The organism is Caldisphaera sp., assembly GCF_023256325.1.
Lineage (GTDB): Archaea > Thermoproteota > Thermoprotei_A > Sulfolobales > Acidilobaceae > Caldisphaera.
The window spans coordinates 1-57671 of the sequence record NZ_JAGDXI010000049.1; the positions used below are offsets into that span (position 1 = coordinate 1).

The window sequence follows — 57671 nt, forward strand, 5'->3', positions numbered from 1 at the left end:
TATAGATCTACGTCGAAAAATTTATAAACTAAATAGATCTTAAAAGAATTGGGTAGAGAATATGAGCAATCCGTTTAAGTCTTTAGATGAGAAAAAATTAAGTTGGTTTCATTTTAAGTCTCTTATAACAACGGGTATGGGAGTTTTCACCGATGGTTATGACTTGTCATCTATTGGAATAGTGTTATTATCAGTATTGTCATCTTTTGGGATAAACTCAAAGAATCCTAACTATACTTTATATGTTTCTTTAATATCTGGTGCTGCATTAATGGGAGCTGCAGTTGGAGCAATTATATTTGGGATTTTATCCAATAAAGGAAGGAAAACATTTTATGGTGTAGACGTTGCTATATTAACTATTGGGGCATTATTACAAGCTTTTGTAAACTCTCCAGAAGAACTTATCATTGCTAGGCTAATACTTGGCATTGGCATAGGAGCAGATTACGTATTATCTCCTGTTATAATGACGGAGCATTCTAACGTCAAAGATAGAGGTAAAATATTAGCTTTAGGATTTGGTCTGATGTGGGGGTTTGGAGCAACAACTGCTGCAATAATATATTTAACATTATCTTATTTGGGACTTAATTCGATGCTAATATGGAAAATAGTTTTAGCTGCAGGTGCTATTCCAGCAGCATCAGTAATATATTTAAGGAGAAAAATACCGGAAACTGCTAGATTTTTAGGAAGAATTAAAGGTGATGTAAAAGGCTTTAAAGAAGTAATAAGTGAAGTAACTGGTAGTTCAATAAATATAAACAGCAATTTAAAAGATGAAAAATCTTCTTTTTATTACTTTAAAAAATATTGGAAATATTTCTCAGCAGCAGCTCTAATATGGTTTTTATATGATATAGTAGTATATTCAGGGATATTGTTTGGCCCTTCACTAATAGCATCAAAACTTGGGTTAAATTCTGGAACTTTTCAGTTGGTTAATGAGGCATTATTTGTAATTCCTGGAGGATTAATTGCATTAGCATTAATAGATAAAGCAGGAAGGAAGCCATTACAAATATATGGATATATCGGGATGGCAGTATTTCTATTGGGATTTGCAATCTATGAACATTTGACCGGCTCATCGCATGGATTTTCTCCATTATTAGCACTACTTCTTTATGGCGGCTATAATTTAGCTAATCAAGCAGGACCAGGATCAATTAGCGGCACTGGAATATTTGCTGTAGAACTAGCACCAACAAAAGTAAGAGGAACAGTTCAATCAATTGCAGTTGCTTCTGGCAGAATAGGAGCTACTTTAACTTCATTTGTGTTTCCAGCACTGTTTGTAAAATATGGTCAGTTCTTTGCTGTTAGTTTTCTATCTACAACAGCTATACTAGCAGCAATTATAACTTTAGTATTAGTTCCAGAAACAAAAGCAAAACCATTAGAAGAAATAACCAAAGAAGTTGAGGAAATGAATATTTTATCAAAAGAATTTGGAGGAATAATAAAGGAATAAATACGTTTTTATTTAAATTATATTTTTAATTGTGGGCGCAAAAATTTATTGGTTAATAAGAATGCTTAATGTTTAACCATACGTTAACAAATTAATACTCTGGCATAGATGTTATAGCTTGCCATCAAATAATAAGCAAGCAGAGGGAATACACATGAAGCTATTAATAGCACTAGGAGGTAATGCCATACTAAGAAAAGGGGATAAAGGTAGTGTAGATGATCAATGGAAAAATATAAATAATGCCGTAGAAATAATAGCTAAATCAATTGAAAGTGAAGACAATATGGTCATAACTCATGGAAATGGACCTCAAGTTGGTTATCTTCTTGAAATGATGCATTCTATGAATTCAGAAAGAGCATTGACTATAGATATAGCGGATGCAATGACTCAAGGATGGATTGGGTATATGCTACAGCAATCATTTTCAAATTATTTAAGGGATAGAAAAACAATTTCTGTATTAACTAGAACCTTGGTATTAGATAACGATAAGGAGTTTTCTAATCCAACCAAATATGTTGGTAGTTATTTTACAAGAGATCAAGCAGAAAGGCTCTCCAAAGAATTTGGTTGGGTTTTCAAGGAAGACCCTAGAGGAGGTTATAGGAGGGTCGTGCCAAGTCCAATGCCAGTTGATATATTGGAAATTGATATTATAAAAAAATTGTTAGATGAAAAATATGTAGTTATAGCTGCAGGAGGGGGAGGAATTCCTGTTATAAAACATAAAGATAATTATATTCCTGTAGAAGCAGTAATTGATAAGGATTTAGCTAGTTCATTATTAGCTACAAAAATTAAGGCCGATAAATTTATAATATTAACTGACGTAAAAGGAGTTGCAATAAATTATGGTAAAAAAGATGAAATATGGCTAGAAAAAGTTAGTGTTAGCGAGTTACACGATTTGTATAAAAAAGGAATGTTTCCTGAAGGATCTATGGGTCCAAAAGTATTAGCTTCTATAAAGTTTGTTGAATCAACTAATGGAATTGCTATTATAGGAGATTTAGATGATGCTCGTAATGTGATAAAAGGTTTATCTGGAACTGTTATAGTTCCTTAAACCCTCTTTGAGACTTTAGACCGAGTTTTCTATAAGGGCAGTCTTTCCAATAATTTTCGCATTTATTCACTTTACTCTTTGTTATCAGAGAATCTATGGCTCTGCACCTTACATAATAGTTCCCGTTACTTTCTAGTACGCTAAAGAACTCGCATTCTGAAGAAGGTTTATAACTAAGCATGTATATAGGCTCAAATACCGTCTTTATTTTGTTTTCTTTAGACATTTTTCCACCATAGTTCTCTCTGTAAGCAAAAAGTATATAGTTTTAGACTTGGTATATTAATAAAATTGCTTAGAAAGAAATATTAACTTAGATTTTCTTGATTAAATGTTTTAAATAAATTCAGATAGCTTTCTCTTCTTTAAACTATATTCTAATAGATAGCTCTCTTTTAGCACGTAATTTGGATCTGCTTTAAGCCAATTACTTGCATATTTATTGATCTCTTTTATATCATTAGTCTTAAATTTGTAGCCTTTAATTAAAGAGTTTCTTACGGTCTCTCTTATATGCCAGTTTCCTACAGGGGCATAATAAGATGAGAGTATTTCTCTTAAAATAACTATGCTTGCCTTTCTTTTTGTGTTAAAAAGATGTTCTAATACAGCAAGTCTCGCGGCAGAAAATCCGCCATCTAAAGTGGAAACCCTTCCTAACGCATCTTCTTCAACCTTACTTATAACAGGTTTCTCGGCATATTTAGTCCATATTGATAACGGATGCCATATTTCGATCCATTCAAATTCTATATCCCCTGGTAATAATATTATTAAAAATCTATTACTTAAATATTCACCTTCATATATTTCATATTGATTTATTTCATTAAATCCTCTGACATGTTTTCTTAAATATTTGGAAAGAGTATCATCAACTGCTGTTATCGACCATCTTGTTGGTACAAGCTTCCTTTGTTTTATCTTTCCTAAAAAACCCAAGCTTAACATATTTTGCAAAATATAAACATCAACCCCCTCCTTATATAAGTTCCATAAAGCATTTTCTGCTTTTAGATCATCCCATATTATTTTTTCAGAAGCTTGACTTAATTTAGGGTTACTCCTTACAATTATTTTTTCAGCAGGAGCTCTGGGACCAACTGGTTTTGTTATACCATCAAATGATAGTTTTGGCAATGGATATCTTTTGAGTATTACTTCACTGTCAACAGGCCTTTCAGAAATTATCGCTAATCCTATTTCGTTCTGATATAATTCCCAGGGTCTATTTATATCAACGGCTATGGTAGCTGATACGAGTTCACTTCTCATTTTTATTATATTTTCAAGAGGCTCCTTTTTAATTGACCATAGAATTGGGTTATCTCTATACTTGGCTTCATCTCCATTTAACCCTGGAGGTATCATGTAATGAAATAAAACTTTTGGATACCCATATTCACCTATAAGACCACTTGGAGGAGTTGATCCTCCAGCATTTTTATCAACTATTTTCAGAGAAGAATTTACTTGAGATCTAAATTCTTCTAGTATAGGACATTTTGGCAGCCCGCAGAGTTTTTTGTATCCCTTGCATCTGGCGCATAATTCAGCCGGTATTCTTGCCACTAAGAAGCACCTTGTGCTTTAGTTCCATTTTTAATAATAGTTAATAAAACTTTAAAGGGATTTCTATTTATTTTTAATAAACAACAGTTATTAAGTATTAAGAAGGTTTAGTATTTCATTAGGTGTTAAATCTTTAACCCTTTTTCCTTTAACATTAAATTCTTTAGGATTTTCTTTATCGATACATGTTTTTATAACCTTTTCAGCTTTTTTATTTCGTTGAGAAAACAAGCAAGAAGTTAATTTTTCTAGCTTAGTAAAATTCTCATTCCATAGATCTTTCCTCTCTAAAACTATTATTAGGCTATCAACTTTAGGTTTTGGGAAAAATTTTTCCGATGGTATGTATCCAACTATTTTTGTTTTAAAAAGGAGTTGTATAATTATGCTTAGCCTACCATAATTCTCTTCTCCTGGATTTGCTGTTATTCTTTTACCAACTTCTTTTTGCATTCCTAATACAGCATATTTTATATTATTATTTTTTGCAAGAGTTATTAATATTTTCGAAGTTATATTATATGGCATATTAGATACTAAAATAGGTATTTTTGTTGAGTCTACAAAGCTGGCTCCATCGCCTATTATAAATTCTACATTATGCGGTAAAAAATTTCTTACATAGGAAAGCCTTCTATCTATTTCTATTGTTATAATTCTTTTTGCAAGAATAGATAATGGTATGGTGATCGATCCTATACCGGTACCAACCTCAAGAAAATCGTAGTTCTTAAATTGAAGTAACTGGTCATAAAAAAATTTTATCGAATTACAATCGAGTAAAAAATGCTGAGAAATTCTTTTAATGAGTTTAATTTTAATTCTTTTCTCAAAATTATTACATATAGAATAAAATTCTTTTAATTCCATTAATTTACTCCTCAGCTTTATTTTGTTTTTTGATAAAGACTTTTTCTCATTAACTCTAAATAATTTAAAAACAAAATGTTAGGTTCTTTAGGTTCAATAAATAAATAATATTTTGGTTGGTTTGTAATTTCATCTATAATTTTATCAGCTAAAATATCAACAGGATCAACCTTTAATATTTTTTTGATTTCATCAAAGCTACTAAATTTTTTACTTTGCCTAGCTTCAAGGAGTGATTTAAGTGTTTTCTTACCAACACCTCTTAGTAGCTCAATGGAATGTAATCTTATGTTTATTGGCTCAGCTATATTAAAGAATTCAACAAAGAGTTTTTCATTTTTCCTTATAATTAGTTTAATAGCTTCTGGTAAAGTTCTTTTTGCTATTTCAGATAAATCTTTATAAGATATAGGTGTTCTTGGTACAGCTAAAATTTTTTCAGAAAGACCTCTCTCTTTAGCAACCTTTGAAAGGTCAGAGGGATTTTTTAAATAAACTAGCCCACTATTTGGATCGGAAAGTGATATATCTATCAAATCTGATATTCTTTGAGAAACAGGAAATATTGTAGTACAATATATTCTTTTATCAGCTCCTGGTATACAAGCTAATGAGACATCAAATGTTTTGAACTTTTTACCCGTAGGGTCTAAAGGTTCGTTTACTGATTTTACTGTCTCTCTTGCTAATGTAACCACATCTAAAGATTCTAACTTATGTCCTAAGGGAATGCCATCTAGTATAGTAAACTTTCTCACCCCAATAGCTTGAGCTATAGGCTTTTCTTTATGCCATGGATGCGGATCCATATAGTAACCATTATCCATATAATCTAATATAACTGCCTCTATTTCTACTCCTGCTATATGTTCCCCTTCTCTTTTCTGTGGAGCCCTCTGACCTTCCATTAAATCTCACTCCCTTCTATATTTTTAAAGATGTTTCATCCTATTTATATTCTTCAATGGTATTATAGAGATTTGGGTTTATAGGGGAAATAAATCTTTGCTTTTAATAAAAAGATTTGAAATATAAAGAAGTAAATATAGAAAATAACTATGTTATAAATTTTTACAATAAATATTTTTACTTTAAGGCTGGAAAATATTCGGTCTTTATTTTTTATAAGAATTAAGAAGCCAGCAATATTTAAGGATAGCTTTTTATTAATTAGATTGGATTGAGCTGTATGCCTAGGAAAAAAGTTAAAAGCAATACTGAAAGTAAAGAAGAGAACAATAAAATTCACGAAAATAAAAAGAAATTGCAGAAAAAAGCAAAACTCAGTGATGAGGAGTTTAATAACTTTGTAAGTAATATTTCAAATGAAATAATTGATAGATTTGGACTTGATTTAATTAATTTAACCTCTGATGATATAAAGGATTTGGTTGAAGAAATAATAACTTCTATAGTAGAATCTAGGGTTACTAAGCCTACAGAAGAATCTTTAATGAAAAAATTCATAAACTTAAAAGATCAATTTATGAAAGCGATCGCAGGCAGGCTAATTGAAAGAGATGAGATAAATTCCAGAGATAGGATTGAATTTTTAATAGCATATGCACCAGAGCTAGCTGCAAAGAGTGCACCTAGACTTTATAAAATAGCTAAGAAAATTAATGCGTCAGATTTAATAGATAATTTAAGGCAGCTTTATAACGCTTATGGTAATCCAACACCAATAAGATGCCCTGTTTGTGGTTTTAATTCTGTTATACAGGATATGACTTGCATAGTTTGCGGTGCTGTTCTTGATGAGAAAGATATAAAAAAAGATATAAACTTAAAGGAGCAATTATTAAAACTGAGAAAAATTTATAATGATAGATTAATAGAAGAAATAGTAAGTTCAGGTTATATCATTTATGATGGAGAAATAAAACCCCCAAGTTTGCAAGAAAAAGATAAAATAAGTGTTAAACTTCATTTAAATAAAGAAGAAAGAGAAATTTTATTGAATTTATTAAGAGACAACGCTTAACGTAACATCAATATTTTTTAAGTTTAATTTATTACATGTATTGCAAATTTCATTATCTGAAAACCCTCCACAAATTTTGCATTTAGTTTTTGCTAGTTTGTTTGCAGCATAGCTAAATCTTTCAATAATTCTTTGGCTACCAAAGTCAAGTTCAGGTCTTGAACCTGCAATTGAGTAAAATATGTTTTTTGATTTTATATAAGTAAGGCACAAAGGATTTATTTTTATTCCTGATACAAATTCATAAGAGGCTAGCATTTCTCCTTCAATGCCTGAAAAAGGATAAAATATTTTTATATCATTGTTATCTAAAAATTCAAGAGATTCGGATATAAATTCAATTCTTCCATTTAATAAGGAGTCTAATAGGATTAAAGATATGTCTGTTCTTGTTATAGGCAATGCAATGAAATTATAACCTAAGGCTTTAGCTGCTTTTATTGACCAAGCTCTTTCATATCTTAGACATTCAATTAGTGATAGCCTATCTGGGGGCTTTATGCTAATCTTAGCAATAAATATATCGACTTTATTGTCCAAAAAACTTTTTATTTCTTCTATGTTATAATTATTTGGTATGATTATGGCTATTTTTGATTTAAATTGTTTCTCTATTCTATATAGGATATTAGATAATATAACTGAAGAACTTGGAGAAAAATATGTTATCGGTATAACAATTTTGCTATCCATACTTAAAATCTTGATTTTGTTTATTTCTCTCTTAACTCCTTTTTCAATTACATTGTTTAAGCATTTTGCACAAATATACTCACCGCTATATGCTCTATAATAAATTGCGGGTCTTTTCTTACATATTGAGCATATTTTGTTTATTTTTTCTACCAATTTTCTTCTTTCACCCCAGCTTTTCTCAATTAAAGAAAAATATTCTAGAGCTTGAAATGTTAATCTTTTTTTATTATATAGATAATGTAGGAAGGCTTTTGTTAATTTTTATTATAAATTAATTTTTAAAATTTTGTGTCTATAATCTTCTCTTAACAGGAAAAAGAGATAAGGTAATACAGCCCTAAATATATATGATAAGACAGGTCGGTGTTAGAGTATGCCCAGAAAAATATTTACTTCAGCTAGACATAATATACCTACGCTAAATATGTTAGGTGAATTTAAGTAGAGGTGTAAATATGTCATCAAATGAGGCTGAGCAATTAAAATTAATTAAAGAATCAACATTTAAGCCAGAAATTGAAATGGAAGCTAGAAAGCTTTTATTAAAAGAAATTTACGAAGCTGTTTTAAAAGAATATAATAAAAGAGCGCCAAATGGCGGCATGTTAGCTGATATTCCACAATGTGTAAAAGATTTTGTAGAAGGTAAAAGGGATGAACCATGCGAAGACGATTTGAAATTTACTTATAATGCAATAAAAGTATTGCAATCAAGATATATGGTGAAAAGTCAATTACTAAATCCATTAGAAACACCTTCTATGGTTATGAGAAGAGTGGCTGAGGGTTTCTCTTCTAGAGCAGATAAAGAAAAGCTTTATAATTTATTGATAAATGGCAAATTCATGTTTAATTCTCCAACATTATTTAATATGTTCTCTGATGGAGCTAAAGGAGCTTTAAGTGCTTGTTATGTTACACCAGTATTTGATAGTATGGAAGGCATATTAGATGGAGTTAAGGTTCAAGCTTTAACTTTTAAATATGGAGGAGGCCAGGGTTTCAGCTTTTCTGAGCTCAGGCCTAGAGGAGATATTGTTGCTGGAACAAGTGGAGTGGCAAGTGGGCCATTAAGCTTTATGAGGTTGTATGATGTCGCAACGGATGTTGTTAAACAAGGGGGCAAGAGAAGAGGGGCCAATATGGGTATATTACATATTTGGCATCCTGATATATACAATCCGAAATATGATTCGTGGCAGGCTTTAGCAAACACTTTACCTCCTCAAGTTAGAGCATTTATAAAGGCAGTTAAGGATGCATTTGATCAAATAGAAAAAGATGAACTATACGAGGTAAATCCAATATTAAAAGAAATGGCTGAAAAACTTTCAAAGGAAGGTTATTATATGCCAGAAGATGCAGGTTTTATACAATCCAAGAAAACTCCAATGCAGGACTCATTTTTAACCAACTTTAATATAAGTGTTGGTGTAAATGATGCTTTTATGAAATCGCTCATTGAAGGCAATGAATGGTGGATGGTAAATCCAAGATATAGCAAGGATGAGAATGGAGTTTATAGAATTCATTATAGTATTAGCAAAGAAACAGGTTTAGGAAGAATGGGAAAGCTTATTGAAGAAAACAAATGGCTCTTAGATAATCCATATTTAAATATATTTGAAGATGTTTTAGAAAAAACAAAATCTTTAGCGATTAATGATTTGGAAGAAGCAAGCAAGACATCGGGTAAGAAAGTAGACTTTAATGAAAGAAATACAAAGGCATGGAAATATAATGCAAGGCTTTTATGGGAAGAAATAATTAAAGCTGCATGGGAAGGTGGAGATCCTGGATTAATATTCCCAGATAATCATAATAAATTTAGTCCAACTCCTTGGTTGGGCGTAGTTACTGCAACAAATCCATGTGGAGAGCAGCACCTATATCCATTTGAAAGTTGTAACCTAGGCTCTATAGACCTAAACAAATACGTTAGGAATAATAAATTCGATTTAGAAGAGTTTTATAATGATATACAATTGATCGTTGATTCAATGGATGCTGTAATAGATTTAAATAAACATCCTGATAAGAGACAAACTCTAATAAACTCAATAACGAGGAAAATAGGATTAGGAATAATGGGATTGGCAAATGCTGTAGCAACCCTTAACTATCCTTATGATAGCGATGAAGCTGTTGCGTTCACTTTAATAGTTTCTGCAGCAATTGAAGTTTTTGCATGGAAAAGGAGTTGGGAATTAGGTGCTATATTAGGTCATGCTCCAGCTTTTGAATGTAAAAGATGGGATTGGAAGGAGATGAAATGTGTTGAAAAAGCTGATATTGAAGAAACCTTAAAATTACATACGCCTGCTTTACTTAAGGCTAATGAGGTTATGAGAATTAAAGATGGTTGGATAAATGTAAAGTATCATGATATTAAGATACCAGCGGAGGTTTCTAAAAGACTAGTCGGAGAAACGGCAAAAAGAGTTATGTCAGATGGTTCAATAAACATCATTAAAGAAGAAGCATTTTATAAAGTACTAAATGACGTCTTTTCAATTTCCAAAGATGATATAAATAACTCTTCTGATTTTTCAATAAATGATGTAAAGAAGTTGCTCATTAATGCTTTATTCAACCCTGAAGCGACTTGGAATAAGCTTATAGAGTATGGTAAGTCTATAGGAGCCAAAGCCCCAAGAAATACTGTTGTAAACACAGTTGCTCCAACCGGGACAATAAGCATTATATCTGGAACAAGCAGCGGAATAGAGCCATATTTTGCTTTGGTATATTTGAGAAGGGTTGCTGTAGGAGAATTTTGGGAAACAATATCTATATTTAGAGATAAAGTTTTGGAAATAGCAAAGAAATATAACTTATCTGTTGAGTTTTTAGATGATTTATTTAAATTTATATCATCTCATAAAGGTAGTATAAGATGGGCATTAAACGATATAGAAAACTATATAGTAAGTAAGAGTAAAGTTATTGAAAAGGATGGCAGAATAGTGTCTAAAACCGATATAGATTATAAGGGTCTAATAGAAGAAATAAGAAATTTAGCAAATCTCTTCTCTACCAGCATGGATTTTGATTTGTGGTATCATCTTTCTCATCAAATAGCTTCACAAATTTATACAGATCAAGCCATAAGCAAAACAATCAATTTGCCAAGTGATGCAAAAATAGATGATGTTTATACGACATATCTTGTTGCTTGGTTGGGAGGATTAAAAGGAGTAACGATTTATAGAGATGAGAGCAAAGGGATACAAGTAATATACTTTGGAGGGGAAGCAAAAAACATATTAGTACAACCTATAAAACAAAAGAAAAAAGAGAAGTCTAGAATGACAATAATAAAAAAGGAAATGAGGGTAACAGATATAGAGTCTGATAGAAAGCTCTCCCAATTATTTGGTATAACTAAGGATAGCAGGAGTGGTGTTGTGAGTTTAAAGGCTGATGAAAATAGTACCTGCAAAACATGTGATCTCTAATCTTTTTTAACTTTCTGTTTCTATCATTTTTATGGGATTAAAATGAATAAGTATAATAAAGATCAAAAAACAAAATATGCCAATGCTATATTTATTACAGCTATAATATTGATCATTGGGGCTGCGATAGTTGCTCATTTAGCTTATGGTGTAACACCTGTTATTGTTGATGGAATAAGTATGAAGCCTACTCTACATACTGGGGACATTGCTATAATGTATAAGGAGCCTTATAGCAATATTAAAATAGGTAACATAATAGTCTATAATTATTATGGAACGCTAATTATACATAGAGTTATTGGTATATATGAGCATAATGGGACGGAGTGCTTTATAATAAAAGGAGATAATAATCCAATACCAGATCCAGGCTATCCTCAATATTGTGGGTATTATACAGTAGATGGTTTCACTACAGGAGGAGTTCCATATTTTGAAATAAAAGGCGTTATATGGACTTATAATGGAAATGAGCCAATAGTTATACCATATATAGGAAGCTTTGCTTTAGCAATAAGAGGTACTGGCAGCGATACTTTTTGATTATTTAATATCAATATATGATACTTTATTTTGAAGTAAAAATTTGCTTCCTTCTCTTATCCATAGGCCAACGACAGCATTTTCAGATAGTTCTTTTAATACTTGGTTTTCATTTGTTTCTAGTCTTTTAATTAAATCTGGAACCTTTTCGTTTATTTTCTTTAATGCCATATAATGAAAATCGCATAAATTGTAATTCAAAAACTTGTGTTTAGCTTGTCTTTTACATATAGAGCATTTTTCTTCAGGCTCTTCTATGCCTAAAGCAATTGCTAGATTTTTACCTAAACTTTTATCATTAAGTTTTTCTTTTATTATTTTTGATAGGAATTCCTTAGCTTCATTTACTATGTCTTCTTTAGAATATTTACCTTTTGATATCATGTCTAACTTTTCCTCGAAGTCTCTTGTAAGTTCAGGTGAAGTTAGTTGATTTGATACTAATTCTATAGCTTTATATACTGCATATCCCAAGTTTGTGACTTCCGTTTTATTTCCTTTGTTTATCAAGTATTTTCTTTTGTAAAGTATCTCTATAATTCTAGCTCTTGTTGCTTCTGTTCCAATGTTTACCTTTTCCATCCATCTAAGCAATGAAGGTCTACTTAAAAGCACATTGATTTTCGGCCATACCGTTTTCAGATTAACATTTATTATTTTTACTTTATCGTTTTTTCTTAATACAGGTATTTCATTGGTTTTTGGATAAGAAAAGCTATAATATTTAAACCATCCTTCATCAACCACTACTAATCCTTCTGCTTTATACTTCCTATTTATTCCATCCCTTAAAGTTGCATAGCTTTTATTTAATAGAGCATCTTTTGAAAATGCTGAAAGAAACCTTTTAACAATAAGGTCATAGATGTTTAGATAATCTCCATATAGTTTTTTTGGAACTTCACCTGTGGGATATATAGCTGGGTGGGCAGGATCATCTTCTTTACCCTGAACTGGATTTAGTTTTCCTTCGGTTTCTTTTAATAAGGTTTCTACTAAGCTCTTGTATTTTTGTTTTGTTAAATTATTTATTATCTGGTTATAATTAATAGTCCTAGGTAGTTTTTGGCTATTAGTTCTTGGATAGCTTATTAAAGCTTCTAAATAAAGCTCTTCAGCTATGCTTTGTGTTTTAAATGGTGAGAAACCATATATTCTCGATGCCTCTTTTTGGAGATCCCCTAAATTAAAAGCTGGCGGTGGCGGAATTTTTTCTTTGATATCACCATAATCTTCGACTATTAAGTATGGATTTTTTTCCAGATATTCCTTAACATTCTTCGCTTCAGAAATTGTTTCAGGATACCAATCCTTAGGAGTTATTAAAAATCTTTTCCCTTCGTACTCACCTATTATTGATATAGAAAAATAGGGGTTCGGCAAATATAGGTTTATTTCTTCCCATCTTTTTATGGCTTCTGCAAGAGTTGGACTTTGAACTCGGCCTGCACTTAAAGAAACAGTCTTTCCAGTTTCATTCTTTAATGATTTCATGAGAAGTCTTGATACATTAATCCCCCAAAGCCAATCTAATTCATGCCTTGCAGAGCCAGCATTTACATTATCTAAATCCAAAGGAAATAATTCCTTAAATGCGTTTAAAATATCTACTTTAGTTAAAGCGGAGTATTTCATCCTTTTTGCTCTTTTAATATCTCCAAAGCTTTCTATAATTTTATATCCTATAACACTTCCTTCAATATCATAATCACAAGCATTTATATATGAGCTTGCTTTAGGTAGAATTGATGACATCATCATATAATATGGTTTTGTATAGTAAGCAGATTTATCAAATTCCCAAAGTGGTTTCCATGTTATTTTTACTATGGGTACTCCTCTTCCACTTGTAGAAGGTCCGAATAAATGACCGGCACTGGGCAAAACTAAAATAGTCTCTTTGTTATTTTTAATAACATAATAAGGAATTCTGTAATATTTGCATTTTTCAAATTTTCCATAATCTTTTAAAGCCAAAGCAATTTTTTCAGCAGCTTTTGGTTTTTCGGCTATTAAAGCAGTAAAATTGTTTGAATAGCAGTTTTTGCTTAAACTTTTACTCATAGTTACCCAACTAATTTATGGAGCTAAGGAGTTTAACTTTTTTTATTACAAAAATTATTTATTATGTTGAAAATTTCTTTCGATTTTTCTTCATCTATTTTTGTTGACTCTTCTTCAGGTAAAGAAGATACCATAGATATAATAAAAGAACTGTTTTCAGGGCAAACATTTAATAGCATTATAGCTGTAGTTTCTTTTAAACCAAGGCTAACTAATTTTTTAATTGATTCTGTAGCTTCTTTAAAATCACCTTCTCCAAAGGTTTTTAGATAATCCCATGATTTTTCCTGAAGGGAATTTATTTGTTGGGAATCTTCAATCCTTCTTTCCATAAAATATTTTGCCTCATAATAAGAGATATAGCGTCTTTCTTCAATCCTTCTTTCCATAATATAAGACCCCTTATTGGGATTTTTGTTCTGAGAAGGGTTTTAGATGAACTGCATATGTTATAATAGTTTTTTCCTTATTTCCTAAGTTTACTTTTATTACATAAGCTTTTCCTCTTTTATCAACAATTTCTCCCGTTAGACCATGAAATCTTCTATGAGGCATTCCGTCATGAAAAGTAGAATTTATATATATAACAACTTTATCTCCTATTTGATATGGATATAAGGCTTTACTTAATCTTGGAACACCTCCTCTTTCTCTGATGTGCTTTCTTAGCATATTCCTTGTTTTGCTTCTATACCCTGTTGATGCCTTTACCATTTTGAATCACCTTTACGACTAAAGACCTCGCCATTTAAGGCGTGTATGTAAGTTTATAAATTTTATAAAGTATTTCAGCAAGATTATATTTGAACTCAAAGATTGTAAGTTATAAAAGCAGGTATTCTATTATAACTTTAATATGTTATAACTAAGATATTTATTACTCAATATTAAGTGCTTATATGAAGTTTTAATAATTATGAAGAACTTAAATAGCTCTTACAGCTGTTTAGTATATAGTTTCTTATATCATTAAACTCATTGCCTACCAAGATTGATTTTATTAAAAACATAAATTGTTCCCCTAAGGCTTCACGAGCTAATATACAAGCGTTCTCTGGACTTCTCAGCAATAACTCTACAAATCCCATGTTAAACTTTACTTTAGATTGGCTATCTAGTAGGATATATGCCCCCATAAATGAATTTAATGCTTTTTTACTTAATACACTAACAACTTCATTAAATTTATCTCCAGTAAAATTCATTTTATCCATATCAAATGTCCTCCATAATATATTGTTGCCTATATACATCAATTCTAATACCTCTGTGTATTGTTTATTCAACTGCGTAGATATTTATCTAATAAGACCTATTTCCATTTAAAAGGAGAAAAGCTTTTATACCCATTTTTAAGCTATTCAAATCAAATAAAAACCATTATATTCCAAATGAAAATATTAAATTTGCGTTACCATATTAAAAGTTTAGGTGGAAAAAATGAGCGAAAATGAAGAGGAAGTAGGTGAAGAGGAAGAAGAACAAGAACAACAAAGTAATGTTCAAGAAGAATCTCAACAGCTAATTGAATATAAGGTCGAAAGCCCCGAACTATTAGATATTATGTTAAGATCATTCGATATTTTAGAAAAAGCAGTTAAAGATGAAATTAAGGTAAATGAAGCGAGAGCATATTATAACGAGGAAGTTGAGCGTAAAATGTCAGAGCTATCTAGCTCTTCTATAAAGAAATCAAGAAGGTCTAAGAAATCAGTTAAAAAGAAAAGTAGTAAGAAGAAAGAAAGTGAAAAAAATAAAAAAGAAAAAAGTAGTAAGAAGAAAACCAGTAAGAAAAAAAGTAGCGAAGAAAATAAAGCAGAAGAGTGAGGAATCAATTATTTTTCTGTGGTAACATTAAATCCTATTTGATTTAATCCCTTAACTATGAATTCCTCTTTTAATCTTCTATCAAATGTTATTATTACAAATTTTTTATTATTTTCTTTAACCAGTTTCATATTATCAACAACAACTGAACCTTTTATCATATCGCTTACATCTTTATCTGGAGTAACATAATCTTTAAACTTTTTTCTTTGATATTCATAGAATTCATCAAAGTTATTTAATATTCTAAAAGATTCTATAACATCTTTTGTTTCTAAGCCCCCCCTTAGCGATACAATAATTTTTAATAATTCTAAAGCATCGCTTAACTCTAGTTTAACGCTTTTATAATTTCCAGGTTCAATTTTTAGTTTGATTTCTTTCATTTTTTACTCACCAGAGACCCCGCCTGTAAGGGCGTGAAGTTAAGTATAAATAACACAACGGATATAAAAAGAGTGAGGAGTTTCCCTGAAAGCAGAAATTAAAGTAGCAGTACAGGGGAAGATTGCTAACCCTAACAAGGAGAAAAGACATAAGCTAAACATTGTCCTAGAGAAGTAGCTAAAAGCTGTGAAGTTCTTCGCTTCCTTCAAGGCCAAGGACAAGAAACTCCTCCAACAGAAAGCATACAAGGAAGCTAGAAGGAGGTTCATGTTATCCTCTACCCTCACGGAGACTGCAAGGGACAAGGTGGTATATGTCAGTCCTAAGAACACGTCTAAGACTTGCCATAGGTGTGGGTATGTTACCCGTGTTGAAGGTAGAGAATACCACTGCCCTAAATGTGGGATGATATATAATCGTGACTTGAATGCATCAATTAACATAGCCCGTGCCTTAATGAGAGGTACGGGTCGGGGTGTATGTAAACAACCCGAAGGGGAATGAAGGTGGGTCGTGAAGTCCATTGGAAACCCCAAAGCCCTGCCCGTAAGGACGGGGTAGTTTACTTTTACCCTGCAATATATCTAAGTAAACACCTTAATATTTTGTTAGCATAAAGGAATTTAGCATTTAATTTTTAATCTCGAATTTTAGCAATATTTGTAGGATAAATAGGTGAAAAAAATGTCAGGCTCATATATGGCCTACCCAAAGATAAGAGAAGATATAATGATAGGACCTCCATATTTGACTAAATACGAAAAAGCTAAAATAATAGGTATAAGATCACTTCAATTGACTCATAATGCTCCTCCATTAATAAAAACCGAATTAATAAATTCTTCAGATCCAGTCGTTATAGCTAGGTATGAGGTAGAGAACGGTATTTTACCGGTTTCTGTCATAAGATATACACCATCTGGGCTAAAGCAAGTAATACCGATAAAGTTGCTTTTGAAAGGAAACATATAATTAAATACAATATAAGGAAATATTGTAAAATAGTTCATCCTTTGTAAAGATTGGGAACGATTAATTTAATTATTTTAAAATAATTTAACTTTTGATTCAAACTGGTAATGGCAATGTTAATATAAGTAAAATACTGTACAATATAACAGATAAAAAACCAATTTTTGATAACTTATCATCCCCCATAGCCGATCCTGGATGCCTACCCCTAGATAACAAAAACAAGAATAATGCAAATACGCCAAAAACTGTAAAAGTATCATACCAAAAGCCTGCTATTATTAAACCTAAGATAAAAACTTCGGATACTATTTTATGACCTTTTTCCCCAAGAGCAGCCCTTAAAACATGACCTCCATCCAATTGAGAAACAGGTATTAGATTTAGAAAAGTAACGAAAAATACGATATAAGAAGCAAACATCATTGCTGAAGGTTGTATTATGTATTCTTGTGGTATTTTTTCTACATATGTCAAAATACTTACAATTAACGGAACTAAACTTATTGTAGAGCTTGATGGAGCTGCATATTGAGGAATTAAGATTGAATATTTTAAACCTAAGATAGCAAAAGGTATAGCAGCCATAAATCCTACCAAAGGACCCATAATGCCTGTTAAGGCTAATATATCGTTTGTTGGAGGTAACCATTCCATATTAATTACTGCTCCAAAGGTACCTAGGAATCCAAACTGTAATGGAGGAGCGGGTAGGAGATATGGAGGACTAGCAGGGACCTTATATCTTCTCATTGTGACCCAATGACCTGTTTCATGTAAAAGAAGAGGCACAATTAAAGAAACCAAATAAGCTAAAGGAGTCCAAGCAAATGACTTATTATAGGTATTAAAAACTAAACCTGAAACGTATACGCTTATTAATGTAATTGTTGCTAATATTACAACCATTGGTATATTAGTCTTACTTGCTTTCTTAATTGCATATAAGTAAAAAATATTATTTTCTTTTTTTAGAGTAATAACATATCCATAACTGAAAGATTCTTTATATAATTTTACAAACGCTTTAGTAATATGTTCTTCTTTTACTCCTGTCACTTCAAATTTAACTGAATTTTGATCTTGAGAAGTTATTTTTCCATCAAAGTATTTTGTTATTAAGCTTTCTATTGTACTGTTCATTTCATTTTTCATTTCCATCCCATATTTTAGGATTGTGTTAAAATTTATATTTTTAGATTAGATTGTTACTGTAAGTTAACATTATAACTTACTGGGGGTTAAGAGGTGAAAGTTCTCTTTCTCACAGCTGAGAATCAGGAAATCCTCGTCGTGAGGTGAGGATGCCAGTTCATAAGGGAAGAGTAGTTTACTAATCAGATTATAATTAGCTATTATTCCTCTCAATAAATTGCAACATATATCTTTAAAATAAGGAAAAGGTAGTTAATTTGATTTTTTAATTATAACGTATTTAGATAGGTTTTTAATTGTAGCATATATTTGCAAAAATCTACCTTTATAGAATTCTTATGTTCAATTATGGCATTGTCATTTATATTTAATACGTATTTAAGATAGTTTTCCTCTTCATAATGAAGAGAAGTGGGGATTATCAGACTATACGGTTCATCAATTTCAACGTTTTGAAGCATATAAAGTGAATCTCCAACAAATACATTTTTTTCACCCGCATGTATAATAATTCCGAGCATTTTTTCAAGTTTTTCATATAATTTTAGTTCTTTATTTAACTCTAAGACTGTTTTAATTCCTTGTTCTATACTTAGCAATTTTCCTTGATCGTTTATATCGAATAGTAGTAGTGTATGAGCATTTATACAAAGATTTGAATATAAATTATATATAAGGCTATAGGCTTTTACATTTCTCCATGGTCCAGGTATAGTTAGAGTTTTTCCGAATTTATAATATTGTAATCCTGACAGGGATTTTGCCAAGCAAATTCCTGATATTCCGTTTATTATATCGGCTTCTATTTTTTTCTTTTTTGCCTCAATCAATAAAGAAGCATGAGTAGTTCCTATTAATGGATCTCCTATTACTACTATGCTTACTTTTTTATCTTTGGCAATATCAATAACTTCTGATGAATTATCTTCTAGCATATTTCTTTCAGCTAATATAACTTTTTTATCTTTGGCAATATCAATAACTAAAGAAATTATTTTATCTGAATTTGGCATAGTATATTTATCCACAATTATTATATCAGATGATTTTATATAGTTAATAGCTCTTTGAGTGATATACTCATAATTTATTCCTACTAAATAAAGAGGCAATAATTTGGCACCTTAACTTTATTTCTTTTCACAATATTTTCCTATTTGTTCATCTAGCTTTGCAATCCATTCCATTAGGTTACTACACACCTCGTTAGCCTCGCTCTGAAATCCTTGTTTTTTCATACTTTCTATTCCTCCTAAAATTATATAATTTATCATAGAGGTATAAATAGAAATTTTATTAATTAATTGGTCTTTTAATAATAGCCATCCATTTGTGGTTAGGCCATAAACTATTTTCTTCCCTCCTCTTACACCTTCTTGCTCATATGATTTAATTTCGATTAAACCTTCGTTTTGCATAGAATCTAGTAATGGATATAATGTACCTGCTGCTGGCTTCCATCTGCCGTGAGTCATTTCTTCAATCTTCTTCATGATTTCATATCCATGGCTTGGTTTTTCAGCTAAAATTCTAAGAACTAACCACAATAAGCTCTCTCTAAATGCCTTAGCACCTTTTAGTTGTGTTTCTTCATCTTCTTGCATTTTCATAGAAGTCTCCCTATTTTTAAATAGTAAGAAAGAGTTTATATTGATTTCTATTATATCATTTCTTGATCTATTATTTTTTCATTTAAAAATTTAAAAAACCTCAGTTCTGGTATCTTTCCTCATTGATCAGTAATACCAGCCTTCTTCATCGGCAATTAAAAGATATACGGAGGATTTCAAAAACTTTTCTTTTTATGCCCCTTGGAAGATTATGTTTATACTAGGAAGTCTTATTGGATTAAATGGAACTCCATTACCTGTGAAGAATTTATTAAACCATTCGTAGAAGTGAAGCCTTAGATCATGAGCGAATGCAACTATACCTTCTAGCCCTGCCGTAAGTAAATTACCTAATATGTATACTATAACTGCTGCTGTGAACATTGCTGGGTTCTTTGGACCTACTGGATCTATTACTAAATATAGTATAGTAAATCCTACCATTAATCCTGAGTGAGCAAGGCTTAAACCCATTATCCTCAGAAAGCTTATACTATTTCCCAAAACAAGCAGCATAGATTCAAACAAACCGATAAATGATTCCATTGGGTTTAGTCTAAATCCTTCTCCAATAGCAGCTCTATAAATTCCTTTTCCTATAAGTATCCATATAAGTGAAATAATAGCTCCATAAAATACAAATGCTTCCATAGGTCCCCCTCTACCTAATCCGAATAAAGCTTGTTTTATGGTTGAACCTGCTTCTGTTGCATTAAAGTATAACAAGAAAGGAAGACCTGCGGACAAAAATAATAAAAATAAAGGCAGCTTTTCACCTAGCAAATCTTCATAATCACTCTTTAGGTAACTATTTGCTATTCCTAATAATGTACCAAATATAAGCATAAATGCACCTACCCAGAATGATATATCCATTGATAAGTAAAACAATTTTTGCATTAATTGTTGGGATCCTCCTGATATTGATATATCAACTGGAGACTCTAATGGAGCTGATTGGAATCCAAGGCTTTTCCAAAATTCTCCCATATGTAAGGCCTCTGCGGGAAGTGGGCCAAAAAATTCATTAGCTAAAAAACCTGTCACGATACCCGCTGCACCTAATATAATTGTTACCTTACCTATATCTTTACTTCTTGGCAGCAAGAAAAATAGACCAAATAGTAATACAAGAAGTCCATGACCAATATCTGGAAACATCAAACCGAATATTATTGGCATAGTAATTGCCATAAATATGGTTGGTATTACCTCATTAGAGTTCGGGGTTCCATACATTTTTAATATAGATTCAAATGGCTTAAATATCCTAGGTATTTCCATTTTTGTGGGTACTTCTCTTTGACCTCTCTTTATTCCAAGGCTGTATATTAAATATCTATCATTTGTTGCGTTTTTTATTATATTTCTTAATTTTTTCGAGTCTTTAATATCAATAAATCCATGTATAAATGATGTCGTATCAGAAGTAGCAGTGTTGTTAAGTATTTTAAATACTTCATTAATAACAAAAATTTTTGTATAGTAATCCTTTAAATTCTCATATTTTTCTTGTAATTTCTCTATTATTTCTTCAATTTCTTTATTAATTTTATTAATTTCTTCTTCAATTTCCTTATCGGCCTTCGACGGATTTCCGGAGAATTCGCTTGGAATAGATATAGCAGTAAACCCAAGTTTGACTAAATTGCTATAGGCTTTTTTTACATTTTCATTATTTCCAGCTATAGCTATAACAAAGGTATCTTCTTGGAATTTTTCATACACCATTATAATATCATTGGATATTTTTTTAGCATATTCTATCATCTCGCTAGGCAATATACCTATTGTGAAAGATATTAGCTTAGATTCATGTGCTTTCCTAATATCAGTATCAATATACGAAATATATCTTATAAGTTTTTTCAATTCTATCAGGTCATTTAATTTATTTTTCGATTCGTTTAAGATTGCTATGTTTTTCTCAAATATTGTTTCTAGATCTTTGTTCTGCTCTATTAATTCATTTAAAAAGTCTACCCAGTTTGAAATTTTTAGGCTAATGCCTGATATGATTTCTGGGTTTCTATTTATTGCTTTAAAGAACCCTTCAAGCCTGGCCTTTCTCTCTGATGAAATCGCTGATGCTGATCTATAAATTCTCATAGAATATTTGCTTAATTCTTTTGTTGGAGGTTCTATATGAAAAATCCCAGAGGTGGCTAGACTAGCAACTACTTTATCATATTGTGTATTTGGTACTGCTATTACTACTTCTTCAACTCGATTGGCAACCAGCAATTTAGACCCCTTTACATTAATTAGGAGGGGATAGAGAGTATTTTAAAACTTAAAGAGTTTTTATTATAAACAAACTCTAATTTGCTAATCAGATCCTTTATATTAAAAGGCAATATTTGCTAAATTTTTATTTATTAATATTGTTAATAATTTAATAGGGCCAATAGCTTTTTATTGACCTGCTCTCCGTCATGAAGGGCAAAGCTTGCCTTTCGTTTGCTAATAAAAAATTCATAAGTTCGAAAAAGTTGAAAAATAATGTAGTGCTCATATTAATCGTTTCTTCTGTTTAAATTTAAAAGCTAATTTTTAAACATACATAGTGTAAGTGATTAAATTGAGCATGGAAGGAAAAATGTTTGTTATAGGGGATAGAGAAAGCGCTAATTTATTCAAGCTGGCAGGCATATCCATAATAGACGCGTACACTCAAAAAGAGGCAGAAGAAGGTTTAAAGAAAGCAAAAGAAAAGGGAGCATCATTGGTAGTTGTTTTAAAACATATAGTAAATGATGAAAATTCTCTTAGAAATTTAGCGAATTCATTAAACCTTACTTTGTTGATTTTACCAACAAAATGGGCAAAAGCTGAGCCCATAAATATTGATAAATTGCTGGCTAAAGCATTAGGTATGGGGTAGGTAAAATATGGCATTAACGGGTAATCCAAAAAAGGTTGCAGAAGAGATAACAGAAAAGAATTATTTAGAAACAAAGAAGTTAATAGACGATGCTTATTCTGCTTCGTTAAAGTTATTAAATGAATCTTATCAAGCCGCATTGAACGAGTTTAAGAACAAATTAAATGAAAAGTCTCAAGAATTCATAGAGTCATTAAAAAGTGTTGAAGCAGGTCTTCAATTAGATGTGAGAAAAAAGGTTTCCGAAAAGAAAAACACATATATTGATGATGTTTTTAATCAGGCTATAAATATGATTAAAAGTGAAAAAAATAAAGAATGGTATAGCGATTTTATAAAAAAAGTTATATCTATTGTTGCATCGGAAGCTGAAAATTATAATGGTTTGATAATATATTGCTCAGAAGATGATAAACAGCTTGTTAAAAAAATTTCTTCTCTATTTAAAAATATAGAAATCTCTAATGAGAGCGCTAAAATAATTGGAGGTATAATTGCTACAAATAAGGAAGGAACAATCAAATTGGACTTTAGTATTGACCAGATTATAAAGGAAAATGAGGTTTTTCTTAAAGGGATAGCATCAGAAAAATTATTTGGGGGGAAGTAAAAATGGTAGTTAAAGGTAGAATTAGTAGGATCACTGGTCCTCTTGTTGTAGCTGAAAATATGACTGGAATACAGATGTATGAGATGGTAAAAGTAGGAGAGGAAAGGCTAATAGGAGAAGTAACGAGGATTAAGGGGGACGAAGCTTATATACAAGTATATGAATCTACTACTGGCTTAAAGCCAGGAGAAATAGTTGAAGGTACAGGATCTCCTCTTAGCGTTGAGCTAGGACCTGGTCTATTAGGAAATATATATGATGGTGTTCAAAGACCATTACCATTTATCGCTGAATTATTAACCAAAACTTCTCCTAAGAGAAGTATTTTTGTAGAGAGAGGAATTGATGTAAGTCCCTTGCCAAGAGATAAAAAGTGGCACTTTACTCCAGGAGAAATAAAAGTAGGTGATAAAGTATCAGGAGGAGATCTCTTAGGATTAGTTCAGGAAACGGAGCTAATATTACATAAGGTTATGGTTCCTCCAAATGAGTTTGGAGAATTAACATGGATCGCACCCGAAGGTGATTATACTATAGTAGACCCGATAGCTGAAATTAAAAGCAATGGGAAAGTTAAAGAAATATATTTGTCACAACGCTGGCCAGTGAGATTTCCAAGACCTTATAATTTAAAGTTAGATCCTTCAGAGCCATTAATAACAGGATTAAGGATTATAGATACATTGTTCCCTATGGCTAAAGGAGGCACAGGTATGATACCTGGGGGCTTTGGTACTGGCAAAACTGTTACAATGCATGGATTGGCACAATGGTCTTCTGCTAACGTGGTTTTATATATAGGATGTGGTGAAAGAGGTAATGAGATGACTGAAGTTTTAGAGAGATTTCCAACATATAAAGATCCGTGGACTGGAAAACCATTGATGGAGAGAACTGTATTAATTGCAAATACAAGCAATATGCCTGTGGCAGCTAGGGAAGCCAGTATCTATGTGGGAATAACTATAGCAGAGTTCTATAGAGATATGGGTTATGACGTTCTACTAGTAGCTGATTCAACAAGTAGATGGGCAGAGGCATTGAGAGAAATAGCAGGTAGATTGGAAGAAATGCCAGCAGAAGAAGGTTATCCGAGCTATTTAGCATCGAGACTTGCAGAGTTTTACGAAAGGGCTGGAAGAGTAAAAACTATAGGGAACCCCAATAGAACAGGAAGCGTTACTGTTGTTGGTGCAGTAAGTCCTCCAGGTGGAGATTTTACCGAACCTGTAACAACACATACAAGAAGATTTACTAGAGTATTTTGGGCACTCGACACAGCTCTAGCTTATAGCAGGCATTATCCGGCAATAAATTGGATCTTGAGTTATAGTGCATATGTAGACACTGTTTCGGAATGGTGGGCCAAAAATGTTGATCCAAAGTGGAAAGAATACAGAGATGAGATAATGGATATCTTACTAAGAGAAAATGAGCTTCAAGAAATAGTAAGGCTTGTAGGTACAGAAAGTTTAGATGAAAGTGATAAATTGGTATTAGATGTTGCTAGGATGATAAGAGATGGATTTTTAAAACAAAATGCCTTTGATCCTATAGATACATTTGCTTCACCTAAGAAACAGTTCGAATTGATGAAGCTCATCATAGACTATTATAGGAAGGCAAGTGAGCTAGTTCATAGTGGGATTCAGGCATCTAAAGCTAAGGAAGCTTTAGGCAGGCTTTATGTTGATATTGTTAAGGCTAGGTTTAGCATACCAAATGATAAAATAGAGATGATAGAGGATTTGAGGAAACGTACTTTGAACTCTCTTGACGGGTTAAAATCTAAGGAGGTGAAATCTGCATGAGCTCTTTATATGGCATAAGGGAATATTCTAAAATAGTTGAAATAAAAGGTCCATTGATTGTCGTAGAAGGAGTTAGTAGAGCATCATATGATGAAATAGTAGAAGTAGAGCTTTCAGATGGAACAAGAAGAAGAGGTAGGGTTTTAGATGTATCTAAAAACATTGCAATAGTTCAAGTTTTTGAAGGTACAACTGGTATAACAACTACAGGAACAAGAGTAAGATTCTTAGGAAGACCGTTAGAGCTCCCTGTATCTGAAGATATGTTAGGTAGGATTTTCAACGGACTGGGAGAGCCTATAGACAATGGACCAGAGATAGTGGCTGAAGAAAAATATGATATAAATGGTTCTCCAATAAATCCTGCAGTTAGAGCTTATCCTGAGGACTTTATACAAACTGGTGTAAGTGCAATAGATGGAATGAATACATTAGTTAGAGGCCAAAAATTGCCTATATTTAGTGGGAGTGGTTTGCCTCATAACATTTTAGCAGCGCAAATAGCTAGACAAGCAACAGTAAAGGGAGAAGGAGAAGAATTTGGAGTAGTTTTTGCAGCAATAGGAATTAAATATGACGATTATTTATTTTTCAGGAAATTCTTTGAGGAAACAGGAGCATTAAATAGAGTTGCTATGTTTGTAAATCTGGCCGACGAACCTGCCATGATAAGATTAGTAACACCAAGAGTTGCTTTAACATTAGCAGAATATTTGGCATATGAAAAAGATCTTCACATATTAGTTATATTGACAGATATGACTAATTATGCGGAGGCGTTAAGAGAAATAAGTTCTTCGAGAGAGGAAGTTCCTGGAAGGCAGGGATATCCTGGTTACATGTATAGTGACTTAGCAAGCATCTATGAGAGGGCAGGGAGAGTTCATGGCAAAAAAGGTAGCATAACTCAAATACCAATATTAACAATGCCGAATGATGATATAACACACCCAATACCAGACCTAACTGGTTACATAACCGAAGGTCAAATAGTTTTGAGCAGAGATTTGTATAATAAAGGAATATATCCACCAATTAATGTTTTGATGAGTCTCTCGAGATTAATGAAGGAAGGAATTGGACCTGGAAAGACAAGGGATGATCATGCTCAGGTAAGTGACCAGCTTTACGCATCATATAGTAGAGGGGTAGATCTTAGAAGTTTAGCTGCAGTTGTAGGAGAAGAGAGCTTAAGTGAAACTGACAGAAAGTTTCTTAAGTTTGCTGATTTGTTTGAGAAGAAATTCTTATCACAAGGAATTAGAGAAAATAGAAGTATAGAAAATACATTGGATTTGGCATGGAACATATTATCCGAAATACCAGAAGAAGAGCTTACTAATATAAAAGAAGAAATGATTAAGAAATACCATCCAAAGTATAAGAAATAATTATTCAGGTACTAACTCTGTCCCTATTTTTTCTCCATCTAATACTTTTAATAAAGTTTCAGGATTTTTACCATCAATAAATATAACTCTTATTTTACTTCTTTTTGCTATCTCTAAAGCAACGTGATCAAGTAACTCGTATCCTCCAGCTACTTGATCCATTCTTTTTATTAACTCTTCCATACCTTCATATGATATTCTATCAAGCTTTTTTGATTCGGGATCTTTTGGATTTTTTGTATAAATACCATTAATTCCGTTAAGCATATTTATAACATTCTTTGATCCAATGGCCTCAGCGAGTATCATTGAAACTGCATTTGTGCTGTGACCTGGTTGAAGACCTCCTAATACTGGAATTAGATTGTTGTTAAAAATTTCCAATGTCTCTGTTAAATCCTTAGGCACTTTTGGTATACTATATGGATACAGCATTGCAGAAAGAGATAATGCATTTAGTCTTGCAGATTCAATACCTAAAATATCTAATATGGCTTCTGACACTTTTAGCTCTCTTAGTGTGTTTATATAATATCTAGCTAACGGCCCTCCACCTACAACAACTCCTAGTTTATAGCCTTTATTAAGAGCATTTTCTATGGTATCTTTAAGTTTTATATAATATTTTTGATCTGGTGGAAATAATAAACTTCCACTTATTTTCATAACTATTTTTTCCATACTCTCCCTCTTTTATAAATATTATCCTGTTTTTAATAATTTATGCCTCAGGGCCTAGGTTAGTTCATCAATCACTGCTTTTAACCTTCATCATCGACATATTTTAGAGTATATTAAGAAGTTAAAATCTTTATTAAACTGAAAATGTGTTAATTTCTATGATTTTGTTTAGAACAAACCTTAAAAGCATTATCACATTAAAAGACAAAGTTTACTGCTTATTTTATCAATGAATTTTGTTGTTGAATCAAATTGTAGATAGGATTCATATCCCTGGATATAAAGTAACAGCAGTTAAAATAGAAAAATTAACGCAACAAATATGCAAAACGAAATATTTGTTTATGTTTTTAATTAGGGTATAGTTCACCTAGTTTAGCTGCATTAGATAATACCTCATCAGTATTTTCTGAATGGAGCCAAATACCTTTGGTAATTTTGACTGCTTTATCTATATATTCTCCAACCTTTTTAGGTATTAAACCGAGAGTAAGCATATCCAATTCTATTTCTGCCATAGATAATAGAGATGCTGATATATCAAGATTTATGCCCTCATTAAATCCAGCATCTGTTATTAAGATAATTCTTTTGTGATAGCCAGGATTTGCAGCTCTTAATATTAAATACGAATCTTTTATTACCTCACTAGGCGCAGTAACTTTTCCCATAATTCCTATTTTAGATATAGCTTGTTCTATCAATTCCAACCTATCAGTTAGATCAGTTAACGGGAATGAGTATCTATAAAATATAACAAGAGAGATCAATGTAGGTATGTTTCTGCTAATTAAACTCCTAGCTATAATAGAGGCTGCTCTCTTAGCGTTCTCTATTCTGTTTGGTTTATAATCTTTTCTGGCCATGCTTATACTTGTGTCAACACCTATTATTACAGCTTCTCCAATAAACTTCAATTTTTGTTCATCTCAAAATTAAGTCACTTATTATAAATTTGTTGACAATAGGCATTTTACCGCCTAATAATTATATTAACTTTAAAATAATATAAGCTTTTCCCACAGCAATCTGTAATTCTAGGATTAGGAAACGCTTTTGTTTATTACGCAAAGAGTTCGGGGGGTATAATTAAGGGTATTGTTCCCATCTTTGCTATTATCTCATTGAATTGTCTATCATCTATTATTTTAATCTTCTTTGAGAATAAAAAAAGAGAAAGTGTTGGTACGCTTGTTATTCCTTTGCTTTTAGCTGTTTGTCTTGTTCTAATATCATCAGATACAAATATAGCATTTTCTTTTTTTGATATGCTTATAGCTTCAGCTTCCTGTAAAGTTATACCATTCTTTCTGGCAAATTCAACTAAGGGATTTTTTGTTTGTATAACTTCATAGTTGCTAAGATAAACTAGTGATCCTCTTATTTTTGAATACCTCATTATTAATGATCTTACTGAGTTATTTGTTTCTTTTCCAATAAGAAGCCTCTTGTTAAGTTTTTTAATAATATCTATTTTATCTAATTCTAAAATTGAATATGTAGATGATAGATCAAATACTAATGAATTCTTTTTATCAAACTCTTCTATATTTTCGTTTATTTCATTAGGGTCAATAACCCCTATTTCGGGAGGAGTATTTTTCTTTAAAAAATACCATATAATTTCCTCAATACCTAATCCACTTATCTCTGTTGCAAGTTGAAAACTAATTCTACCTTCCTTATACGCTCTAAAAGCTATTTCTTTCATATCGAAACTATCAATAAATCTTCTAATCGCTTCTCTGACGGCTTCTGTTTTATTTGCATATATACCAGCTTTAACTAATGCATCTAATGCACTTTCACTGTATCCGCTTATTTCTATATTTGTAACCATTAAAACTACCCTTCTCATATAATTTCTGTATAGAAACCCTTTATTAATTTTTATAAATTTAAAATAAATTATTTTGCAATGCAGATTGAATTAAATCTATCCCTTTTTCGATTCTGTCGGGCGTCTCAGCAACAAATGACAACCTTAAAGAAGAAAGATATTTTTCGCTAAAATAGTTGCCAGGAACTGAAGCAACTTGATATTTTTCTAATAATTGAGTTGAAAATTCTTCTCCGTTAATTTTATATTCTTCTAGATTTATAAATAAAAACATCGAACCTTTTGGTACAACAAACTTGGCCTTAGGTATTTTTTCTCTAACTGCCTTTATCATTACATCTCTTCTTTTCTTGTATTCATTAACGACAAACTTAATGTATTTTAATCTTATGTCAGATCTTAAATACTTTGCAACCATATGCTGAGCAAAAGATGGAGGACAGTAAACCATCTCTTCATTAACTAGCTTTATTTTATCTATAGTGCTCTTTGGTCCATAAACATAACCAAGTCTCCAACCTGGTATTGAGGGATCCTTTGAGAAAGTATTTATTGATATTACATTTTCTGGGGCATATTTATATAAGAATTCATGTTCCCCTTCATATATTAGGGTTTTATAAGCTTCATCATTTATTATCCACAAATCGTTATCAATAGCTATTTCACTTAAGGCCTTAGCTATTTTATGATCTATGATTCTACCAGTTGGGTTATCTGGACTAACCATAACTATTGCCTTAGTCTTCTTCGTTATAATATTTGATAACTCATCTATATTAGGCTGATAATCGTTTTCCATGCTTACATAATGTCTTATAATTTTGGCCTCATTATAGTTAAGCAATGGCTTATAGCCAAAATAAGTAGGATCAAACAATATGACTTCATCTCCAGGTTGAATTATAGTTGCTAGTGTTGAAAACATAGCTGCTTGTCCTCCAGCTGTTATAACTATGCTTGATGGATCGACGTCTATTGAACCTAACAACTTTAAGTCATCAGATACAGCTTCTCTTAGCTCTAATATACCTTGGCTTGGAGTGTATCCATATAAGTTCATTGATTCCTCTTTAAGCATTTTTCCCATAATATCTCTAATTTCAATAGGAGGTGGAATACTAGGCTGACCAGCTGAAAATACAATTATATCTTTGTTTTCCTTCTTTAGCCTTTCTCTTATTGCATCTATCTTTCTTGTTGGAGACTCTTTTAAGAAATCCACTTTATTATTTATATTACGCATATATACCGCCTCAAAAGTAAAAGTATAAAATTCTAATATAAATTTTTTGTAATATTAAGAATTAAAATTATGCGGGGGGTGGGGTTTGAACCCACGCAGGCCTACGCCAACGGGCCCTCAACCCGTCCCCTTTGGCCAGGCTCGGGCACCCCCGCGCATTTATTTTATACGTTTTTTTAGAATTTAAAGCTGATTTATTGTATTGCAAATTAATAATGAGAGTATTGTTTAAGAGCCACGATTGTTATCCAATATGCTGGCTTTCATGCTTATTTCATTTTTTTGATCATATCTTATTTGATTATTAGCGTTATCTGATTTGCTTTTAGAGCGAAGCCTTAAATGCATTATCGCCTTAAAACTAGGTTTGCCATTTAATTTATCATATTGTTAAGGCATACAATACTTAAGACCTTGAGCAACATCATTTAGGACTAAAAGGCAACTAAATATCGATTCATATAGAAATACAGATTTCAATATTCTTCTTTTTTTCTATAAATCCTTGTAGGAGTTCCTCTTCTTTTCTCTATAAATCCTTTTGCATGTGCAATTATGTGATTAATTAAATCAGCTTCACTATAAAAATAGGATAGCTTACAAACTGGGCAAACAAGTATAGATGTCCCTCTTAACTTATAAGCTATAATTTTAGAACCTTTATAATTTATTTCTGTTTCTACCAAATCTTTTTCATTGACATTTATGCTATCTTCCATTTTAATTTCCCATTTAATTTTATCGGTTAAAGAATATTTGCTTTTTCTTTTGAACTCTAAAATATTTTTTACTTTAAAAATTTTAATTATAATTTATACAAATTATATCATATATGATCAAGAGTTTCACTTAAATTTCTTAAAGTATCAGACGCTTTTTTAAGAGCCGCCTTCCCGTCCTCTGTTATTTCATAGGATCCATTTTCTGCCTTTCTTATCAATCCTTCTTTTTCTAAACGATACATTACAGTATATAGGGTAACTGTAGGAGGATTAAAGTGAAACATTTCTTTAATTTTTTTCTTGACTTGATAAGGATATGTTGCTCCCCTTGCTAATATAGCTAATACATAGATCCATAGTGTATGCACGGTTACATTCTTAATTAATCTTGCCATAGCTTTACTCGTTTTCGAATCGATTGACATTTTTTCCACCTAGTTTACTAATTTTTACTTTCTAGGTTAAAATTTTTAATCTTATATTTGATTTTTTCGATTCGTATATAATTGAAAAGTTTTCAATAAAAATATTGATAGCCTTTTTGCTATAAATAGCGGCTAATTCTTAAGTCCTTTAAGTAGCTCTATTTTATCTAATAAAATATTAAGCTTAAGAGCTCAGAAACTTTCAAATTATTTTCAGTATCAATGAAAAATTTTTAATCTTTATATAAGTAAATTATAAGTGGCGAGAATTATGGACATGGAATCTATAAATAAAATTTTGGAATTAACTAATTCCCAAAATATTTGGAGAGTTAAGCAAACAATAAATTTAATTGCAAGTGAAAATATTATGAGTCCTTTAGCTTTAGCAGTCTACGTCAGCGATTTTATGAATAGATATGCAGAAGGAAAACCTTTCAAAAGATATTATCAGGGTACAAAATATTCTGATGAACTAGAAGTTATGTCTAATGAACTTATGGGAAAATTATTACATACTGATATGGTTGATATAAGGCCAATAAGTGGTACTATAGCCAATGCGTCAGTTTTCAGAGTCTTAGCAAATCCTGGTGATCAAGCAGTTATAGCTCCAGTTCAAGCTGGAGCCCATGTAAGCCATACTAAGTTTGGTACATTAGGAGCGCTCAGTATAAAACAAATAGAATTGCCGTATGATGAGGAAAAAATGAACGTAGACGTAGATAAGGCATTAAAAGTTATAGAACAAATTAAGCCCAAGTTTGCAGTTCTAGGGGGAAGTGTTTACTTGTTCCCACACCCTGTAAAGGAAATATCAAATGCTATCCATTCTGTTAATGGAAAGCTTGTTTATGATGCGGCTCATGTATTAGGATTAATTGTTGGTAACGCTTGGAGAAATCCATTAGATTATGGGGCTGACGTAATGACTGCATCAACTCATAAAACCTTCCCAGGGCCACAAGGTGGTGTTGTTGCATTTAAAGATAAAGATTTATATAAAGAGGTTGGTAAAACAATATTTCCATGGTTTTTGAGTAATCATCATCTTCATAGACTCCCTGCTACAGCTATTACATCACTTGAGATGATAGAATTTGGAGAGACCTATGCAAAACAAATCACAAAAAACGCTAAGAAGCTTGCAGAGGCTTTAGCAGAAAGAGGTTTTAAGGTTATAGGAGAGCACATGGGTTATACTATGAGTCATCAAGTGCTTGTCGATGTATCATCACAAGGTGGAGGCGCTAAAATAGCAAGAATGCTTGAGGATAGTAACATTATATTGAATAAAAATCTTTTGCCTCATGATCCTCCAGATGCAGTCCAAAATCCAAGCGGTTTGAGAATTGGAGTTCAAGAAATGACCAGATTTGGCATGAAGGAAGATGAAATGGATCAAATAGCTGAATTTATGGAAAAAGTTGCCATCAAAAAGGAAGATACCAGTAAAATAAGAGAAGAAGTTAAGGAATTTAGAAAGAACTATCAAAAAGTGCATTACGGTTATGGATTGGATCTATTGGACGGCAAGTACAATAATTTGCTAAACCTCTTAATATAAAGATTTTAAAAATTTTTTTGAAATCTGTTACATGCTACGTTTAAATGTTGAGCATTTATTGAAACGATTTTATGTTTACATAACGTTTTTAGTATTTCTATTCATTATCTCGTATATAACCTTTACTTAAACAATTTATTTTAGTAATTTTGGTTATACTAGGCTATTCCATATATATCTGCTAACATACGTATTACATTCAGTGATAATAGGATAGATTCGGGGTAGGGGGTCAGGTTGAACACTATAGTGGTTATTTCATCAGGAATGTTCGACGATGATACTTCAGTTAAAGTTGCTTTCAAGGCTGCTGATATATTAAGGCATGATTATTCAACTACAGTTTTTGTAGAGGTAATAAATTATTTTAACTTATTAAACACCTTTAATGAAATGCCCAAAATAAGAATTGGTAAGAATGAGTTAGTAATAGACAAATCAGAGGACGTAGATAGCATTGTTAATAAGGTTGTTTCACTTGTATTGGCAAATATAAGCAATGAGTCTATTAATAACATGGATGAAGGATTAGATTATTACGGTAAAAAAGAGCCAGAGGCTTATACTGGGGTTTCTATAGAATATTAATTTTAATATAAAATTATATTAGTGTTTTATAAATTATAAAATAATTATAATAATAAAAATATTTAAATGCTAATTTGTATCTAATTACTTTTGGATAAAAGAAGCGTATAAAATGATAATAATGGAGGAAAACAGATGTCAGAAAGGAAAACAAAAGATTTTTTGTATAAAGTAATTGCAGAGCTCTATAACAAGTCCGAGTATATAGAGGTAATAGACTATCCAAGGAGTATTAATAGGAGAAGTATTGATTTGGCTGTTAAATTAAATAATGATAGGTTTTTGTTAATTAAGGTAGCTCATGATTTAGAAGAAATTCCTAAAGGAGAAATAGCTGAACTTCTAGGTTTATCTTTAAGACTTGGAATACCATCTATTATAATAACTGAAAAAAATAGAGGTATTTTAATGGTAGATGGGGTTGTTTATGAGAAAAATGGAGCTAAAGCTGTGAAGCTTGAAACTTTAATATCTGCATTGGAAAATAATGATGTATATATATTTCAAGATAAAGAAAGTTTTAAGGTAAAAATAAATCCAGAAAAGCTAAGAGAAAAGAGAATAAGTAGGAACATGAGCCTAGGTGAAGTAGCTTCTATTCTTCATGTTTCTAGGAGGTCTGTCTATGAATATGAAAGAGGGACTATAGAACCTTCTGTAGACTTAGGTGAAAAACTTGTTAATATATTTGGAGAAGAGATACTTCAGCCTATAAATATCTTTAGTAAAGAATATTTAGAAAAAATAGAAGTTGAAGATCAACCTGTTGATGTATTAGAAGAAAAAATAATTTCAAACGAATTAAAAGATCTAGGATTTATAACTTATCATGCTAAGAGAACTGTGCTAGATATAGGGGCAAAAGATAAACAAGGTAATAGATTATTAATAATAGTTAGACATGGAAAAGAAGGGGCTCAAGCCCTATCAGCCAAAGCCCAAAACCTTGAGAAGCTAAGTGATACAACAAATTCTAAGTCCTTTGTTATAAGTAACGAAAAGAGTTTAATAAAAGAGTTAGAATTAGAAAAGGCTAAAGCTTTAACGCTTGAAGAATTTATAGAGTTACTTAGGGATAGTTTTGGGAATAAATAAAGAGAAAGTGCATGTAAAAAAGGCCTCAATTTCAATTACTGGTAGACCTGGGGTTGGTAAAAGCACATTAGCATTATCAATAGCTAACAAGCTAAAAGAATATGGATGTAAAGTTGGGGGATTTATAACACCTGAGATTAGAGAAGGTAAATTTAGAGTTGGTTTTTTAGTTGAAGATTTTTATAGCGGAAAACAGGTAGTATTGGCATCGAGAAATTATTTTGGTAAAATAAAAATAGGAAGCTATTATTTAAATGAAGAAGCCTTAGATTTTATTTTAAATGTTTTAGATAATAGCATAAGAAATTCTGATGTAATTATTATAGATGAAATAGGACCCATGGAATTAAAAGTAAAAGGTTTTGAAGAACATATGAAGCCAATCTTAGAAGGTGATAAGCCTTTTATTGCTACTTTTTATTTCAAGTTAAAATGGATAAGACCCGATCTGTACAATTTGTTAAATAAAGGAGAAATTATTGAATTAACAGTTGATAATAGGTATGAATATATAAACAAAATAGATCAATATGCAAAGATGATAAGAAATGGAGCTATCTGTGCTTAGAGAAGGAAAAGCTCTAATATACGTTCCAGATACTAGAAAAGCAAAAATATCAGAAGGCATTATAGAACCATCTCATTTATCAGTTTTTTATAACCCAGTTATGGTATTTAATAGGGATTTATCAATAATTGCTTTAAATTCTTTTATTAATATGTATTGGCCTGGTAAAGAACTAGTTGCAATAGATCCTTTATCAGCAACAGGAGTAAGAGGTATAAGATACTCTCTAGAATTAAATAATTTATCTAAAGTTATAATAAATGATATAGACAAAAATTCTTATAATATTATGGTGAAAAACATTGAGCTAAACAGAATGAAAAATATAGAGGCCTATAATAGGGAAGCAAATGCCCTAATGAGGTCCCTAAAGTATGAGCAAGGTCAGCCAATAAATATAATAGATTTAGATCCATTTGGTAGCGTTTTACCTTTTATAGACACTTCTATTTCTATAGCCTCAAAAGGAACTCTTTTAGCATTAACTGCTACAGATTTAGCCGTTTTAGGTGGATCTAAATATATGGCTGCTAAAAGAAAGTATAGAGTAAACTTGATTAATACCAAGCACTATAGGGAGATTGCGATTAGAGTTTTGCTTGCCTTTATTGCATACATTTCGGCATCTTACGATAAAGTAATTAAACCTCTTATGTCGTATAGTGTAGATCATTATGCAAGAGTCTACTTGCTTATTGATAGAGGAGCTAAGAGATCGGAGGAGATGCTAAACAAAAACATTGGGTATTTTAAATATGAAAACGGATTAATAATGGGTTGTCACGATTCCAACTGTTTAGGTCCAATATGGGTTGGAGAAATAGGTGATATAAAATTTATAGAAGAATTGCTAAATAAATTGAGCAATTTTTCTTATATAGAGACTTTTATGAGAAGTGAAAAGTTTATTAAAACATATTTAGACGAAATGAAAATACAACAGTACTTCCATCAGAGACTTGATACAATTTGCCAAAACCAGAAGACCAATATGCCTTCTTTAACTAAATTCATATCATCTTTAGAAGAAATTGGTTATAAATCTTATAAATCGACATTTTCTGACGTAGGATTTAGAAGTAATGCTCCCTATGATGTTTTAATAGAATTATGTAGAAAATTGAAATAGTAGTAAACTACCCCGCTTATAAGGATAGATCTTTGGTGTTAGCTGATGAATTGATCTCCTTGCTACCCTAAAGAACGAAACTTGTTATTCATTTATATCAAATCAACATTACTTCGACTTCATCATCTTCATCATATCCTTCAACGTTTTCTGGAATGATTAGCAAACCGTTGGCCTCTGTTAGTGTTGATAAAACTCCAGATGCAGTTACAGCTAAAGGATCTACATATATTTCATTTTTCTCCTTTCTAACTTTTACTCTGAGGTATGTCTTAACTCCGGCTATATTAGCAACCCTTCTTGTTATTTTTCCTTTAATCTTAGGTTCTATTTCTTCGTTTGTATTTCTCATAAAGTTAATTGTTGGGAAAATAAAGGCATAAAATGCAGTAACTGCTGCAACAGGGAAACCTGATAACATTATTATCGGCTTTCCATTAATTACTGCTCCACTTGTAGGCTTGCCTGGTCTCATTCTAACACCATTAAACAAAATTTTAGATCCGTTAATCTTTAAAATGGCATCTGTAACAAGATCATAGTTTCCAACGCTAGTTCCTCCAGTAGTTATTATTAAATCTGAAACTTTTGACGCTAACTCTATTTTTTCTTTTATTGTTTCGATATCATCATTAACAGTACCAAAATCTATTGGTTTGCATCCAAATGACATAATCATTGATTTGAGCAAAGGTTTTGTACTATTTATAATTTTTCCTTTGGAATCTTCGTTTGGTTCTGCTATTTCGTTCCCTGTTGATAATATTGCTACATTTAAAGGCTTTTGTACTATTATCTTTTTTATGCCAGCTGATACAATAGCACCTATGTGCCATGGTTTTATTATGGTATTTTTCTTTACTATAATTTTACCTTTGCTAAAATCCTCTCCTATTTTAGATACATTTTGATAAGGGGCAACAGCTTTGTTTATCTCTACTAAGTCTCCTTTATATGTGGCGTCTTCAGCCATGACCACTGCATCAGAACCCTTAGGCAAAGGTGCTCCTGTATAAATTATTACAGCTTCTCCTTTGTTTATACTTTTTATGTTTTCTGGATTATCACCCGCTTTTATTTCACCTACAATTTTTAATGATATAGGATTTGTTATAGATGCTCCAACAGTGTCAGATGAAATTACAGCATATCCATCTACAGCACTTCTATTAAATGGTGGTATATCAACTTGAGATATAATATCCTCATAAGATATCTTTCCTATGCTTTCCTCTACATATATTTCCTCTGATTCTATTTTTGGCGGAATCATATTTTCAAATAATAACTTAAGAGCATCTTCAACCTTCATTAATTCTTTAAATCCTTTCATTTTTGACTTATACATTTTTGTCTCAATTCTTTTAAGTATATTTAAAGATATATATGCTTAGGTTTTGTTAAGAAATAAAAACCCTCTATTTAGTGCAAAATTTTTGGTTTAAAGCAATAAAAAGGTTAAGAAAGATTATTTGTAAAAATCAAAAAGATCTTTGGAAAATAAAATATTCATTATAGCGTTTTATGGAATAATTTAATTTTTTTGAGACGAAAGTTAAAATTTTTTCAGCTAATTTTATTTTTATGTTTTTATAATCTGGAAAGCAATAATCTTTATGAGGGCATATAGCTTTTTTAAAATTAAATCCGTAAACATAGATTTCTGATGCATTAAATATCATAGATAACGCGATTGCTCTGTCTCCATCAGTAAAAGAGCCTATAGGTATAGCACAATAAGGTGTAAGTATTTGTGTAGTATATATAACATTATCAAAATATGCATTTGTTATTTTTATTCTTGTTAAATTATCTCCATGTATATGTACAAATTTTATATCGCTTAGAAAATTCAAATTTCCAATTATTTTTTGAGAAGAGTCTAAATCGGTTGTAACAAATAACATTTTTTTACCTAAACCATATAGATTTATGAGCCCACCTTCAGGTCCGGCTATTATTTCACAATCTTTTAAATTATTATTAATTTTCCCAGGACCAACTATACATACTCTATTATTGCTTATTTTTTCATATAATTTGTATAAATTTTTGCAGAAAGAGTCATCGCAAATTTGAGATAAAATCTCCATAGAAGATTCGAGTTCTCTATGCCTAGGATATTTTAAAATAGGCTCAACAATATCAGTGTATCCATTAATTATTTTATTAGCTTTCTCCATAATATTTCTTAAGCAATTGCAATATATGGTCTGAAACTTTTGCATATCTTTCATCCTTATTTGATGATCTTTCCACACACCATTTTAAGCCATTTGCATAAGTTAAAAACCAAGGTTCTTTAACGCCTGCTTGAACTTTTGTTAACAAGACCAACAACTCTACTATACAACCATAGCTTCGATTATATGGTACAGCATCTCCTTTTAGTTTTAAAAGATTACTACAATAGAATTCAAGTTTATCATTAAATTCCTTTTTGTATATTGCATTGCAATTATACCAAATTCCAATGCTTTCGTCTAATTTAGGGCAACCATTATCATAGCTTATATTGTTTTCAATTTTATGCTCTAAACTATCCAAAAAAAGAATAGGATCGTAAGGTGAAAGAAGATAAATCCTGTTTTGTGATTCTTTGCTTAATAGCTTGGCCATTTTTGTTGTTTTATATACGTAAAATAATGGCTCTTCGTTATAAAGGATTCCTAGCGGCATACTATATCTATAGTTACATAAAAATGATATAAATTCATAATATATTCCTTTTATCATTTCCTTATTAAATACTATCTAAATCTCCATATAATATTCTTAGCTCATCTAAAGTTAACGCTTCACCTTTCTTTTGCTTTTCTTCTATTTCTTTTCTCTTTTGTTCTAGTATGTTTACTTCAATACCACGCTGTTTTGCGAGCTTCATTTCTTTGAGTTTAACCATTAGATCTCTATATTCTTGATACAATGCGTCTAGTTGCTTTGTAAGATTTTCTGCTTCCTGGCTTTTTTGTTGTATTTCATTTCCTAAGTTATCTATATTTTTGTTATATTCGTCTATTTTTGGATTAAGAGAAGATATTTCTGCTTTAAGCCTTCCTGCATTTTCTCTTAACTCTTTAACCTTATTTATCAGCTCTGATAGCTTTAATTTTAGGCCTTTTACATCAGCTTCTAATTCAAGTATAGAAACTTCTTCTTTTCTAGCTTTTCTCACTCTTTCTGCTAATTCTTCAAGTCTGTCTATTTCTTCAACTAATCTCTTTTCTTCTTCTGGCGTTAAAACGCTTGTTTGCTGTCTCCACTCAAGTTCTTCCATCCTTTTTTGTATTTTTCTTAGGCTTAACTTTGCAACATCTCCTTCTTTTTGAGTTATATTATGAGCCTCTTTTAATTGGTCTAACTTTGTTTTAAATTCCTTGCTTACGTTATCTCTATCTTGCTTTACTTTGACGAGTTCGTCTAAAAGCTTTTTCCTTTGCTCTCTTAAAGTTTTAAATCTTTCTATTAACTGTTTCTTCTCTTCAATTAATTTTCTTCTTTTATCTCTAAGACTTTTTATCTCCTCAATTAGTTGTCTCCTTTGATTCTTTACATCTAAAATCTTATCTCTTATTTCATCTATACGCTTTAAAAATGTCCCTTCATCAACTGGTGTCTTACTTTGTTGCTGAGAGCTTTGCTGACTTTGATCTGAATTTACCAATCATATCACCTCTTCAATATTACCCTAGCATCTACAGCCTGAGCACCTAGGCTAGAGGCTATAAGAGGGTTTATATCCATCTCAGATATTTCTGGGATTGTGAGCATAAGCTCTCCAACCCTCATTATGGCCTCAGCCAGCTTCCTTTTGTCAACAGGTTCTAGGCCTCTGTAGCCCTCTAAAATTTTTACGCTTTTAATTTCATCTATCATTTCTTTAGCATCGCAATCTGTTATTGGTGATATCCTCATAGATACATCACCTATTACTTCAGTATATATTCCTCCAAGCCCAAAGATCACTACAGGGCCAAATCCTTCATCCCTTTTTCCCCCAATAATTATTTCGTTCCCCTGTTTTATCATTTCCTGAACCATTACCCCTCTAATCTTAGCTTGGGGGAGCCTGTTTCTAATGTTTTTAATAATGTTTTTATAGCTTTCTGTAAGCTCTTCTTCATTACTTATATTTAGTATAACTCCTCCTACATCTGACTTATGTATTATATCTTCACTGACAATTTTCAAGGCAACTGGGAAATTTATCTTGCTAAGACAAGATTTTATTTGATCATAATTTTCTATAATACAATAGTTTGCTGTTTTTATCCCTATAGAATTTAGTAATTCTAAGGCTTCGTGCTCAAAAAGTTTATTCCTTCCTTGATTTATAGCATTTTCAATTATTCTTTTAGCTTTATCTATTGATTCTTTTTTCAAATAAACTCTACTGCAACTTTCAAATCTTTTTGATGAGCATCTTTTGCATTGATATAGTTTAGCTAATGCTTTTGACGCTCTGTCGGGAAATTCAAATACAGGGACACCTTTTTCCTCTAAAATAGCTCTCAGTCTTTCTCCCTCTTCCGCTCCAATAGTTACTACAGCTATAGGTTTATCAAAATGCTTTTGTGAAAATTCAAAAATTACGTCTGCTATAGACAAGTCCATTGTTTGAGGTTGGACTAAAGCTATTATTAAAAACATATCTGCTTCATTATTATCAGCTAGAAGTTCTAAAACCTCTCTATAATGATTTGGCTTAGCATCTCCCGTAAAATCTATTGGATTATGTATTGATACTCGAGATGGGAAAATTTTCTTAAATTTTTCTTTTAGCGTGTCCGAAATTTCTGGTACCAATAAACCATTTTCTATTAAGGTATCAGCAGCTATGACTCCATGGCCTCCAGAATTAGTTATTATGCCAACTCTATTTCCCGATGGTATTAAATTATAAGACATTACTCTTGCTATATCAAATAATTCTTCTAAATCATCAGCCAATATTATATTTGCCTGTTTAGAAACTGATTTAAATATTTCATAAGAGCCCGCTAAAGATGCTGTATGGCTTTTGGCAGCTCCAGCTCCTTTAGAGGTCTTTCCACCTTTAATTAAAATTATTGGCTTTCCATAAATAGATGTAACACTTCTTGCTGTTTCAATAAAGTCATAACCTTTTCCAGGTGTAATTCCTTCTATGTACATTAATATGACTCTTGTTTCATTATCTTTGCCTAAATATTCTAACGATTCTATTTCGTCTACATCTGCTTTGTTTCCAAAATTTATAGCTTTACCTATAGCGATGTTTTTAGATGCTGCCCAATCCATTAAAGTTGCTAGTAGTGCGCCGCTTTGACTTATAATTGATATAGGCCCTCTCTTAGGTCTTCTCATTCTTTCATAAGGTAAGAAGAATGTATCAACGCCAGTAAAAGAATTATATACTCCTATACAATTAGGGCCAATAATTCTCATATTAAACTTTTTTCCAATATCTATGATTTTATCTTGTAATTCCTTGCCTTGCTGTGTGTCAGTTTCTGCAAATCCGCCGCTAACTATTATGACTCCTTTTACATTCTTTTTACCTGCATCAACCATTATATCTGGTACTTTGCTAGCATCAACAGCTATTATAGCTACATCTATTTCATCTTCTATATCTAATATAGATTTAAATGATTTAATGCCTTGTATTTCGCTATAATTAGGATTCACAATGTATATTTTTCCTTTGTAGTTTCTTTGCATACTATCTAAAATTATTCTTCCCATATTTTCTTTTTTTGGTGATGCACCAATTATTGCCACACTTTTAGGCTCAAAGAAGATTTCTACTGAGTTTTTCTCCATTTAACTTCCCCTTTTCTGAATAAAATTTATTATTGTTATAATTTATATGATTTTCTTTTTAATAAATAGATATTTTTATCTTTAAATTTTCTATCGATATCCCACAAATTTTGTTGTTCAAATTAACAGTTTGTTTTATGTTATTTCACATAAAACAATAAGTTTTTTTGTATATTAGAAATGAAGGTTGTTGCTTTAAATAATATTTGCTTTATTAACTAATTAACTAATGTTTATATGGGCATCCATGTTTATGAGCAACTTCATTTACTTCGCTGCAAATACCGCACATAGCTTGTTGATATTTTCTCATAAAATCATCGATCTCTTCCTCAGATCTTCCTTGGAAGTTTAATATTAATTTTGCAGCTTCTTTTACTTTATTTAAGTATCTTTCATCTTCAATTAATATTTTCATGTATCTATCCCCTCTTTTGCCACTAATATAATTGTTTATTGCAGCGGGAGTCAATCCAAGCATTCTTGCAGCTGTATATTTTGAAAGTTTAAAATCATTAACTAAGACGTAAGCAATTGAAGCTCTTATAGATGGGATTACTAGCTTTGCTGCTATTTCACAAGGCATTTCTATCGTAATTGTTTCAGTATTTTCTGTGTTTTTCGACAAATCTATTGCACCTTTTAGTTCTATTACATTCGTTAATTTTAATGAATATTTAAAGCCTATAAATATGAATAAATATTAGATTATTTTTCTAAATTTTAGGCATAATTATCAAACCTTGTTGTTTCTTTACAATAATATATGCTTATAAATAATTATCCCCATTAAAAGTCCTAAAATATATAGATCGAGATGGGCCCGGCCGGGCTCGAACCGGCGACCTCCGCCGTGTGAGGGCGGCGTCCTAACCACCTAGACTACGGGCCCTATTCTTTAGAAAATTAAAAGCGATAATAAAAACTATTATAAATCTAGTTTATTCTAGTTAAGTAATTTTACACATGAGAAAAGAGTTTTTATAAACAAAGAAAGTAGTTAAGATTCAAAAACTCTTATATATCCAGGATATTGCAGGAACTAGAGGGGTATAAAAATGGTCACAGCCAAAGAAGTTCCAGCAGATAAGCTCATAGAAAAGCTAGCTGAAAGGCTAAAAAAGATGCAGAAAATAGAAATTCCTTCATGGGCTATGTATATGAAGACTGGAGTATATAATGAATTGCCTCCTACTAATGAAGACTGGTGGTATACTAGAGTTGCATCTTTATTAAGGAAAATAAGCATAGCTGAAGAGCCATTAGGAATAGGAACTCTAAAAACCATATATGGAGGTAAGAAAAGGAATGGAACCAGGCCTCCTCATTTCAGAAAAGGTTCAGGCAGTATAATTAGAAAAGCACTACAACAATTAGAGCAAGCAGGATTAGTGACTACAATACCTGGTAAAGGAAGAAAATTAGCTCCAGCAGGTCAAGGATTAATAGATGAAGTTTCAAAAGAAATATTAAAAGAGTTAAGTTCATAATTTTATGTTATAAATCTATAGGAACGGTTCATTAGTGTAATTTAAAATTTATGCTTTCATTAGGATTTCTATATGTTTTTAAGTTTTTTGTAATTTTTAAAATAACAATAACTTAGATAAATTTTTTATTGTTAATTTTCATATTTAATTTTGGATGGAATGTTTGAGCAAAGAAAACTTAGAAGTAGAGGTAAAAGTAAAGGTAAATTGTGATGAGTTATCAAAAATAGAAAAAGAATTAATTGAGAAAGGAGCTAAGTTTCTAGATTCAAGAGAAGAAAAAGACTTGTACTTAAATCATCCCTGTAAAGATTTAAAGTTAAAAGATGAAGCTCTCAGAATAAGATATGTTAACGGCCATCCTGAAACAATAACATATAAAGGTAATAGGTCAAAGGAAGAAGAATTAGTAAAATCCAGGGAAGAACTTAAAGTAAAAGTAGATAATGATCCCATTGCTTTGTTTGAGAAGCTAGGATTTAGTCCCGGGATTTATGTAACTAAATTTAGGAAGTATTATAGCTTTAAGGAAGTATTAGTTACTTTAGATAAAGTAGATAATTTAGGATGTTTTATAGAGATAGAATCAAATAGAAAATCTGTTGATGATATAAAAGAGACAATAAATGAGTTAAACATAAACGGCGATATAGTAAAAAAGACTTATGCAGAACTAATTGAAGAATTAAATATTAGTTGATTATATTTATTGCATAAAAATTAATTATTTTGGATCCATTAAAGTATATAATCTGGGTTTTGTTAGATGGTTAAACATAAATAGAAATACAGAATAAATAGATATTTATAACCTTTAGAGTTAATAGAAATTCGGTGACACAAATGTCTGAAAGTGTTTCATTACTAGTATCAGAGGCGTACAGATCTGACACTCCTGGAAGAAAAATTGTAAGAGTAGACCAAGCTACTATGAAAAAATTAGGTATAGAAACAGGAGATTTTGTTAAAGTCAAGAGTCAAAAAAGCCAAGTAATAGCAGTTGTTTGGCCATTGCATTCCGAAGATGAAGATACAGGTATAATAAGAATGGATGGTTATTTAAGATGGTCTTTAGGAGTTAGTGTTGGAGATTACGTCGATGTAGAAAAAGCAGATAATGTTAAGCCTGCTGAAAAAATTGTGTTTGCACCATTAGAAAAAACAGAACCCTTTACTATAGATTTTTATCTATCTCCTTCTGATATAAAAGAGGAATTTATCAGAAAGCCATTAACTCAAGGAGAGCTTGTTTTAGTTCAAGGCGAAATACCTTTAGTTGTAGTTCAAACTAAACCAGTTGATAATGTATATGTAACAGATAAGACTGTCGTAGAATTAAGAAAAGAACCAGTAAAGGAAAATGAGTTTCCGGTGCATAGAACAACAAGGGTAACATGGGAAGATATAGGGGATTTAGAAGAGGCTAAGGAAAAAATTAGGGAAATAGCAGAATTGCCTATGAGACATCCAGAGGTCTTTAAGAGACTTGGCATAGAGCCTCCAAAAGGTATTTTATTATATGGCCCTCCAGGAACCGGTAAGACATTATTAGCAAAAGCGCTAGCTAATGAGATAGGAGCATACTTTGCAACAATAAATGGTCCTGAAATCATGAGTAAGTTTTACGGAGAAAGTGAAGAGAGGCTAAGGGAGGTATTTAAAGAAGCTCAAGATAATGCACCATCTATAATATTTATCGATGAAATAGATGCAATAGCTCCTAAAAGAGAAGAAGTAACAGGGGAAGTTGAGAAAAGGGTAGTTGCTCAATTATTAACGCTAATGGATGGTATGCAAGAAAGAGGTAGAGTAATAGTTATAGGGGCAACTAATAGACCTGATGATGTAGATCCTGCTTTAAGAAGACCCGGCAGGTTTGATAGAGAAATAGAGATAAGGCCTCCTGATAAGAGAGCAAGAATAGAAATTTTAAAGGTACATACGAGAAATGTTCCTTTATCTAAGGATGTTCAGTTAGAAAAAATAGCGGAATTAACTAACGGTTATACTGGTGCAGACTTAGCAGCTTTAGTAAAAGAGGCTGCAATGTCGGCGTTAAGGGAATTTATGGCAAGTGGAAAAGTAGATTTATCTAAGAATGAAACGATAAAACCTGATATACTAAAGAACTTAGAAGTATCCATGAAACATTTCTTAGACGCTATGAAATCAATAAGACCATCTTTAATAAGGGAGATTTTCGTAGAAGTTCCAGAAGTTCATTGGGAAGATATAGGTGGATTAGATAATGTTAAACAAGAATTAAAAGAATCCGTTGAATGGCCTATGAAATATCCAAAGGTATTTAGTGATATGGGCATAGAGCCTCCAAAAGGTATTTTATTATATGGCCCTCCAGGAACCGGTAAGACATTATTAGCAAAAGCGGTTGCAACAGAAAGCGGAGCTAACTTCATAACGGTTAGAGGGCCAGAAGTATTAAGTAAATGGGTAGGTGAAAGTGAAAAAGCTGTCAGAAAAATATTTGAAAGAGCAAGAGAAGTAGCTCCAACAGTTGTATTTTTTGATGAAATAGATTCAATTGCCCCAGCAAGAGGATTTAAGAGCGATACATCTGGTGTGACTGATAGAATAGTTAATCAATTATTAACAGAATTAGACGGCATAATACCTCTGTCTAATGTTGTAGTAATAGCAGCTACAAACAGACCTGATATAATTGATCCTGCTTTATTAAGGCCTGGAAGATTTGATAGACTTATATATGTGCCTCCACCTGATCTTGAGTCAAGAAAACAAATATTTAAGATACATTTAAAGAAAGTCCCACTAGCAAACGATGTGTCTATAGAAAAGCTTGCTTCTATGACTGAGGGCTATACAGGAGCCGACATAGCAGCTGTAGTAAGAGAGGCGGTTATGATAAAATTAAGAGAAAAATTAGAGGTATCTCCCGTTGAATTTAAACACTTTGAATTAGCATTAAAGAAAGTGCCGCCAAGCCTATCAAGAGATGTTATTATGATGTATGAGAGAATATCTAATCAATTGAAGAAGATTTCACTTCAGTAAATGTTTTTAAAGCTTTAACTCATTTTTAATAATATTTTTAAAATATTTTTGTAGAAATAACTAACCTCAAATATAGCTTTTTATAAGTTAAGATATGATATAGAAAAATTAACTTTATAATACAGAAAAAATTAAAATTAACTCCATAGAGATATGATTATATGAAATACAAATGAAGAGTACTGATTAACACAACTCTTGGGATACTGATCTCTAGCCCTTCAATATGAGCGTTTCCTTAGGGGTAATAACTTTGTGGTTTACAGCCTTCATCTTCATCACTTCATAGTTAGTAGCTTTTAGCCACCAGCTCCATTCGTTTAGTGGTAGACCATCGACCAGCTTTTCAGTCCATTACTCTTCTTCACTGCCAGAACGAGAGGCTCAGATCCTTCAGGGCAAAAAGCCATCAGTGGGATTTACCTTGTGTTCCCAATATCTGTGCAAGGCGCAGACAAGTTTGATATGCTCATTATGTGCTTTCCCTCATGCCTTATATTTTTTGCAAAAATTAAAAAACGAGAACTTTAAAAATATTACTCTGTCTCTAGAAGGGGCGAGGGTTGTCATTTACTTTGTCATGAATAATAAGCTTTATTTATTATAGATATTATAATCATAAATAGAGTAGATTGAAAACTTCTTAGCATAAAATAATTTTGTTTTTAAATACGAACAGCTTAAAAACGTTTATTTGATAATAAACATAGGGCGATGAAATATGGGCAGCAAAAAAGCTAAGTTTGCTTACATCTATATGGGCAGAAAGAAAGGCTATTATAAAGTAAGACTATTCAATTCAAAACCAGAAGAAGATCCTGATAGAATAATTGTTATAGGAAAGTTTAGAAAGCCATTAATAGGGTATAGAGTCATGAAAAAAGAAGACTTGTTAGAAGTTATCAGAGAAAAATTAGATAGAATTTAAATATTTTTATACGCACTGATTCTCCAGAATGAAGTGCAGACAGGTAGGTGCTAACATTGGCAAAAGAAATACTGGCTATGAGAGACTTAGAGATTCCACAAAATGTTGAAATAAAGTTAGAAGGGAATAGGGTTATAGTAAAGGGGAGTAAAGGTCAGCTAGAAAAAGATTTTTCTCATATGAAGGGAATTAATATGGAAATTAAAGATAATAAGCTTATAGTACAAGCCTTCTTTGCTGACGCTAAGAAAAAAGCGGCTGTAGGCACGGTTGTTGCTCACGTTAAAAATATGATTATCGGAGTAACCAAAGGATTTAGATATAAATTGAAAATAATATACAGTCACTATCCAATAAGCGTTAAGAAAGATGGTAATAGATTAATAATAAGCAACTTTATAGGTGAGAAATCTCCAAGATATGCGACAATATTGCCAGGAGTCAATGTAAAGATCCAAGGTACTGATATAATTTTGGAAGGAAATGATATAGAAAAGGTTTCTCAAAGCGCTGCAAACATAGAGCTAGCAACAAAGATAACAGAATTTGATAGAAGGAAGTTTATGGATGGAATTTATATTTATTCAAGGGAGGTGGTTGAATAATGAGCTCTGAGCAAATAACAAGGGATATAATTAAGCAAAGAAAGAAAATTAGAGAGTCTATTTCGGAAAAGAGAAGAGTTCATTTTATGAGATATTTATCGTGGAGATTTAAGAGGTTAGGAGATAGTTGGAGGAAGCCTAAAGGAATAGATGCAAAAATGAGGTTACAAAGGAAGGGATATCCTCCAATTGTTAAGGTTGGATATAAAAATAAGAATGCTATAAGAGGTTTGCACCCATCAGGATTAATTCCTGTGGTTATTTCAAATAAAAAAGATCTAGAATTGTTAAGCCCTAACGCTCATATAATTTATATAGCTTCTTCTGTAGGGCTTAAGAAAAGGGTAGAACTGCTTAAAGCAGCTAAAGAAAGAGGCTTTAGGGTAGCCAATGGTGGTATATATGGATTATAAACTTCAAAAAAGGCTTGCATCGGAAATACTTAAAGTAGGGGAGAGTAGGATATGGATTAGTCCTGATCCTGAAAATGAAGAAGAAATAAGCCAAGCAATAACAAAAGATGATGTGAGGGCTTTAATTGAAAGGGGTTTAATTAAGAAAATACCAATGAAAACAAACTCTCATAGATGGTTAATAAGGCATATAAAGAGGGTTAAAGGGCATCGTAGGGGTTATGGTAAAAGAGAAGGTACAAAGAAAACAAGAGTTGATGAAGAAGAGGAATGGGTAAACAAAATAAGAAAGATCAGAACTTATTTGAAATATTTAAGAGATAAAGAAATGATAGATTCTAGAACTTATAGAAGACTTTATAGGCTCTCTAAAGGTAATGCATTTAGTAGTTTGTCTGATTTAAGAAGATATATTGATGAAAATAAGTTAATGAAAGGTGTTAAATCATGAAAGAAGGACCTAGGTATAAATTGGCTTTAAAGAGAAGAAGGCAAGGTAAAACAGATTATCATCTCAGGTATAAACTGGTTATATCGCAAAAACCAAGAGCTGTTGTTAGGAAAACTAATAAATATATTTTAGTTCAAATTGTGGAGTTTGACGCAAAAGGTGATAAAGTAATAGCAGCTGCTCATAGTAAAGAATTATCAAAACTATATAAATGGAAAGGTTATGGTAAAAACATTTGTGCAGCATATTTAACAGCATACTTAGCTGGATTAAGAGCAAGACAAAAGGGAATTAAAGAAGTTGTCTTAGATATAGGTTTACAAACCCCAGTTAAGGGAAGTAGAGTATTTGCATCTCTTAAAGGATTATTGGATGCCGGAATCAAAGTTCCTCATTCTGATGATATTTTGCCCGATGAGGAGAGAATTAAATGTGGAAGTATTTCTAAATGGGCTCAAGATTTAAAAGAGAACAACCCAGAATTTTATAAAAGGCAATTCTCAAAACAATTAGAGAGGTTACCTCCAGAGGAGCTATCCAAGCACTTTGAGGAGGTGTTAAATACAATAAAAAGTAGCTTTAGTAATATAAGTTTGGAAGGTGATAGGCAATGAGCAACACTCAAGTATTAGAAGTTTGGGAACCTAAAACACAAGTAGGAAAGCTTGTTAAAGAAGGTAAAATTACAAGTATTGATGAAATATTTAAGAGAAATTTGCCAATTTTAGAACCAGAAATAGTTGATGTACTTCTTCCAGATTTACAAGTTGAAATAATTGATGTTACAATGGTTCAAAAAATGACTGATGCAGGTAGAATTGCAAGGTATAGGGCAACTGTAGCTATAGGCAATAAAAATGGATATGTAGGAGTAGGAAAAAGCAAAGCTAAGCAATTTAGGGATTCAATAGATAAAGCCATAAGAAATGCCAAGCTCAATATAACCCCAATAAGAAGAGGTTGTGGTAGCTGGGAGTGTACATGTGGTGAGCCGCACAGTGTGCCATACTCAGTTATTGGAAAAAGTGGAAGTGTAGTTATATTACTAAAGCCAGCACCTAAAGGTACAGGATTAGTTGCAGGTGATGTAGCTAAAAAAGTGTTAACATTAGCTGGGATAAAAGATGTTTGGGCAAAAACTTTTGGAGAAACAAGAACATCGTATAATTTTGCTAGAGCTACATATATGGCATTAAGGAATACATTTAGAACAATTACACCAATGGATTGGACTAGGTGATAACTTTGGTTTACGCTATAATTAGAATTAGAGGTTCTAGTGGACTAGATCCAAAAGTAGAGAAAGTTTTAGATATATTAAGGTTAAGGAGGAATTTTGTTTCAGTATTATATGCAGAAAGCCTTAATGGGATAAAGGATATATTAAGAGAAGGGCAATCCGCTATTACATGGGGAGAAATAAATAAGGAGACATTAATAGAGCTTATAAAGCGTAGAGGGAAAATTGTTGGAGACAAGCCTATAACAGATCAAGTAATAAAGGATAAGCTTGGTTTAAGTAACATAGAAGAGTTTGCCGATAAAATAATTAAAGAAGAAATACATTATAATAAACTTGATGAGAAAGGAATTAAGCCATTCTTCAGATTGCATCCACCTAGCGGAGGATTTGATTTATCAATTAAAAAGCTGTATCCAAATGGAGAACTTGGGTATAGGGGTAAAGCTATTAACGATCTTATATTAAAGATGGCTTAAGGATCAAGTTTATTTTTAAATCTAATCTTTTAAATACTTGTTGGAAGTAGGTGAACAGAATGGCTTTGACTGCAAGAAGCAGGAAAAAATCAAGGAAATTAAGAGGCAGAACAAGATCTATGGGATGGGGAAGAGTAGGACAGCATAGAAAATCTGGAAGCAAAGGAGGTACTGGAGGTTCTGGAATGAATAAACATAGAAAAACTTGGATGCTAAAATACTATCCAAATTGGTATGGAGCAAAAGGCTTCGCTCCAATAAGAAATAGATTATTGCATGAGAAAAATGAAATAAGCCTAAGAGACCTTGATGAACTAGCATATGATTTAAAGAAAACTGGGAATTTAGAAGGGGATAGAATTGTTGTAAACTTAACTGAGATGGGTTATGATAAATTAATAGCTGATGGAAAAGTATATGAGAAATTAAAAGTTATAGTTAAAGAGGCAACAAAAAAAGCTATAGAAAAAGTGAAAGAAGCAGGAGGAGAAGTTTTAGTAGAAAAGGCATCTGAAGAAGAGGAAAGCTCTTGAGTATAAAAGAGCGGAATCTTCATCCATTTATATCGAATTTTATTGATAATAATGTATTTTTAGTTATATATGGGCCACCTGCAACAGGGAAGACTCATTTAGCGTTTGAAATTTCAAAATATTTAATTAATAAAAGGAAAGATTTTGTATTTTTAGCTACAGAAGCTCAAACTTTTACCTATGGTAAATATTTTATATATGATGTTCCTTTAAAATTGGTAGTTACAAAGGAACAACTATTAAAAGAAATTATAGAAGGTATTGAATCGAAAAAATATATTATAATAGACTCTATAAATTATCTTTTTAGAACTTTCAATGATGATACTTCAGAAAAAGAATTATCTTTTATTTCTTCATTATTAAGTATTGTTGGCGGTTTTGCTACAGGTCAAATAACTCAGGAAGATTTTGATAGCAGCAAAATGTCTATGGATACATGGATAATACCCTGGGCAAAGGCAATAGGAATCACAAACAAGTTAAATGAAAAAGTAGTTGAATTAAAATTACTAAAGCCTAGAAAAGTAATATTGGGATATGAGATAATTAGGGATGGTGTGAAATGGATTTAGTAAACTTTGGCTATAATTTGCTAAGTATTTTTGTATTTATATTACCAGCAATGGTAGCAAATGGAACTCCTGTTATTATACACGGCCTCCCTCCAATTGATATGGGGAAAAAATGGAGAGATGGAAGAAGAATTTTTGGTGACGGTAAAACATGGGGTGGATTTTTGTCGGGAATTATAGCAGGACTTATAATAGGAGGTATAGAAAGCCTAATAGTTTGGCACAATATCTTATTTGATTCTTTAATAGCTTCTATTGGGGCCCTCCTTGGAGATTTAACAGCATCATTTATAAAAAGGAGAATAGGTTTAGAAAGAGGAGCTCCTGCACCTTTATTGGATCAACTAGACTTTTACATTGGTGCATTAATTTTTCTTTATTTATTTGCTGGAAAGGTGTTTAATTTATATGCTGAGTTAGCTTTTGCAGTGATTATCTATGCATTACATAGGTTAACAAATTATACTGCATATAAGCTAAAGTTGAAAAGCGTTCCATGGTAAATTATTTTATAATTATTTTTTAACAGCATATTTCATAAAGTGAAAGATTTTTAAGGATTTTTACAACCTAGAATTATCGGTGATTTTAGTGGCGCATGAAATGGGAGAAAAAATAACATTAAGTGTCATAAAGGCTGATATAGGTAGTCTAGCTGGCCATCATAAGGTGCACCCTGATACAATGCTTGCAGCAACAAGAGTTTTAGCCGATGCCAAGAAAAATGGGTTGTTAATAGATTATTATGTTACTGCAGTAGGTGACGATCTTCAACTTATAATGACTCATAAGAAAGGTACTGATAATAAAGAAATTCACGGTACTGCATGGAACGCGTTTGAAGAAGCAGCAAAAGTGGCTAAAGATTTAGGACTCTATGCAGCAGGCCAGGATTTATTGAGTAGTTCATTTAGTGGCAACGTAAGAGGTATGGGTCCTGGAGTTGCTGAAATGGAATTTAATGAGAGGCCTGCAGAGCCTATTGTAGTGTTTATGGCGGACAAAACAGAACCTGGAGCATTTAATTTGCCCTTGTATAAAATTTTTGCTGATCCATTTAACACAGCTGGTTTAGTAATTGATCCTAGGATGCATGATGGTTTTATATTTACAGTTTTAGATGTTTATGAAGGAAAAGCTATAGATTTTAATATACCTCAAGATTTATATGATTTGCTAGCATTAATTGGAACACCATCTAGATATGTTGTTAAATATGTCCACAGAAAAGATGGAGAAATTGCTTCTGTTATTAGTTCAGAAAGGCTCAGCCTCATAGCAGGAAAATACATAGGGAAAGATGATCCAGTAATGATTGTTAGAGCTCAAAGCGGATTTCCAGCTTTAGGTGAAATTTTAGAGCCATTTTCATTTCCTCATTTGGTTGAAGGATGGATGAGAGGAAGTCATACAGGTCCACTAATGCCCGTTGGAATAAAGGATGCAAAAATGACTAGATTTGATGGACCGCCAAGAGTAGCTGCCCTCGGTTTTAATATTAAAAATGGAAATTTAATAGGACCAAGTGATTTATTTGACGATGTTGCATACGATGAGACCAGAAGGCAAGCTCAAATAATAGCAGAATATATGAGAAGGCATGGACCCTTTATGCCGCACAGATTAGGCCCAGAAGATATGGAATATACTACATTACCTGATGTATTAAAGAAACTAGAAAAAAGGTTCAGGCCTTTTGAGTTAGGTTATAAGCCCAAATTGAAGCATGAATTGGAAGAATTGTAACAAAATTTTTATTATAAATTTTTCTGTTAAGCATATTTAGTTAAAATTTTCATAGATAAATTGTGGTTAAAATGAGGTACGTGTTCGCTATAAATTTTAAGTCATACGAGACCGCGTATAATAATGTTGCGTTAGATATAGCAAGGACAGCAAACCAATTGACATCTAAGTATAATAACGTGCGTATAATACTAGCAGTCCCATCAGTCATGGTAAGTAAACTGAACAGCATTTATGATGATATATTTTTGCAGCATTTAGATCCATTAGAGTTTGGTGCTTATACTGGTTATTTGTCTGCTGATTCATTAAAATATTTAGAGGTTAAAGGAACCTTAGTAAATCACAGTGAACATAAAATTATTTATAGGGATATAGAAAAAATAGTGAAGAAAATTAAAGATGTTGGAAAAGAATCTTTAGTTTGTGCCGATACCTCTGGCGAAGCAGCTGGTATAGCTTATTTGGATCCAACAATGATAGCCGTTGAGCCTCCAGAACTTATAGGTTCTGGAATACCTGTATCAAGAGCTAAGCCTGAAATAATAACTGATTCTGTAAGTGCAGTCAAAAAAATTAAAAATATACCAGTTTTAGCTGGGGCTGGTATAACCATGCCAGATGATGCTGTTAAGGCTATTGAGTTGGGATCATCTGGAGTTCTAATAGCAAGCGCCGTTATGAAAGCAAAAGACCCTAATAAAGTAATAATAAACTTTGTTGAAGCAATTAATGGAATTTAAATTCTAGGCTTTTGCTTTAATATTTTTTCAGCTTCATCTAAATTCTTTCTGCAACCGTCTAGCATTTCTAGGAGCTTGCTAACGTTAATTTTAACTAACTTTCTCGGTCTACCTCTGCCTTCAACTTTTAGCTTACTTGTTTCAACAATGCCTAAGCCTGCTAAATCATTGACTACTCTTAAAACTAGTGGATAACTAACACTTAAAACTTTGGTTAAATCTCTAACACTTAGTTCTTTTTTATCAAGCAAATAGTTAAGTATTTGTGCAGCTAGATCATAGTCAGGTACGGATACGCATTGAATTAAGGCCTTTATAGGTTTAACTTCATTATTTTCCACATTTTTCACCTAGTTATATTTACTTATTTCTAATATTTAAAAATTTTTCCTTTTAAAAACTAAATAACAGTTACACAATTTATATTATTGATTCAAAAATGCATTAAATGTTTATAATATTAATTATTTATATTTCTTAGTAGCATTATCTCCTATAAAGTCAAGCAATACTTCCCTTGCTCCTTCCCCTATGTCTAAAACTCTAGAGTCTCTAGATAGTCTCTCTAATAGAGTCCCGTAACTAAGACCTCTTCCTCCTAATAATTGTACTCCTATCCATGTTGCTCTTTGCGCTAACTCTCCTGCAGAAACCTTTGATATGGCTGAATCTAATGGGTCTAAAGAACCGTTGCTATCATATTTATGAACTGCATTGTCTATGAAAGACTCAAGTAATTTTATTTTAATTTCTACTTCAGCATACATCCATTTGACTGATTGATATTCTGATAATTCTTTATCGAATATTTTCTTGCTTAACGCATTTTTACCTGCTTCGCTAAGGGCTCCCTCTGCTATTCCTAGTGCTATAGAACCATAACCGAGTCTACCATAGTTAATAAGTTCAAGAGCCTCTCTAAGCCCTTTTCCAGGTTTAGAAATCCTCTTGGCTTTTGTCCCTTGGTAAATTACATTTGAAATACCTGCACCTCTAAAGCTAATCAATTCCATAGGCTTGATTTTTATATTTTCCTGTTTTTCTGCTAAATAGAGAGTTGGGCCTTGAGAACTTTGGGCCAGAATTATGAAATGATCTGCATATAATGCATTGCTTCCAAAAATTTTCTCTCCATTTATAATAGCATTCCCTTCAGAATCCTCTTCAGCAACAGTCTTTAAATTTGCCTTTATATCAGTTCCTCCACCGGGTTCAGTTATTGTAACAGAAAAGATAGAATTATCAATTCCTGATTTTAACGACCCTGAGCCACTAATCATTATTATATGAGCTATAGCTGGGCTAGATCTCGATGCCAGTCTTACCGCCTTATACAATCCCCCTAATCCATATTTTCTTAGATTAAATAAACCAATTTCTTTCATATTATTAATGAATGCTTTTGGCACTTCATTTTTCTCATCAACTTCTTTAGCTATTTTTGGTACATCGTTAAGAAGAAAGTCTTCTATTTCTTTTGGCAACTCCTGCATTCTACTTACCCATTTTATTATATCTAAAATTGAATAAAAGCTTAATCCATAATTTTTAAATATTGAGATTCTTTGAAGTCTTAGGTTAGTTTTTTAAATAGAATACAAACTTTTAAAGGGGTTGAATATAAAAGTAAAGTAGGTGATAAAGTATGCCAATGAGACCTGGAAGATGCTATTCGCATATAACTAGTCAACCTTATACAAGAAAGGAGTATATACATGGCGCTCCACCCCCTAAAATAACAAAATTTGAAATGGGCAATAAAGAAATGTTGAAAAATTATGAAGTTAAGCTAGACTTAATATCATTAGAAACAGGTCAAATAAGGTCGAATGCCTTAGAAGCAGCAAGAGTCATGACAAGTAAATATTTATCAACAGAGGTTGGAGATGCTAACTATTATATGAGAATACCAAAGTATCCTCATCAGGTAATAAGGGAAAATAAAATGATGGCATTTGCTGGAGCTGACAGATTGCAAGACGGTATGAGGCTATCTTTCGGTACTCCTATAGGTGTTGCTGCTATAGTTCATGCTGGAGATAAGTTAATTGAAGTGTGGGGTAGGAAAACTGATATAGAGAAAATAAAAGAAGCTTTAAGAAGAGGAGCCTCAAAATTGCCACAGAAAACAAGAATTGTAATATCTGAAGATAAAACGGAGAAATAATAATGCCTGAAAGTTTAGAATGTGGTATTCCTTATACTTTAATTTTTCCCGATATTGAAATAAAAGGTAAGAAAGCCTTAATTCAGCTTCCTGATGGTTTAAAACAATTTTCTCTCACTATAGCTAATTGTATAAGAGAAAAATACGGTGTAGAGCCAATAATCCACATGGAGAGCATATATGGCGCATGCGATTTACAATATAATCAAATATTTTCTATTCTTAATCCAGATATAATTATTCACATAGGTCATTCAGAATATCCAAATTATATAGCATCTCCTTTATCCCTTCCTGAAAATATAAGGAAAAGAATAGTATTTGTTAAGGCTTTAAGTAAAATAGATATTGATGAAACTCTTGTATTAAGGGCGTTAGAAATATTAAATAGTTATAATGTTAAAAATATATCAGTAGCATTGACAGCGCAGCATACCCATTTATATAATAAAATTTTTAATATTGTTTCAAATAAAAAGTATAATATTATCGAATCAAATGGATTAGCACCATATTATGAGCCAGGGCAAATAATAGGTTGTGATTTTAGACCAGTTCTTAATAAAAAAATTGATGGATATATATTTTTAGGTGGAGGAGAATTTCATCCATTGGGTTTATATTTAGCTACATTAAAGCCAATAGCTCAAATAGATCTTTATAGTAATACAGTAAGAGACTTTACTCCAATAGGGGCTAAATACTATAAAAAAAGATTATTTACTATATCGAAGGCTATGGAAGCAAATCATTGGGGAGTAATTATAGGTTTAAAAACTGGTCAATATAGACCTTTTATAATAAACATGATAATAAAAATGTTATCTAAAAAACAATATGTTTTGCTTTCATCAGAAAACATAAATGAGATTAATCTAAGATCTATTGATAATGATTGGTATGACGCGTTTATAATAACCGGTTGTCCTAGGATCCCCATAGATGATTTGATTGATTATGAGAAACCTGTTTTGACGCCAGGAGAAGCTTATATGGCTTTAGCTGGCAAAATTGATAACTATATGTTCCCATGGTAACTTAATATTGGTGTTAGTCTTGAATAAAAAAGATGTAATTAAAAATGTTAAGGTTTTTCTAGAAAATGAATTACCTTCGATAGATAGTCCTAGCCGTAACTTAGAGCAATATAATACTCCATCTGAAATAATTTTGGATATGCTTAATCATGCTTATATTTCAAATGTGATTGAAAATT

63 protein-coding genes and 2 tRNA genes (1 of these 65 running past the window's edge) are annotated in these 57671 nt (G+C 31.7%); 35 read left to right on the top strand and 30 right to left on the bottom strand.

What is annotated here, in order from left to right:
* Positions 1-61 precede the first annotated feature (61 nt).
* Positions 62-1477, top strand: coding sequence for an MFS transporter (locus Q0C16_RS07290; protein WP_292320875.1), 1416 nt, complete (start codon positions 62-64; stop codon positions 1475-1477).
* Between the two features lie 118 nt (positions 1478-1595).
* Complete coding sequence (arcC, locus tag Q0C16_RS07295) at positions 1596-2549, top strand: carbamate kinase (protein WP_292320877.1); 954 nt, start codon at positions 1596-1598, stop codon at positions 2547-2549.
* Here the strand turns inward: arcC and Q0C16_RS07300 are convergent.
* The 4 genes from Q0C16_RS07300 to Q0C16_RS07315 form a co-directional block, all read right to left on the bottom strand.
* Complete coding sequence (locus Q0C16_RS07300; RefSeq protein ID WP_292320878.1) at positions 2536-2775, bottom strand: hypothetical protein; 240 nt, start codon at positions 2773-2775, stop codon at positions 2536-2538. The two genes, arcC and Q0C16_RS07300, sit on opposite strands and share 14 nt — an antisense overlap.
* 110 nt (positions 2776-2885) lie before the next feature.
* The gene (locus Q0C16_RS07305; protein WP_292320880.1) at positions 2886-4121 is read right to left on the bottom strand and encodes an Nre family DNA repair protein; all 1236 of its coding nucleotides are present in this window, start codon (positions 4119-4121) and stop codon (positions 2886-2888) included.
* 90 nt (positions 4122-4211) lie between these two features.
* Positions 4212-4991: a 16S rRNA (adenine(1518)-N(6)/adenine(1519)-N(6))-dimethyltransferase RsmA gene (gene rsmA, locus Q0C16_RS07310; RefSeq protein ID WP_292320882.1), complete on the bottom strand. Its 780-nt coding sequence runs from the start codon at positions 4989-4991 to the stop codon at positions 4212-4214.
* Between the two features lie 17 nt (positions 4992-5008).
* Positions 5009-5899 carry a DUF655 domain-containing protein gene (locus Q0C16_RS07315; protein ID WP_292320884.1) on the bottom strand — a complete coding sequence of 297 codons (891 nt, stop codon included), beginning with the start codon at positions 5897-5899 and terminating at the stop codon, positions 5009-5011.
* A gap of 272 nt (positions 5900-6171) precedes the next feature.
* Here Q0C16_RS07315 and Q0C16_RS07320 point away from each other — a divergent pair, with 272 nt between their 5' ends.
* A complete protein-coding gene (locus Q0C16_RS07320; protein ID WP_292320886.1) occupies positions 6172-6975 on the top strand; it encodes a hypothetical protein in 804 nt (267 codons plus the stop codon).
* Here the strand turns inward: Q0C16_RS07320 and Q0C16_RS07325 are convergent.
* Positions 6958-7824, bottom strand: a complete 867-nt coding sequence (locus Q0C16_RS07325) for a hypothetical protein (RefSeq protein ID WP_292320888.1) — start codon at positions 7822-7824, stop codon at positions 6958-6960. The genes Q0C16_RS07320 and Q0C16_RS07325 overlap by 18 nt on opposite strands.
* Before the next feature lie 302 nt (positions 7825-8126).
* Here Q0C16_RS07325 and Q0C16_RS07330 point away from each other — a divergent pair, with 302 nt between their 5' ends.
* Positions 8127-11129, top strand: coding sequence for an adenosylcobalamin-dependent ribonucleoside-diphosphate reductase (locus tag Q0C16_RS07330; protein ID WP_292320890.1), 3003 nt, complete (start codon positions 8127-8129; stop codon positions 11127-11129).
* A gap of 42 nt (positions 11130-11171) precedes the next feature.
* On the top strand, positions 11172-11675 hold the full coding sequence (locus Q0C16_RS07335) for a signal peptidase I (RefSeq protein WP_292320892.1): 504 nt from the start codon (positions 11172-11174) through the stop codon (positions 11673-11675).
* Here the strand turns inward: Q0C16_RS07335 and Q0C16_RS07340 are convergent, their stop codons facing one another.
* The 4 genes from Q0C16_RS07340 to Q0C16_RS07355 form a co-directional block, all read right to left on the bottom strand.
* The gene (locus Q0C16_RS07340; RefSeq protein ID WP_292320893.1) at positions 11676-13739 is read right to left on the bottom strand and encodes a DNA topoisomerase I; all 2064 of its coding nucleotides are present in this window, start codon (positions 13737-13739) and stop codon (positions 11676-11678) included. It lies immediately after the preceding gene.
* Positions 13740-13771: 32 nt separating this feature from the next.
* A complete protein-coding gene (locus tag Q0C16_RS07345; RefSeq protein WP_292320895.1) occupies positions 13772-14128 on the bottom strand; it encodes a hypothetical protein in 357 nt (118 codons plus the stop codon).
* Between the two features lie 13 nt (positions 14129-14141).
* Positions 14142-14453 carry a 50S ribosomal protein L21e gene (locus tag Q0C16_RS07350; RefSeq protein WP_292320897.1) on the bottom strand — a complete coding sequence of 104 codons (312 nt, stop codon included), beginning with the start codon at positions 14451-14453 and terminating at the stop codon, positions 14142-14144.
* Between the two features lie 200 nt (positions 14454-14653).
* Positions 14654-14995 (bottom strand): hypothetical protein, encoded by a 342-nt coding sequence (locus tag Q0C16_RS07355; RefSeq protein WP_292320899.1) that lies wholly within the window; start codon positions 14993-14995, stop codon positions 14654-14656.
* A 184-nt stretch (positions 14996-15179) separates the two neighbouring features.
* Here Q0C16_RS07355 and Q0C16_RS07360 point away from each other — a divergent pair, with 184 nt between their 5' ends.
* A complete protein-coding gene (locus tag Q0C16_RS07360; RefSeq protein ID WP_292320901.1) occupies positions 15180-15566 on the top strand; it encodes a hypothetical protein in 387 nt (128 codons plus the stop codon).
* An 8-nt stretch (positions 15567-15574) separates the two neighbouring features.
* Here Q0C16_RS07360 and Q0C16_RS07365 read toward each other — a convergent pair whose 3' ends face one another.
* Complete coding sequence (locus tag Q0C16_RS07365) at positions 15575-15952, bottom strand: hypothetical protein (RefSeq protein WP_292320903.1); 378 nt, start codon at positions 15950-15952, stop codon at positions 15575-15577.
* 307 nt (positions 15953-16259) lie between these two features.
* On the opposite strand from Q0C16_RS07365, the gene Q0C16_RS07370 reads away from it, so the two are divergent.
* Together Q0C16_RS07370 and Q0C16_RS07375 are read left to right on the top strand one after the other, a co-directional pair.
* The gene (locus tag Q0C16_RS07370; protein WP_292320905.1) at positions 16260-16457 is read left to right on the top strand and encodes a zinc ribbon domain-containing protein; all 198 of its coding nucleotides are present in this window, start codon (positions 16260-16262) and stop codon (positions 16455-16457) included.
* Between the two features lie 180 nt (positions 16458-16637).
* Entirely contained in the window at positions 16638-16925 is a 288-nt protein-coding gene (locus tag Q0C16_RS07375; RefSeq protein WP_292320907.1) for a DNA-directed RNA polymerase subunit K, read from the top strand.
* A gap of 96 nt (positions 16926-17021) precedes the next feature.
* Here the strand turns inward: Q0C16_RS07375 and Q0C16_RS07380 are convergent, their stop codons facing one another.
* From Q0C16_RS07380 to Q0C16_RS07395, 4 genes are all read right to left on the bottom strand, one after another.
* Positions 17022-18080 carry a site-2 protease family protein gene (locus tag Q0C16_RS07380; protein WP_292320909.1) on the bottom strand — a complete coding sequence of 353 codons (1059 nt, stop codon included), beginning with the start codon at positions 18078-18080 and terminating at the stop codon, positions 17022-17024.
* Positions 18081-18349: 269 nt separating this feature from the next.
* A complete protein-coding gene (gene dph5, locus Q0C16_RS07385; RefSeq protein WP_292320911.1) occupies positions 18350-19192 on the bottom strand; it encodes a diphthine synthase in 843 nt (280 codons plus the stop codon).
* A gap of 18 nt (positions 19193-19210) precedes the next feature.
* On the bottom strand, positions 19211-19690 hold the full coding sequence (locus Q0C16_RS07390) for a PadR family transcriptional regulator (protein ID WP_292320913.1): 480 nt from the start codon (positions 19688-19690) through the stop codon (positions 19211-19213).
* A 192-nt stretch (positions 19691-19882) separates the two neighbouring features.
* The gene (locus tag Q0C16_RS07395; RefSeq protein ID WP_292320915.1) at positions 19883-21934 is read right to left on the bottom strand and encodes a V-type ATPase 116kDa subunit family protein; all 2052 of its coding nucleotides are present in this window, start codon (positions 21932-21934) and stop codon (positions 19883-19885) included.
* A 343-nt stretch (positions 21935-22277) separates the two neighbouring features.
* Here Q0C16_RS07395 and Q0C16_RS07400 point away from each other — a divergent pair, with 343 nt between their 5' ends.
* The 4 genes from Q0C16_RS07400 to Q0C16_RS07415 are packed head-to-tail and all read left to right on the top strand — an operon-like array spanning position 22278 to position 26386.
* The gene (locus Q0C16_RS07400) at positions 22278-22574 is read left to right on the top strand and encodes a V-type ATP synthase subunit F (RefSeq protein ID WP_292321087.1); all 297 of its coding nucleotides are present in this window, start codon (positions 22278-22280) and stop codon (positions 22572-22574) included.
* A 7-nt stretch (positions 22575-22581) separates the two neighbouring features.
* The gene (locus tag Q0C16_RS07405; protein ID WP_292320917.1) at positions 22582-23184 is read left to right on the top strand and encodes a V-type ATP synthase subunit E; all 603 of its coding nucleotides are present in this window, start codon (positions 22582-22584) and stop codon (positions 23182-23184) included.
* A 2-nt stretch (positions 23185-23186) separates the two neighbouring features.
* On the top strand, positions 23187-24995 hold the full coding sequence (locus Q0C16_RS07410; RefSeq protein WP_292320918.1) for a V-type ATP synthase subunit A: 1809 nt from the start codon (positions 23187-23189) through the stop codon (positions 24993-24995).
* Positions 24992-26386, top strand: a complete 1395-nt coding sequence (locus Q0C16_RS07415) for an ATP synthase subunit B (RefSeq protein ID WP_292320920.1) — start codon at positions 24992-24994, stop codon at positions 26384-26386. The genes Q0C16_RS07410 and Q0C16_RS07415 overlap by 4 nt, the downstream gene beginning before the upstream one ends.
* Here the strand turns inward: Q0C16_RS07415 and pyrH are convergent, their stop codons facing one another.
* The 7 genes from pyrH to Q0C16_RS07450 all read right to left on the bottom strand — a co-directional run bounded on the left by pyrH (position 26387) and on the right by Q0C16_RS07450 (position 31300).
* Positions 26387-27067, bottom strand: coding sequence for a UMP kinase (gene pyrH / locus Q0C16_RS07420; RefSeq protein WP_292320921.1), 681 nt, complete (start codon positions 27065-27067; stop codon positions 26387-26389).
* Between the two features lie 350 nt (positions 27068-27417).
* Positions 27418-27984 carry a vWA domain-containing protein gene (locus tag Q0C16_RS07425; protein ID WP_292320923.1) on the bottom strand — a complete coding sequence of 189 codons (567 nt, stop codon included), beginning with the start codon at positions 27982-27984 and terminating at the stop codon, positions 27418-27420.
* 146 nt (positions 27985-28130) lie between these two features.
* Positions 28131-28907, bottom strand: coding sequence for a nuclease (locus Q0C16_RS07430; protein WP_292320926.1), 777 nt, complete (start codon positions 28905-28907; stop codon positions 28131-28133).
* A 58-nt stretch (positions 28908-28965) separates the two neighbouring features.
* Positions 28966-30153, bottom strand: coding sequence for a pyridoxal phosphate-dependent aminotransferase (locus Q0C16_RS07435; RefSeq protein ID WP_292320928.1), 1188 nt, complete (start codon positions 30151-30153; stop codon positions 28966-28968).
* Between the two features lie 70 nt (positions 30154-30223).
* A tRNA-Leu gene (locus tag Q0C16_RS07440) sits at positions 30224-30308 on the bottom strand.
* Between the two features lie 321 nt (positions 30309-30629).
* Positions 30630-30872 carry a hypothetical protein gene (locus tag Q0C16_RS07445; protein WP_292320930.1) on the bottom strand — a complete coding sequence of 81 codons (243 nt, stop codon included), beginning with the start codon at positions 30870-30872 and terminating at the stop codon, positions 30630-30632.
* Positions 30873-30979: 107 nt separating this feature from the next.
* A complete protein-coding gene (locus Q0C16_RS07450) occupies positions 30980-31300 on the bottom strand; it encodes a PadR family transcriptional regulator (protein ID WP_292320932.1) in 321 nt (106 codons plus the stop codon).
* Between the two features lie 271 nt (positions 31301-31571).
* Here Q0C16_RS07450 and glyA point away from each other — a divergent pair, with 271 nt between their 5' ends.
* The 5 genes from glyA to Q0C16_RS07475 all read left to right on the top strand — a co-directional run bounded on the left by glyA (position 31572) and on the right by Q0C16_RS07475 (position 36247).
* The gene (gene glyA / locus Q0C16_RS07455; protein WP_367117934.1) at positions 31572-32867 is read left to right on the top strand and encodes a serine hydroxymethyltransferase; all 1296 of its coding nucleotides are present in this window, start codon (positions 31572-31574) and stop codon (positions 32865-32867) included.
* Positions 32868-33104: 237 nt separating this feature from the next.
* Entirely contained in the window at positions 33105-33455 is a 351-nt protein-coding gene (locus Q0C16_RS07460) for a hypothetical protein (RefSeq protein ID WP_292320936.1), read from the top strand.
* A gap of 135 nt (positions 33456-33590) precedes the next feature.
* Complete coding sequence (locus Q0C16_RS07465; RefSeq protein WP_292320938.1) at positions 33591-34550, top strand: helix-turn-helix domain-containing protein; 960 nt, start codon at positions 33591-33593, stop codon at positions 34548-34550.
* Positions 34537-35118, top strand: a complete 582-nt coding sequence (locus tag Q0C16_RS07470; RefSeq protein ID WP_292320940.1) for a nucleoside-triphosphatase — start codon at positions 34537-34539, stop codon at positions 35116-35118. The genes Q0C16_RS07465 and Q0C16_RS07470 overlap by 14 nt, the downstream gene beginning before the upstream one ends.
* Entirely contained in the window at positions 35099-36247 is a 1149-nt protein-coding gene (locus Q0C16_RS07475) for a tRNA (guanine(26)-N(2))-dimethyltransferase (RefSeq protein ID WP_292320942.1), read from the top strand. Before Q0C16_RS07470 ends, Q0C16_RS07475 begins: the two co-directional genes overlap by 20 nt.
* A gap of 97 nt (positions 36248-36344) precedes the next feature.
* Here the strand turns inward: Q0C16_RS07475 and glp are convergent, their stop codons facing one another.
* From glp to Q0C16_RS07510, 7 genes are all read right to left on the bottom strand, one after another.
* Complete coding sequence (glp, locus tag Q0C16_RS07480) at positions 36345-37595, bottom strand: gephyrin-like molybdotransferase Glp (protein ID WP_292320944.1); 1251 nt, start codon at positions 37593-37595, stop codon at positions 36345-36347.
* 133 nt (positions 37596-37728) lie between these two features.
* Positions 37729-38430 (bottom strand): hypothetical protein, encoded by a 702-nt coding sequence (locus tag Q0C16_RS07485; protein WP_292320946.1) that lies wholly within the window; start codon positions 38428-38430, stop codon positions 37729-37731.
* Positions 38417-38983, bottom strand: a complete 567-nt coding sequence (locus tag Q0C16_RS07490) for a DUF447 domain-containing protein (RefSeq protein WP_292320948.1) — start codon at positions 38981-38983, stop codon at positions 38417-38419. The genes Q0C16_RS07485 and Q0C16_RS07490 overlap by 14 nt, the downstream gene beginning before the upstream one ends.
* Positions 38984-38990: 7 nt before the next feature.
* Positions 38991-39911, bottom strand: a complete 921-nt coding sequence (locus Q0C16_RS07495) for a hypothetical protein (protein WP_292320950.1) — start codon at positions 39909-39911, stop codon at positions 38991-38993.
* 5 nt (positions 39912-39916) lie between these two features.
* Positions 39917-42052, bottom strand: coding sequence for an acetate--CoA ligase family protein (locus Q0C16_RS07500; protein ID WP_292320951.1), 2136 nt, complete (start codon positions 42050-42052; stop codon positions 39917-39919).
* Between the two features lie 226 nt (positions 42053-42278).
* Positions 42279-42680: a transcriptional regulator gene (locus Q0C16_RS07505; protein WP_292320953.1), complete on the bottom strand. Its 402-nt coding sequence runs from the start codon at positions 42678-42680 to the stop codon at positions 42279-42281.
* Between the two features lie 190 nt (positions 42681-42870).
* Positions 42871-42944 (bottom strand) — tRNA-Val (locus tag Q0C16_RS07510).
* Positions 42945-43110: 166 nt separating this feature from the next.
* Here Q0C16_RS07510 and Q0C16_RS07515 point away from each other — a divergent pair.
* The 15 genes from Q0C16_RS07515 to tpiA all read left to right on the top strand — a co-directional run bounded on the left by Q0C16_RS07515 (position 43111) and on the right by tpiA (position 54288).
* A complete protein-coding gene (locus tag Q0C16_RS07515) occupies positions 43111-43542 on the top strand; it encodes a 30S ribosomal protein S19e (protein ID WP_292320955.1) in 432 nt (143 codons plus the stop codon).
* 163 nt (positions 43543-43705) lie between these two features.
* Positions 43706-44242, top strand: coding sequence for a class IV adenylate cyclase (gene cyaB, locus Q0C16_RS07520; RefSeq protein ID WP_292320958.1), 537 nt, complete (start codon positions 43706-43708; stop codon positions 44240-44242).
* A gap of 143 nt (positions 44243-44385) precedes the next feature.
* Complete coding sequence (locus Q0C16_RS07525; protein WP_292320960.1) at positions 44386-46575, top strand: CDC48 family AAA ATPase; 2190 nt, start codon at positions 44386-44388, stop codon at positions 46573-46575.
* A gap of 721 nt (positions 46576-47296) precedes the next feature.
* Positions 47297-47503 (top strand): DUF5622 domain-containing protein, encoded by a 207-nt coding sequence (locus Q0C16_RS07530; protein ID WP_292320962.1) that lies wholly within the window; start codon positions 47297-47299, stop codon positions 47501-47503.
* A gap of 77 nt (positions 47504-47580) precedes the next feature.
* Positions 47581-48108, top strand: a complete 528-nt coding sequence (locus Q0C16_RS07535) for a 50S ribosomal protein L6 (protein WP_367117936.1) — start codon at positions 47581-47583, stop codon at positions 48106-48108.
* On the top strand, positions 48108-48521 hold the full coding sequence (locus Q0C16_RS07540) for a 50S ribosomal protein L32e (RefSeq protein ID WP_292320967.1): 414 nt from the start codon (positions 48108-48110) through the stop codon (positions 48519-48521). The genes Q0C16_RS07535 and Q0C16_RS07540 overlap by 1 nt, the downstream gene beginning before the upstream one ends.
* Positions 48511-48972, top strand: coding sequence for a 50S ribosomal protein L19e (locus tag Q0C16_RS07545; protein ID WP_292320969.1), 462 nt, complete (start codon positions 48511-48513; stop codon positions 48970-48972). Before Q0C16_RS07540 ends, Q0C16_RS07545 begins: the two co-directional genes overlap by 11 nt.
* The gene (locus tag Q0C16_RS07550) at positions 48969-49586 is read left to right on the top strand and encodes a 50S ribosomal protein L18 (RefSeq protein WP_292320971.1); all 618 of its coding nucleotides are present in this window, start codon (positions 48969-48971) and stop codon (positions 49584-49586) included. Before Q0C16_RS07545 ends, Q0C16_RS07550 begins: the two co-directional genes overlap by 4 nt.
* Positions 49583-50212, top strand: coding sequence for a 30S ribosomal protein S5 (locus Q0C16_RS07555; RefSeq protein ID WP_292320973.1), 630 nt, complete (start codon positions 49583-49585; stop codon positions 50210-50212). The genes Q0C16_RS07550 and Q0C16_RS07555 overlap by 4 nt, the downstream gene beginning before the upstream one ends.
* Positions 50209-50691: a 50S ribosomal protein L30 gene (locus Q0C16_RS07560; protein ID WP_292320975.1), complete on the top strand. Its 483-nt coding sequence runs from the start codon at positions 50209-50211 to the stop codon at positions 50689-50691. The genes Q0C16_RS07555 and Q0C16_RS07560 overlap by 4 nt, the downstream gene beginning before the upstream one ends.
* A 59-nt stretch (positions 50692-50750) precedes the next feature.
* On the top strand, positions 50751-51224 hold the full coding sequence (locus Q0C16_RS07565; protein WP_292321089.1) for an uL15 family ribosomal protein: 474 nt from the start codon (positions 50751-50753) through the stop codon (positions 51222-51224).
* Positions 51221-51799, top strand: a complete 579-nt coding sequence (locus Q0C16_RS07570; RefSeq protein ID WP_292320977.1) for an AAA family ATPase — start codon at positions 51221-51223, stop codon at positions 51797-51799. The genes Q0C16_RS07565 and Q0C16_RS07570 overlap by 4 nt, the downstream gene beginning before the upstream one ends.
* Positions 51790-52302: a CDP-2,3-bis-(O-geranylgeranyl)-sn-glycerol synthase gene (locus Q0C16_RS07575; RefSeq protein ID WP_292320979.1), complete on the top strand. Its 513-nt coding sequence runs from the start codon at positions 51790-51792 to the stop codon at positions 52300-52302. Before Q0C16_RS07570 ends, Q0C16_RS07575 begins: the two co-directional genes overlap by 10 nt.
* Positions 52303-52402: 100 nt before the next feature.
* A complete protein-coding gene (fbp, locus tag Q0C16_RS07580) occupies positions 52403-53545 on the top strand; it encodes a fructose-1,6-bisphosphate aldolase/phosphatase (protein WP_292321092.1) in 1143 nt (380 codons plus the stop codon).
* Between the two features lie 71 nt (positions 53546-53616).
* Positions 53617-54288: a triose-phosphate isomerase gene (gene tpiA / locus Q0C16_RS07585; RefSeq protein ID WP_292320981.1), complete on the top strand. Its 672-nt coding sequence runs from the start codon at positions 53617-53619 to the stop codon at positions 54286-54288.
* Here tpiA and Q0C16_RS07590 read toward each other — a convergent pair.
* Positions 54285-54629: a helix-turn-helix domain-containing protein gene (locus Q0C16_RS07590; RefSeq protein ID WP_292320983.1), complete on the bottom strand. Its 345-nt coding sequence runs from the start codon at positions 54627-54629 to the stop codon at positions 54285-54287. The two genes, tpiA and Q0C16_RS07590, sit on opposite strands and share 4 nt — an antisense overlap.
* 123 nt (positions 54630-54752) lie before the next feature.
* The gene (locus Q0C16_RS07595) at positions 54753-55781 is read right to left on the bottom strand and encodes an acyl-CoA dehydrogenase family protein (RefSeq protein WP_292320985.1); all 1029 of its coding nucleotides are present in this window, start codon (positions 55779-55781) and stop codon (positions 54753-54755) included.
* Between the two features lie 152 nt (positions 55782-55933).
* Between Q0C16_RS07595 and Q0C16_RS07600 the strand changes: the two genes are divergently transcribed.
* The 3 genes in view from Q0C16_RS07600 to Q0C16_RS07610 are tightly spaced (at most 19 nt apart) and all read left to right on the top strand, a layout consistent with a single transcriptional unit that may run on beyond the window.
* On the top strand, positions 55934-56455 hold the full coding sequence (locus tag Q0C16_RS07600; RefSeq protein ID WP_292320987.1) for a 50S ribosomal protein L16: 522 nt from the start codon (positions 55934-55936) through the stop codon (positions 56453-56455).
* A gap of 2 nt (positions 56456-56457) precedes the next feature.
* Positions 56458-57492, top strand: coding sequence for a diphthamide biosynthesis enzyme Dph2 (gene dph2 / locus Q0C16_RS07605; RefSeq protein WP_292320989.1), 1035 nt, complete (start codon positions 56458-56460; stop codon positions 57490-57492).
* 19 nt (positions 57493-57511) lie between these two features.
* Positions 57512-57671, top strand: partial view of an METTL5 family protein gene (locus Q0C16_RS07610; protein ID WP_292320991.1) — the 5' portion only. 476 nt of this gene lie beyond the right edge of the window; the window shows 160 of its 636 coding nt (coding positions 1-160); its start codon is at positions 57512-57514; the stop codon falls past the right edge of the window.

What these genes read in the sequence shown, in the direction of transcription:
- Q0C16_RS07410 (WP_292320918.1), top strand. Translation starts at nt 23,187, where the DNA reads ATGGTAGTTAAAGGTAGAATTAGTAGGATCACTGGTCCTCTTGTTGTA.
- Q0C16_RS07445 (WP_292320930.1), bottom strand. Translation starts at nt 30,872, where the DNA reads ATGGAAGATAGCATAAATGTCAATGAAAAAGATTTGGTAGAAACAGAA.
- Q0C16_RS07475 (WP_292320942.1), top strand. Translation starts at nt 35,099, where the DNA reads ATGGAGCTATCTGTGCTTAGAGAAGGAAAAGCTCTAATATACGTTCCA.
- dph2 (WP_292320989.1), top strand. Translation starts at nt 56,458, where the DNA reads ATGCCTGAAAGTTTAGAATGTGGTATTCCTTATACTTTAATTTTTCCC.
- Q0C16_RS07485 (WP_292320946.1), bottom strand. Translation starts at nt 38,430, where the DNA reads ATGGAGAAAGCTAATAAAATAATTAATGGATACACTGATATTGTTGAG.
- glyA (WP_367117934.1), top strand. Translation starts at nt 31,572, where the DNA reads ATGGACATGGAATCTATAAATAAAATTTTGGAATTAACTAATTCCCAA.
- Q0C16_RS07430 (WP_292320926.1), bottom strand. Translation starts at nt 28,907, where the DNA reads ATGGTTACAAATATAGAAATAAGCGGATACAGTGAAAGTGCATTAGAT.
- Q0C16_RS07545 (WP_292320969.1), top strand. Translation starts at nt 48,511, where the DNA reads ATGGATTATAAACTTCAAAAAAGGCTTGCATCGGAAATACTTAAAGTA.
- Q0C16_RS07535 (WP_367117936.1), top strand. Translation starts at nt 47,581, where the DNA reads ATGAGAGACTTAGAGATTCCACAAAATGTTGAAATAAAGTTAGAAGGG.
- Q0C16_RS07450 (WP_292320932.1), bottom strand. Translation starts at nt 31,300, where the DNA reads ATGTCAATCGATTCGAAAACGAGTAAAGCTATGGCAAGATTAATTAAG.
- Q0C16_RS07465 (WP_292320938.1), top strand. Translation starts at nt 33,591, where the DNA reads ATGTCAGAAAGGAAAACAAAAGATTTTTTGTATAAAGTAATTGCAGAG.
- Q0C16_RS07575 (WP_292320979.1), top strand. Translation starts at nt 51,790, where the DNA reads ATGGATTTAGTAAACTTTGGCTATAATTTGCTAAGTATTTTTGTATTT.
- Q0C16_RS07340 (WP_292320893.1), bottom strand. Translation starts at nt 13,739, where the DNA reads ATGAGTAAAAGTTTAAGCAAAAACTGCTATTCAAACAATTTTACTGCT.
- Q0C16_RS07565 (WP_292321089.1), top strand. Translation starts at nt 50,751, where the DNA reads ATGGCTTTGACTGCAAGAAGCAGGAAAAAATCAAGGAAATTAAGAGGC.
- Q0C16_RS07530 (WP_292320962.1), top strand. Translation starts at nt 47,297, where the DNA reads ATGGGCAGCAAAAAAGCTAAGTTTGCTTACATCTATATGGGCAGAAAG.
- glp (WP_292320944.1), bottom strand. Translation starts at nt 37,595, where the DNA reads ATGTATAAGTCAAAAATGAAAGGATTTAAAGAATTAATGAAGGTTGAA.
- Q0C16_RS07345 (WP_292320895.1), bottom strand. Translation starts at nt 14,128, where the DNA reads ATGGAAAGAAGGATTGAAGAAAGACGCTATATCTCTTATTATGAGGCA.
- pyrH (WP_292320921.1), bottom strand. Translation starts at nt 27,067, where the DNA reads ATGGAAAAAATAGTTATGAAAATAAGTGGAAGTTTATTATTTCCACCA.
- Q0C16_RS07375 (WP_292320907.1), top strand. Translation starts at nt 16,638, where the DNA reads ATGTCAGGCTCATATATGGCCTACCCAAAGATAAGAGAAGATATAATG.
- Q0C16_RS07335 (WP_292320892.1), top strand. Translation starts at nt 11,172, where the DNA reads ATGAATAAGTATAATAAAGATCAAAAAACAAAATATGCCAATGCTATA.
- Q0C16_RS07315 (WP_292320884.1), bottom strand. Translation starts at nt 5,899, where the DNA reads ATGGAAGGTCAGAGGGCTCCACAGAAAAGAGAAGGGGAACATATAGCA.
- Q0C16_RS07415 (WP_292320920.1), top strand. Translation starts at nt 24,992, where the DNA reads ATGAGCTCTTTATATGGCATAAGGGAATATTCTAAAATAGTTGAAATA.
- Q0C16_RS07405 (WP_292320917.1), top strand. Translation starts at nt 22,582, where the DNA reads ATGGCATTAACGGGTAATCCAAAAAAGGTTGCAGAAGAGATAACAGAA.
- fbp (WP_292321092.1), top strand. Translation starts at nt 52,403, where the DNA reads ATGGGAGAAAAAATAACATTAAGTGTCATAAAGGCTGATATAGGTAGT.
- Q0C16_RS07550 (WP_292320971.1), top strand. Translation starts at nt 48,969, where the DNA reads ATGAAAGAAGGACCTAGGTATAAATTGGCTTTAAAGAGAAGAAGGCAA.
- Q0C16_RS07350 (WP_292320897.1), bottom strand. Translation starts at nt 14,453, where the DNA reads ATGGTAAAGGCATCAACAGGGTATAGAAGCAAAACAAGGAATATGCTA.
- Q0C16_RS07525 (WP_292320960.1), top strand. Translation starts at nt 44,386, where the DNA reads ATGTCTGAAAGTGTTTCATTACTAGTATCAGAGGCGTACAGATCTGAC.
- Q0C16_RS07330 (WP_292320890.1), top strand. Translation starts at nt 8,127, where the DNA reads ATGTCATCAAATGAGGCTGAGCAATTAAAATTAATTAAAGAATCAACA.
- Q0C16_RS07555 (WP_292320973.1), top strand. Translation starts at nt 49,583, where the DNA reads ATGAGCAACACTCAAGTATTAGAAGTTTGGGAACCTAAAACACAAGTA.
- Q0C16_RS07300 (WP_292320878.1), bottom strand. Translation starts at nt 2,775, where the DNA reads ATGTCTAAAGAAAACAAAATAAAGACGGTATTTGAGCCTATATACATG.
- tpiA (WP_292320981.1), top strand. Translation starts at nt 53,617, where the DNA reads ATGAGGTACGTGTTCGCTATAAATTTTAAGTCATACGAGACCGCGTAT.
- Q0C16_RS07400 (WP_292321087.1), top strand. Translation starts at nt 22,278, where the DNA reads ATGGAAGGAAAAATGTTTGTTATAGGGGATAGAGAAAGCGCTAATTTA.
- Q0C16_RS07435 (WP_292320928.1), bottom strand. Translation starts at nt 30,153, where the DNA reads ATGCGTAATATAAATAATAAAGTGGATTTCTTAAAAGAGTCTCCAACA.
- Q0C16_RS07290 (WP_292320875.1), top strand. Translation starts at nt 62, where the DNA reads ATGAGCAATCCGTTTAAGTCTTTAGATGAGAAAAAATTAAGTTGGTTT.
- Q0C16_RS07540 (WP_292320967.1), top strand. Translation starts at nt 48,108, where the DNA reads ATGAGCTCTGAGCAAATAACAAGGGATATAATTAAGCAAAGAAAGAAA.
- Q0C16_RS07365 (WP_292320903.1), bottom strand. Translation starts at nt 15,952, where the DNA reads ATGAAAGAAATCAAACTAAAAATTGAACCTGGAAATTATAAAAGCGTT.
- Q0C16_RS07360 (WP_292320901.1), top strand. Translation starts at nt 15,180, where the DNA reads ATGAGCGAAAATGAAGAGGAAGTAGGTGAAGAGGAAGAAGAACAAGAA.
- Q0C16_RS07380 (WP_292320909.1), bottom strand. Translation starts at nt 18,080, where the DNA reads ATGAAAAATGAAATGAACAGTACAATAGAAAGCTTAATAACAAAATAC.
- Q0C16_RS07600 (WP_292320987.1), top strand. Translation starts at nt 55,934, where the DNA reads ATGCCAATGAGACCTGGAAGATGCTATTCGCATATAACTAGTCAACCT.
- Q0C16_RS07500 (WP_292320951.1), bottom strand. Translation starts at nt 42,052, where the DNA reads ATGGAGAAAAACTCAGTAGAAATCTTCTTTGAGCCTAAAAGTGTGGCA.
- Q0C16_RS07595 (WP_292320985.1), bottom strand. Translation starts at nt 55,781, where the DNA reads ATGCAGGAGTTGCCAAAAGAAATAGAAGACTTTCTTCTTAACGATGTA.
- Q0C16_RS07390 (WP_292320913.1), bottom strand. Translation starts at nt 19,690, where the DNA reads ATGAAAATGCAAGAAGATGAAGAAACACAACTAAAAGGTGCTAAGGCA.
- Q0C16_RS07515 (WP_292320955.1), top strand. Translation starts at nt 43,111, where the DNA reads ATGGTCACAGCCAAAGAAGTTCCAGCAGATAAGCTCATAGAAAAGCTA.
- Q0C16_RS07490 (WP_292320948.1), bottom strand. Translation starts at nt 38,983, where the DNA reads ATGATAAAAGGAATATATTATGAATTTATATCATTTTTATGTAACTAT.
- rsmA (WP_292320882.1), bottom strand. Translation starts at nt 4,991, where the DNA reads ATGGAATTAAAAGAATTTTATTCTATATGTAATAATTTTGAGAAAAGA.